The following is a 57,413-nucleotide window of genomic DNA, read 5'->3' as shown; positions in this document are numbered from 1 at the left end:
GGGCTTCAAGTCGGCGGACGACATCATCAACACCACCCCGTCCGCCGCGTGGGCTCGGGAGCTTGCCCCGCTGCTCGACCAGTTCGAGAAGGTGGACGCCAAGAAGGGCCGGGTCGAGGTCGTGCCGGCCAAGAGCCACCGCGAGTCGTCCGCCCTGCTGCGGTACGTCAACCTCGCCCGCGGCTGGAACCGACAGGCCGACCTGGAGCGCAACCCCCTCTTCTACGACGACTCCCTCACCCCGCACAGCTACCACTCCTGGCTGAAGCGCTGGGCGGTGCACTACGTCGTGCTGCCAGCGGGCAAGGTGGACAACGCCGGCGAGAAGGAAGCGGAGCTGATCACCGAGGGGTTGCCGTATCTGCGGGAGCTGTGGTCGAACGGAAGCTGGAAGCTGTACGCGGTCAACAACCCGACGCCCGTCGCCGAGCCGCCCGCGAAGCTGGAGAGCGCGGAGCCCGACAAGCTCACCATCAACGTGAAGAAGGCGGGCCCGGTCCTCATCCGCGTCCCGTACTCGCCGTGGCTTGGCCTCGTGGACCGTAAGGGTAAGAGCATCAAGCCGCCGAAGTCCGACATCGATGGTGGCGTTCCGGTCAACCTCAACGGCTGTTTGACCAAGCGGGTCGTGGAGGCGAAGGACGGGCAGCCGGAGGACGAGTGGACGGTGCTGCACGCACCGTATGCGGGCACCTACCACATCGCGGCGCCGTACCAGTTGCCGCGCGGGACGCCGTGTCCCGACGAGATGCAGGAGTAGCGGAGCGGGTAGCCGGGCCTGCTGCCCGCCCGCGAAGCTGGGCGGGCCCGCCATTGAGGTGTGGCCCTTGTTGCCCGCCGGCAGCTGGTGAGGGGCGTCCTGCGTCCTTGGGGAGTTTGGCGAGCGCTGCCCGCCGGCCGGCCAGCCAAGCCGCCTGCCGGTCATCCGTTGGTGATGCGCTGGTGATGTGCCGGTGGTCAGTTGCCGGCGGCGTTGGCGGTGAGCAGGCGAAGCAGGTGTATGGCCGTGGCGCGCTGCTCGGGGGTCAGGCCCATGGTCTCGCCGATGGCCGAGGGGATGGCGCGAGCCTTCTCCCGGAGGTCCGTACCGGCCTGGGTGAGGCTTACCGCGACGGAGCGTTCGTCGTCGGCGCGCCGTTCGCGGCGGATCAGGCCGCTGGCCTCCAGCCGCTTGAGCAGCGGAGACAGGGTGCTGGATTCCAGGTGGAGCGCGGCGCCGAGGTCCCGGACGGGGACCTGGTCCCGCTCCCACAGCACGAGCATGACCAGGTACTGCGGGTAAGTCAGCCCCAGTTCGTCCAGCAAGGGCCGGTAGCCAGCGGTGACGGACCGCGACGCGGCGTACAGGGCGAAGCACAGTTGATCCTCAAGCAGGAGCGAGCCGCGTGTCGTGGCCTGGTCCATGGCATGGGTCCTTACGTCGGCTGATCGGCTCGGCTGACTCCATTCTACCGTTCCAAACGCCCACGATCATGTCGCGTCCGATTAAGTTGTGCACGACTTAATCGGGGTGTACCTTTCTGGTTGTGCCCACCGGATGGCCTGCACATCACCCCGCCGACAACGCCCCGCCGACAACGCCCCGCCGACAAAGCCCTGCCGGCACGCCCTGTGAGGAGCCCCCCATGTCCAAGACCACCACTGAGCCGGTCCTTGAGCCCGCCGCCGCGGCGTTCGCCGAGGCCACCGCCAACCCGCCGTACCTGTTCGACCTGGACCCGGCCGAGGGCCGCAAGGCCGTCAACGAGGTGCAGTCCGGCGAGATCCACAAGCCGGAGATCGCCGAGGAGTGGGTGACCGTGCCGGGCGGACCGACCGGTTCGGTCCGGGCCCGCATCGTCCGACCGGCGGACGCCGACGGCCAGTTGCCGGTGATCATCTATCTGCACGGCGCCGGCTGGGTGTTCGGCAACGCCCACACCCACGACCGGCTGGTGCGCGAACTGGCAGTCGGCGCCCGGGCCGCCGTCGTCTTCCCCGAGTACGACCTCTCGCCCGAGGCCCGTTACCCGGTCGCCATCGAGCAGAACTACGCCGTCGCCCGCTGGGTCGTCACCGATGGCATCGCCAAGGGCCTGGACGCCACTCGTATCGCCGTAGCCGGCGACTCGGTCGGCGGCAACATGACGGCCGCGCTGACCCTGATGGCCAAGGAGCGAGGCGACGTGCCCCTCGTGCAGCAGGTGCTCTTCTACCCGGTCACCGACGCGAGCTTCGACACCGCGTCCTACCACCAGTTCGCGAAGGGCTACTTCCTGCGCCGCGACGGCATGCAGTGGTTCTGGGACCAGTACGCCACCGACGAGAACCAGCGCGCCGAGATCACCGCCTCACCGCTACGCGCCACGGTCGAGCAGCTCACGGGGCTGCCGCCGGCGCTGGTCATCACCGCCGAGGCCGACGTCCTGCGCGACGAGGGCGAGGCGTACGCCAACAAGCTGCGCCGGGCCGGCGTCCCGGTCACCGCGGTGCGCTACCAGGGCGTCATCCACGACTTCGTCATGCTCAACGCCCTGCGGGAAACCCACGCCGCCGAAGCCGCCATCAACCAAGCCATCGCCACCCTGCGCACCGCCCTGGGCACGACTTCCCACGCGGCCACCGGCACGGCCATCGACACGGCCACCGGCGCTGCGTAAGGCACTCAAAGGCACCCAAAGCCGCCCAACTGCGTTCTCGGGTAGTACAGTTGCCGGCCCGGTGGGCCGCACCTGCGCACAGCGCACATCCCCTGTCCGGACCGCCGCCCATCCGCGAGACATGGCGGCCCATCCGCCGCCCTCGTCATCCCACCTCCACCGGGCCTGCGGCCAGCGCGATCGGCCCGTCATCTGGTGGCCGAAATCCCGTAGGGCGGACGTTGCCCGATCGCCGGACAGCCGGCCACCGCTGGCTCCGCTTCGCACCTAAGCTAGACAGCACATACCGCCTTACCGCCAACAACCGGGAGCACCCGCATGGCAACAACGCGCACCGCCACCACTCACTGGGCAGGCAACCTGCTGGAGGGCAAGGGCACCGTGGCCCTGGACTCCTCCAAGCTCGGTACGTACGACGTGAGCTGGCCGGCCCGTTCCGAGACGCCGGGTGGCAAGACCAGCCCGGAGGAACTGATCGCGGCGGCGCACTCCTCCTGCTACTCGATGGCCTTCTCGCACGGCCTCGCGGGCAAGGGCTTCACCGTCGAATCGGTGGACACCCAGGCCGATGTCACCTTCCAGCCCGGTGAGGGCATCACGGGCATCGTGCTGACCGTCAAGGCCCGCGTCCCCGGCCTGTCCGAGGACGACTTCCAGGCAGCGGCGCAGGACGCCAAGGCCAACTGCCCGGTCAGCCAGGCCCTCGCGGGCGTCAAGAACATCACGCTCCAGGCCGAGCTGCTGTCCTGACCGACCCGACGTGACCCGACACGCGGGGCCGGACGCCGCCGTCCGCGGGCCTAACAGCCGCACGGCGCGCCCGGCCCTGCGGCGTACCGGCTCTGCTGGAGTGCCGGGTTCGACGCCCGCGTCGGGCTCGCCCTACGGACGCCGTACGCCCGTACGCCGTCCGTTAGGTAGGCGCCCTCTAGGCGTCTTCTAGGCGCCCTCGTCCCAGTACGGCGGCTCCGGCTCCGGCTCCTCGTCGGACCAGTCGTACCCGGAGTCGGCCGCCGCGGCCCGGGGCCTGGAATCGCTGGCTCCGGCGCCGGCGGGCGCGGCGATCGAGCTGCCGACTGGCGCCGCGGCCGGCCGCACCCCGGATCGGGGCCCAGCCACAACCGGGGCCGCTGCCTCATCCGCAGCCGGGGCCGCCGCCCCACCCGCAGCCGGTGTGGACCCGGCGGTCAAGACCCCCTCGTCCCGCAGCTCGGCCAGCACCTCGAGGATGGGCTGCCCGTACTTGGCCAGCTTGTTCTCACCGACGCCGTTCACCGTGCCCAGCTCGTCGAGCGTCGTGGGGGCACCCATGACGATCTCGCGCAGCGTCGCGTCGTGGAAGATGACGTACGCCGGTACGCCCTGCTCCTTCGCGGTCGCCGCACGCCAGCCGCGTAGCCGCTCGAAGACCGGTACGGCCGTCTCCGGAAGATCGACGACCGCGGCCCGCCGCGAACCACCGCTGCCGCCGCCCCTGGCATCGGCCTTGGCGGCACGCTTGGCCGGTTCCGGGTCGCGCCGCAGCGGCACCTTGCGGCGACCGCTGAGCACATCGCCGCTGGTGTCGGTGAGGACCAGCGTCCCGTACTCACCTTCCACGGTGAGCAACCGCTGGGCCAACAACTGCCGTGCCACGCCCCGCCATTCGGCATCGGACAACTCCGCGCCGATGCCGAAAACGGACAGCGTGTCGTGGTCGTGCTGAATCACCTTGGCGCTCTTCTTGCCGAGCAGGATGTCCACGATCTGCCCGACGCCGAACTTCTGCCGCCGCTCGCGGTGCAGCCGTACCACCGTGGACAGCATCTTCTGCGCGGCGACCGTGCCGTCCCAGGAGGCCGGCGGTGTCAGGCAGGTGTCGCAGTTGCCGCACGGGGTGGATTCCTCGCCGAAGTACGCGAGCAGCCGCTCCCGGCGGCACTCGACCGTTTCGCACAGTGCGAGCATCGCGTCCAGATGGCTGCCGAGGCGACGCCGGTGCGCGTCGTCGCCTTCGGAGCCCTCGATCATCTTCCGTTGCTGGACGACGTCCTGGTACCCGTACGCGAGCCACGCGGTGGACGGCAGCCCGTCCCGCCCTGCGCGGCCGGTCTCCTGGTAGTAGCCCTCGACGGACTTGGGCAGGTCGAGATGGGCGACGAACCGTACGTCCGGCTTGTCGATGCCCATCCCGAAGGCGATGGTGGCGACCATGACCACGCCGTCGTCACGTAGAAAGCGGGACTGGTTGGCGGCGCGTACTCGCGAGTCGAGTCCGGCGTGGTACGGCAGCGCGTCGATGCCGCTGCGCACCAAGAAGTCGGCGGTCTTTTCGACCGAGCCACGAGAGAGGCAGTAGACGATGCCCGCATCGCCGGGGTGCTCGGCCCGCAACAGCGTGAGGAGCTGCTTCTTCGGCTCGTTCTTCGGGGCGATGCGGTATTGGATGTTCGGCCGGTCGAAGCTCGCGACGAAGTGCCGGGCGTCCTTGAGGTTGAGCCGTACCGCGATCTCGTCGTGGGTGGCCTCGGTGGCGGTCGCGGTGAGCGCGATGCGCGGCACGGTGGGCCATCGCTCGTGCAGCGTGGACAGGGTCAGATAGTCGGGGCGAAAGTCGTGGCCCCACTGCGCGACACAGTGCGCCTCATCGATGGCGAACAGCGAGATCGTGCCACGGTCGAGCAACCGCAGCGCGGATTCCGTACGCAGCCGCTCCGGCGCCAGATAGAGCAGATCAAGCTCCCCGGCGAGGAAAGCCGCCTCGACTGCCTGCCGCTCCTCGAAATCCTGCGTGGAATTGAGAAAACCGGCCCGCACGCCGAGCGCCCGCAGCGCATCGACCTGGTCCTGCATGAGCGCGATCAACGGCGATACGACGATGCCGACGCCGTTTCGTACGAGGGCCGGAATCTGGTAGCAAAGCGACTTTCCGCCACCGGTCGGCATCAACACGAGCGCGTCGCCACCACTGACGACATGCTCGATGATCTCTTCCTGCGGGCCGCGGAAGGCGTCGTAACCGAAGACTCGCCGCAGCACGCGGACGGCCGGGGACGCCCCACCGCTCCCGTCGCGATCCGGGTGCCCGCCGTCGTGGTCCGCGGGCACGTCGTCGGCCTCGGAGGCCGCCATGGCATCGCCGAGGTCGTGATCGAGGGGAGGGGGAGTCATTCGGGCATTCTACGAGGATCGCAGCGGGTGCCACGGGCCGTTTCGCGCAAGGAGAGAAAGGACTCGTGGGACTCGCGGGGACCAGCACGGCCGGTCGGCAGTGACCAGCGGCCTACGCAGCCGGCCGGGCCCGGCCCAGAGCCGGCCGAAGGCAGGCAGGCCCGGCCTCCGACAGCGGACACCAGCCATCCATCCTCCCAGCAGCCAACCGGCCGGCCGCGCGCCTCCCAGCAGCCAACCGGCCGGCCGCGCGCCTCCCAGCAGGCCTACACCACGGCCCGCACCACGTGGGCCCCCACACCCTCGATCTGATCGGCCATGTCCTGCTCGTACCGATAGGCCAACTCGCTGTACAGCACATCATCGAGCGAAGAGAACCCGAACCCACGGAGCAAGTCGGCGAGTTCGCCGGGGGAGAAGAGGCTGCGGAAGGGCTCGCCGTACTTCGCCGCCCACTCCGCACGCTGCTCATGAGCGGCGCGGTGCTCGGGCGCGAGAGAGCTGGGCGGCTCGCCGTAGTCGAAGACGATCTCGGAGCCGGCGGGCAGGGACGCGACGAAGCCGAGCGTGCTGGATATGGCGTCGGGCGTCAGATACGGGATGACACCGAGGCATATGAAGAACCCCGGGCGCTCGGAGTCGAACCCCGCCGCCGTAAGCCCCTCGGCCAGACTGGACTGCTCGAAGTCCACGGGTGCGAAGGTCAGCGAGTCGGGCACCGCGATGCCGGCCTCCACAAGCCGCCGCTGCTTCCAGTCATGCGTGGCCGGGTAATCGACCTCAAACACCCGGACCCCAGCAGCGCCGTGCGGATTGCGGTACCCGAAGGTGTCGAGCCCAGCCCCCAGCACGACGACCTGCTGCACCTTCCGCTCGGCGACCGCGACGGCCGCCGCCTCCTCGGCGTACCGCGAGCGCGAGGCGACCGCGACTCGTACGGCCTCCCGCTCCGGCTCAAAGGCGATGGCGCACAGCGGATCATCGGCGTACGGCCCCAAGATCCGCAGCGCCAGCGGGTCAGCAAAGACCCGCCCGCCATCCAACTCCTGGTGCGCAGCCCGCAGCGCAGCAGCCGCTCGCGCAGTAAGGCTGGGCTGTCCAACCTGCATGAAAACCCTCCCGACGTTGTTCGCCGAGTTCTCCGACGAACCTTGATCCGGCGAACTCTCATCGTGGCAGCGGCCCACACCCGCCGTCCTGATCACATCAGGCCAGGTCGGGCTGCCAGGGGAAGGGGGCAGGGCGACACCGCCCCAAAGGAGCCCAACTGGCCCGGAAACGACGAAGCGTGATCGCGTGGCTCCGGGGGCTCCGAGGGCTCCGGGGGCCGCAGGACTACAGCGCTCCAGGGCCGCTGAGGCCCCAGCGCTCCGGGGCCCCAGCGCCCCGCGCCGCTCGGCGCCGTAGGCCCCCGCGGGGCAGGAGTGGCCGTCCGGGCCAGGGTGCCCGAACGCCCCAGACCGTGATCGGTCTGGGGCGTACACGCCGAGGCTTCGGCGGGGTCACTGTCTGCGCCACCCGCGGTGGGGGGCCGCTCAGCGCCGTGATCTTCTCGGCGGCGCCAGTCCCGGTGCGTCAGGGAAGCGGCGGCCTTTCCCGAAGCTCTCCCTGTGGTGTCCTTCCCGTGGTGCCCTTATGAGGGATTTTGAACAAAGAGGACAGACCAGGCGTATCCGCTCAAATTATCGTGTGGAACTCGCCGGACTTCCTTCACCTGGCAGCCGTCGTGGGCGTATTTGCTGGCGAACCGGTTGAGGCGCTGCTCCTCGGTGAGCTCGTCCATGGACAGCGGTGCTCCGATGACGAGGTCCTCATGGACGATGGTCTCGGGCGAGGCGTCGTCCGAGCAGGCCGAGCAGTGGTGCGTTTTAGGTAGGGCCATGGGTCCATTGTCCTCCTCGCCCGGCGGCCCCGACGCTCGCAGCGCACGCGGCGGCACCACGGCACGCCTCGCCAGGTGGCGCACCTTCGCCATGGGTCGCCGTCTTGTACGCAAAGACCTCCGCCGGCACGCCGTTCATGAAGACCGAACCGGCGGGCATGCTCACTGGGCGCTTTGGGGCGGTTCGCGGCTACCGGCTGGCTCCCTCCTGCCTTGGTCGAGCGGTGGCCGTGATCAGTGGTGTGGGTTGATATCACGGATGGCGCAGGAGTGGCCACAGAACGTTGATGCACCGCCGATCAAAGCGAAGAAGCTTTGGGTTTGTGTTTACCTTCGACGCGTTTACGGCCGGAAAAGGCGCGAGTCGCGCTGAATTAGACACCGGTCAACAGCGAAACGGAGAAGATCCAGGACGGCCCGCGCGGGCTAGTTTCGTTCCTTCTTGTCCACACTCTGACCTATTTCTCTCGGGCCTATCCCTTTTCCCTTCCCTTTGCTGCACACTAGTCGTCCCCCCAAAGGACATTAGGAATGAAACTTTCCGCATATTGTCGATGTGAGGACGCAATGACGGCACCGCTAGTAGATGTAGACGCCCTGGTAAAGAGTGACCAATCCCGGTTGATCCACCCGCACCTGGCCGGTGCTGACACTGAACGCATCGTCATGGTGGAAGGCTCTGGCTGTCAGTTACGCGACGCGCACGGCCGCGAGTACCTGGATGCCACCGGCGGGCTCATGCTCGGCCACGTGGGGCATGGGCGGCGCGAGTTGGTCGACGTCGCGGCCGGGCAGATGTCGAAACTGGAATACTTCAGCAGCTTCCACGAGTTCACCAACGAACCCTCGATCAAGCTGGCCAGCCGGCTCATCGACATCGCGCCTTCTCCGATGGAGCGGGTGTACTTCACGAGCGGCGGTGCCGAAGCGGTCGATGCCGCGCTGCGGATGGCCCGGCTCTACCACCATCGACGTGGCGAGCCGGAGCGGACCTGGGTCCTTGCCCGCAACTTCGGCTACCACGGGGTCACGTACGGTGGCGGCGCGGCGACCGGTATGCCCATGTTCCACAACGGCTTCGGGCCCATGCTGCCCCACGTCCGGCACCTGACGCCGCCGATGCCCTTCCATCCGGAGCTGTACGGCGGTGAGGACCCCACCGAGTTCTGCCTGCGCGAGCTGCGGCAGACGATCGAGGAAATCGGTGCGGACCAGATCGCGGTCATGATCGGCGAGCCGATCCTCGGCGCGGGCGGCGTGGTCATACCGCCGCACGACTACTGGCCGCGGGTGCGCGAACTACTGGCGGCCCATGGCATTCTCCTCATTCTTGACGAGGTCATCACCGGGCTCGGCCGGATCGGGCACTGGTTCGCCGCGGAGCCGATGGGCATCACGCCCGACTTCATCGTCACCGCCAAGGGCTTGACCTCGGGCTACTTCCCGATGGGCGCACTGCTGGTGGCCGGCCATGTGGCGGATGTCGTCACTCGTGACGAGGGGTTCATCGGGGGGTACACCTACAGCGGTCACGCGACCGGCTGTGCGGTGGCACTGGAAAACCTCGACATCATCGAGCGCGAGAACCTGCTCGCGGCAGCCGTCGAGATCGGCGACCACCTCGGCGACCAGCTACGCCGGTTGGAGGAGTTGCCCATCGTCGGCCAGGTACGCCAGATCGGCCTCATGATCGGCATCGAACTGGCCCAGGACCCGGCCACCGGAGAGCCGCTGTCGGCCGGTTGGGTCGCGCCACTGGTCAGGGAGCGCCACGGGATCATCATCCGTAACAACCCGAACACCATCTTGCTGAGCCCGCCGTTGGTGTTGAGCCGTAGTGAGGCGGACCAGGTGGCGGCGGCGGTGACCGACGTGCTCACCGAGTACGCCACTACGGCGAAGAGGCGGGTGTCGGCGCCGACACGGGACTTGTCGGTACTCGACACCGCATGGGAACAACCGCCCTCGATGCCGGACCTGCTCGCCGCCGCCATGGAATGGCACTTCCATCCCAAAACCGGTTCTCGATTCTGGCTTGAGCGGGCCAAAAGCCTGGACTTTGATCCGCGAAAGGATATCCGTACCGAGGCCGACCTGACGAAGTTCCCGAACATCGTCGATGAGTTGCGCGACGTCCGCGTAGAAGACCTCGTACCGCGGGGATATGAGGACGAACAGATTCCGTTGGACGTTTACGAGAGCGGCGGTACGACCGGTTCGCCAAAGCGCGTCGTCTGGCTTCCCGACCTCCACGAGAAACTGTGCACATGGCACTCCGGAGTTTTGGACGATCGTGGCGTTCCCCGCGGGGTGAACTGGCTGACGATCGGCCCGAGCGGGCCGCACATATTCGGTCCCATCAGCCGGACGCTGGCGCATCGTCGGGGCGGCGTTCCGTTCACCGTGGACCTCGATCCTCGGTGGGCCAAGAGGTGCGCTGCTGAGGGAAGATTCGAGGAAACGAAGAGGTACCTCGAACACATCCTTGACCAGGTCGAGTGGATTTTGCGCAGCCAGGACATCGGCGTCATCTTCACCACGCCCCCGTTGCTGGAGGCGCTGGCCGGTCACGAGGAGTTGGCCGAGCTCATCAATCGCAAGGTTCGTACCATCGTCTGGGGCGGTGCCTCGATGAACCTCGACACCCGCAGCCTCCTTCGCGACGAGGTGTTCCCCCAGAGGCAGCTGCTCGGCTTCTACGGCAGCACCATGGTCGGTGGTGGCATGTACGAGCGAGCGGGACTCGCCGCGGACGAGCCGTCCACCTTCGACCCGCCGCATCCGTTCATCAGCATGCGGGTCATCGCCCCGGACACCGGGCGGCTGGTGCCCTACGGCGAACGCGGTCAGGTGGTCATGAGTCACATCAGCCGCAGCATGTTGATCCCCAACAACCTCGAACGGGACACCGCGATCCGCGTTCCCCCCGCCAAGGGCTTCGGCGGTGACGCGGTCGCCGACATCAAGCCGGTCCCGACATTCGGCGGCACCACCATCGTCGAGGGGGTGTATTAACGGTGACCGACTCTTCCGCACTGGTCCACCTCGACGCCCTTGGCCCCAACGGGCCCTATCGGGCGCAGGCGAAGGAAGTCATCACCGACGTCACCGGTCGGCCAGTCGCCGAGCTGAGCATGGTGCCGCGGTTGTACGTGCGGCGCAGCCTGGCGGCGTTGCGGCGGGCGCAGACGCAACCGCTGGACGAACGGATACCGGCACTGGCCGAGGCGGGCCGGTTATTCGCCACCGCCACCCTCAACGGGTTGTCCGTCGAACAGTACGAGCACGCTGTTGCCCGGGTGAGCGGTCTGCCGATCTCCGTCGTGCGGGAGGTCACCAGCACCACCGCGACGGGCCTGGCCGGTGCGTACGGTTCGGCCGGCCAGGCCCGACCGCGTGGCAGCAGGGACGCGGCACACGGTGCCAGCGCCGCGCGGTGGATGCGGCGCGGCGATGTATTCGCCGTGCTCACCGCCGGCAACCACCCCGGGATACACGTGCAGTGGGCGGAGGCGCTCGCACTCGGCTACCGCGTCGCGGTACGGCCCTCGCGACGCGAACCACTGAGCGCACACCGGCTGGTCACCGCCCTGCATGAGGCTGGGTTCGGCACGGATCGCGTTATCCTGCTGCCCACCGACCACAGCGTCGCCGACGAACTGGTCGCCGGCGCCGACCTGGCCATGGTCTACGGCGGCGACGCCGTGCTGAACAAGTACCGGGCCAGCAACACCGTGTTGCCCCACGGCCCCGGTCGGGCCAAGATCCTGATCACCGCAGACACCGACTTCACGCGGCACCTCGACACGATCGTGGACTCGATCAGCCAGCAGGCCGGCGCCGGATGTGTGAACACCACAGCCGTCTTCGTCGAGGGGGACCCGGGGCCGGTGGCCGCGGCCGTCGCCGAACGGCTGGCCGGCCTGCCCTCACTGCCACCGCAAAGCAGCCGGGCCGTACTGCCGGTCTGGCAACTGGACGCCGCACGGAACCTGGAGAAGTTCGTGCACTCGCAGGCCGCTGGCGTCACGGCGTGGCTCGGCGGTGAAACCATCGTCGCCGAACTCGACGAACCCGACCGCGGAGCCGCGGTGCTGCGTCCGGCGGTATTCCAACTGGACCGCGCCGACGCCCCGCAGGCACGCCTGGAGCTGCCGTTCCCCTGTGTGTGGATCGCACCATGGAGTCGGACCGATGGCGTCGCCCCGCTGCGCAACACGATGGTGCTCACCGCTCTCACGTCCGATCACGACCTGGTTGGGCACCTACTCGACGAACCGACCATCCGCAACCTCCACGTCGGCGACCACCCGACCCATGTATTGGTACCCGGCCTGCCGCACGACGGCTACCTCGGCGAGTTCCTCATGCGGAGCAAGACGTTCACGAACGGGGCGTCAGCGACGCCGTAGCGAGGGCCGACGTCGTACGAGGGCATGACCGGGATGTTCGCGAAACGCCCGGGCCGCCGCCGCGAACACCGAGTCGAACTCCGTTCCCGGCGTCGGCGCCCTCGCACACGCCCGTTGTCGGTCAGTTCACGTCAGCCCGTCGTCCATAGCCGTAGCTTCTCAGGGTTCCGTACTCCCCAGATGTGGGTGATCCGGTCGTTGCTGACGCCGAACGACATCACCGCCACGGCGACATCGTCCATCTGAAGCACCAGGCCGGGCTGGCCGTTGACCGTACGCTCCAACATCGCCAGGTTGGGTACCTCGCCGGCGAGATCGACGAGGTAGCGCGCGACGTGCTCGCTGCCTTCGATCGGGCGGAGCGCGGCGCTGACGAGGCCACCTCCATCGCCGATCGCGGTGACGCCGGGGTCGAGAAGGCTGACGAGGGCGTCAATGTCTTTGGCGGCCCATGCCTGCTTGAACTCCCCGATGACACCGGCGTGTTGGGCGGTCGCGGTCGCAGTCGCAGTCGCCGTCGCAGGAGTGTGCGAGGCGCGGAGACGACGACGGGCCGAGGAGGCCAACTGGCGGCAGGCCGCCGGCGTACGGCCGACGATGTCGGCCACTTCGGCGAACGAGTAACGAAAAACGTCATGAAGGACAAATGCGACCCGTTCGGCCGGGGTCATCGATTCGAGCACGATGAGGAAGGCCATGGTGATCGACTCGTCGAGAGTGACGTGGTCGGCTGGGTCGCCCGTCCTGCCACCTGGCCGTCCGCCGGTCCAGTCCACGGAGTCGGGCAGCGGCTCCGGAATCCATTCGCCCACATAGCGCTCGCGCCGGGCCCGTGCTGAGCCGAGCTGATCGAGACAGATGCGGCTCGCGACCTTCGTCAGCCAGCCGCCCGGAGCCTCGATGGCCTTTTGCTGCTGCGGCGACATGGCGTACCAGCGGGTGTACGTCTCCTGTACGACGTCCTCGGCGTCAGCCAGGGAGCCGAGGAGCCGGTACGCGAGATTGATCAACTGACGCCGCTCGCTCATGATCGCGCTCAGGCTCGGATCGAGCGAGCCGTCTGCTGGTTCGAACTGGTTCTCCACGGTGTCGCCGCTCCCTTTGACTGCGTCTGCCGTCACCACTTCGACGGGGCAGCCCGCCGAAATGTGAGGTGGGCGCGTCGCCTCACATTCAGCGGGCCTGTCTCGTCGTACTGCTGGGACGACGAACACGGTCCCCGCTAACGGCCCAACAGGAGGACATCACTGTGGAAATCCGTCTCGACATCTTCGCCAACCCAGTGTCGGCCAAATCTCTCAAGCACATCGTCATGGCGGGCAAGGCGGTCGCGGACTCAACGCTGCCGCCCTCGACACGAGAACTGGTACTGCTGCGCGTCAGCCAAATCAATGGCTGCGGATTCTGCGTGGACATGCACACCAAGGAGGCCGTGCACGCGGGGGAGACCCCGCAGCGCGTCAACCTGGTCGCCGTCTGGCGGGAGGCGACGGTCTTCACCGACGCCGAGCGCGCAGCCCTGGAGCTGGCGGAGCAGGCCACCCGCATCGCCGACGCGGCCGGCGGCGTGCCCGACGAGGTCTGGGCGACCGCGGCCAAGCACTACGACGAGGACCAGCTCGCCGCCCTGTTGTCGCTCATCGCCATCATCAACGCCATCAACCGCCTAAACGTCGTCACCCAGCGGCCCGCGGGCGACTACCAGCCCGGCCAGTTCGGGTGACTAGCCGCCCTGTTCACCCCTGACGGCCCCCGTTGGAGACGGGCAGGGCACCGGACGGGACCAGGGCACACTGCCGGACCCACGGAAACCGCCGGTGGCCGGATATCCGATATCTGGTAACTGATATCCGATATCCGGCCACCGCGGCGCGAACACGTCGTCTCACCTACGCTGCGCACACCCCCAAGGAGTGACCACACATGCCGATCACCACCAGGCTCGGCGACCTGACCGGCAACTATGCCCTCGATACCGGGCACACCCGCATCGGCTTCGTCGCGCGGCACACCATGTCCACCAGGGTGCGCGGGCACTTCGGGGAGTTCGAGGGCGATGTGCACCTGAACGGCGACCACCCGACAACGTCCCGTGTACGCCTGGTGATCCAGGCGAAGAGCATCCACACCCACAACCGGCAGCGCGACGACCTGCTGCGCGGCAAGTTCCTGGACCTGGACAACCACCCAGCCATCACCTTCACCTCGGCCACGGTGGAGCAGGTAGACGAAACCCACTACAAGCTCACCGGCGACCTGACCGCCCGCGGCGTAGCCAAACCGGTCACCCTGGACGTCGAATTGACCGGCGGCGAAAACGACCCTCAGGGCAACCTCCGGGTCGGCTTCAGGGCCAGCACCACGATCAACCGCAACGACTGGGGCGTGAACTGGAACGCCGCAACCACTGTTTTCATCAGCCCGAAGGTCACGCTGGAGTTCGACGTCACCGCGATTCGACGGCAGTCCTGATCCTGATGGGGCGCGTCTACCCAACAGCCACGGGAACCGGTTGCCGAAACGGCGCCCCGACCCTGGCTGATCACCGCCGTTGATGCCAGAAGCAGCTGTCAAACGTCCCGGACCTTGACCGCCGGTTCGTGCATACAGGGGCCCGTAGGGCCGTCCGCAGGTCCCCAGGGAGACCTTGCGGATCTCGAAGTGCTGCTGGAAGTAGCGCCACTCCTGCTCGGTGGGCTCCCGGTATTCCGCGGCGGGGCGTTCGGCCCGGATCGTGGCCAGGATGCTGGCCATTCCCGGGTTGACGAGCGGCAGCCGTTCCTCGTCGCTGTCGGACGGCACGACCTACGACAGCGGGACGATCTCACCGGTGCCGGGGAGCTTGTAGTTCTCGCATGTTCACGGGGGTTCCCAGCCTCATGTGTGCTGAATGCGTTCTGTACGGATGCCTAGCTGGCAGGCTGCCAGCTGAAGCACAGCCTGCCGTGCCAGCAGCCGAGGCTACATGCAGCCTGCTGTGATCAATCGATCCAAGTCGTGGGCCGTGCGCGTGTGTTCCTAAGGCCAAGTTCCCCGCTCCCGCGCGGTGTATATGTAGCCGGAGACTTGTTGCGAGTGGGGGCGTGGTGATGGAGAACCCTGTAGGCATGGACTCGACAGTCAACTCTGTATCAGGCGGCCAGCAGAGCATCGTCGTACAGGCAGGGACCATAACCGGGCCCGTTCACCTGTCGCCCCCTGCCATGCCTCCGCGTTACGTGCAGCCTACGAGGATGCTGTTGCCTGATCCTTAACCGCCTCACGTGAGCGCGCGCAGCGCTGCAACTGCCGCGACCAGCCCTTCGCGCTCCAAGGACGTTATGACGTCTGCGACCACGGCATTGGGTGGGGTCCTCCAGCTGTCGGCGATTTGCTGAAGCGTGGCATATACGACCTGGGAGGACAGGTCGACCTGCGCCTCCAGAAACACGTCAGGATGTACCGCCTCTACATCCCACGGGGTGAGTCGGTCGGCCGGGAAGTCCTTCAGGTTGGATGTGACGATGACTTGGGCGCGGGCTTTGATGGCGGCCGCCAAGACGTGCCGGTCATCGGGGTCGGGCAACTCGAGCATGTCGATGAGCGGCTCGTACCCCTTGACCAGCACGTCGCGGATGGAACCCACCATCAGGCTGCGTGTCCTGTCCAGATGATCCGGATTGAGCTCTGGCCGGTTCGCTTTCAGATTCCGGAACGTCTCATCCAGGATCTGGTCCGTCCACTTCGCCTGCACCAGACCGGCCTGCGCGACGCGTATGAGTACGTCGCGGAGGGTGCTGGGGTATAGAACGTTGGCGTCGTAGACGGCGACGAAGGGCATGGCCTACATCAATCCCATCTCTTGTCCTAGCTGGGTCAGCTCGTCGGCCACTTGGCGGCGTCGATGGTCGTCTTGTCGCTTGTATTCCAGCAGGGACGAGGCTGTGATTCTGCGGTGCGTTCCGACGGTCCGGTAACCGATCTCCCCGGCGTCGAGGAGGCCGATCAAGAAGGGCCGGGAGACATTCAGCATGTCCGCGGCCTGCTGGGTGGTGAGTTCTGCGTCCGAGGGGACGATGGACACGGCGCGGCCGGCGCCGAGGTGGGCGAGCAGGGTGGCGAGCAGCTCCACAGCCTCCCTGGGGAGGGTGAGTGGCTCGCGGTCGGTTTCGTCCTGAACGGTGACGTGGATCTGTCCGAGGTCCTGATGCTCAGTCAGGTAGCTGCGGACGCGAGTGAGGGCCTGGTTGGCGGTTGCCTTCTTCTCGTCCGGCAGTTGAACCGGCCTGATGTCGGTCTTGGTCATGGTGCGCCCCTTGGTGGTCTGGCGGGTTGGGCGTCGCCTATGAGGTGTCGCTTGACGGTCGGTGTGGGGTGGCGGTGTGGGTGACGGTGGCGGCTTGGCCGTTGTCTGGCGGTGTCTATCGTTGTCCAGTATTCGCAATAAACGAAATAAACGCAACAGGTAAAACGCTGGGTGGTGCGCCGACGTCGGCGGAGGAGAGCATGACCAGTGTGAGCATTCGCGGCTCTGACCTGCTGGTTCCTGCTTGAGTAAGCGATTAGTGACCGATCTGTACCGCACCCCTTGTGCAGCATCAGCGCCGCCGCACCCAGGCACGCGCAAGGGCCCGCGACCAACCCGGTCGCGGGCCGAGCGAGGGTAGTGCGCCCCAGAGGGCCAGCGGTTCTTCGCCCCGGCGGTCACCAAGACGGGCCTCGGCCAGCTCAAGCTCACCCCGCACAAACTGCGCCACACGGCGGCCTCGCTCGCCATCGCCAGCGGCGCGGACGTCAACGTCGTCCAGACGATGCTTGGCCACAAGTCGGCGACGCTGACGCTGGACACGTAGGGCCATCTCTTCCCCGACCGTCTCGACGAGGTCTCGAAGAAGATGCACAAGCGTCGGGCGAAGCAACTGGCCAAGGCAAAGGCCAAGTTGGAGAAGGCTGAGAGGAAGGCCCGCAAGGGCGCCGAGGCGGTGGCGGACCTGGAGGACGCCGCAGCGTGATGTGTGCCTGATCCGTGCCGATGCCAGCTAGGTGCTGCCCGTCAGACAGGCAGGGGCGGCACCTGACGGCAGGGTGCCGCTCAGCTGTTCCGCGGGGCCCGGTTCAGGTACGGCCGCATGAAGGCGTCCATTGCCTCGGCGGCGTCGCGCATTGCGAGACGGCTGATCTCTTCGGGTACCTCACGGTCGTCGTAGACGAAGAGGCGTCCGTCCACGAGCTGGGTCTTCGGCTGCCAGCCAAGACGACGGCCCGCCTCGCGCGCGACACGTCGTGCGTCCTTGAGGCCGCCTATCTCTTCGAGATCGTCACTGCCCAGGGCCAGCTGTCCGTGGTAACCCTGGTAACCAGGCTTCAGTGAAGCCGTCATCAGAGTCTCCAGGCGGTCGACCAGGTTGTCGTAACGGCGCTTGGCCAGTTCGTCCTTAGCGGGCATCGCGGTACAGCTCCCCACCCTCGGCGCACATCTCGTGTGTGCTAAATCCGTGCCGGACGGCAGAGGCCCTGTCGCCCCAGCGGGCGACAGGGCCTTTGACCTGCTACTTAAGCGTGCCCCCGGCAGGATTCGAACCTGCGGCACCCGCTTTAGGAGAGCGGTGCTCTATCCCCTGAGCTACGGAGGCGGGCCGTGAGGGACCTCGGTCTCGGGTGAGATCGGTGGTGGTCTCCGCATGGTGGCCTGGGCCGTCGGTGAAGGCGGCCCAAGACAGGGTAGCGGATGGGGGGTGTTCGCGGGGTGGGGGGCGGGGGCAGGGGGCAGACCGAGGAGGCGGGCCGGGGGCGCGGGGCGCGTCCCGGGGGCTCGCTCGTTGGTTAGCCGCCGAACTGCCAGGTCACCGTGTCGTTTGCGGTGATGAGTGTGATCAGGACTATCAGGTCTGCCACGCCCAGGGTGAGGCCGAGCAGGGCGCGGCCCTTGCGTTCGGTGCCTCGGATGAGGGCGACGGTAGCCAGTGCGATCGCGCAGGGGCCGAGGACCAGGTTGAAGACCAGCAGGCCGACCAGGCCGAGGACGAACGAGGCCACTGCCATGCCGTTGGCGTCGCGCGGGCGGTCGATGCGCTTGCGCTGGCTCTTGGTCGCGCTTGCGCTGGTGGAGTTGGCCGTGGGCGCGGTGCCGTGGGCAGCGTCGGTAGCGGGTGCCTGCGTGGGCTGCTCGGCGTGGGGGCCGGTGGGCTGCTCGGTGCGCGCACCTGACGCGGTGTGTGGGTCGGCGTGGGGAGCGGTGTGTTGGTCGGCGTGCTGGCTGGTCGAAGCCTGGGGCGGCTGCGGGGAGGTGGTGGTGCGCTTTTGGTTTCGGGTGATGGTGCTCATGGTGTGCTCCTTTCGCTCCGGGGTGGCGGTCAGTGGAACCTGGTGCGCGCCCGGTGTTCGCGGATGGAGAAGATGAGCAGCCAGCCGCCGATGACGGCCGCCGCGACGAGGAAGACAGGCAGTGTGGTGTGGGCTGCCGCGCCGACCACGACGCTCATCAAGAGGAAGAGTGCGACGAGGACGAGCATGTCTTGGCCTTTCCAGCGGGTTGGTTGTCTGTGTCGGTTGTGAAGCGTGCGTACGGGGGTGAAACTGACGCAGCACGCGATGATTATTGAGTGAACAGTTGGCATGACGACTGTTCACTGACTTCAGTGTACGGTGGCCAAAGTGAGAGAACGGCTGTTTACTGAATGACATGAGTCACACGGTCGGGGTCAGGCAGGCCCAGAAGCAGAAGACCAGGCAAGCGCTCCTGGACGCGGGGCTGCGGCTGCTTGAGGAGCAGAGCCTGAGCAGCCTCGGTCTGCGTGAGGTGACCCGGCTGGTGGGCGTTGCCCCCGCCGCCTTCTATCGGCACTTTCGTGACATGGCCGATCTTGGTGTGGCTCTGGTGGAGGAGGCGCTTGGCAGTTTGCACGGCATGATCCGCGCGATACTCGCCGAGCAGGACGGCGACGAGGAGCGGATCGAGGGCACCGTCGATGCCGTGGCGCAGCATGTGCGCGCGTACCCGGCGCACGTCCGGTTCATCGCGCGCGAGCGACATGGCGGCGTACGCCCCGTTCGCGAGGCCATCGCCGCCGAGTTGGGCCGCTTCGTCGATGAGGTTGCGGCGGCGTTCGCCGTGCAGTTGGTGGCGGACGGGTGGAGCGCGGAGGACATCCGGATGCTCGCCGAACTGTATGTGGACCACATGGTGATGACCGCCGCCGCGTTCCTTGAGGCGGCCCCGGACCGTACGGCCGCTGCCGATACCGTGTCCACCGCGGAGGGTTCGGCCGCGGTGGACGCCGAGGCGGCCGATCGTGCCGCGGCCGAGGTGGAGGCCCGGATCGCCGCTACCGCGTGCAGCCAGCTGCGCATCATCAGCTTGGGGCGGCGGCACTGGCGGGACGCGTAACCTTCGCGTTCCCCGTTCCCTGTTCGCAGTTACCCTCTCTCCCTCTTTCCCCCCGTCCCGTTGCTGGCCTATTTTCCTGGGCCCTGTTCCCGGCCCTGTTCCTGTGCTCGTCCCTGGGTGCTGTGGATGGGGTGGTGGTGGACGGGGGGTCAGTTCGTCGTGGAGTGTCGGGTGATCTTGACGGGGTAGTCGCCGCTTCTGGTGCGGTCGGTGACGGAGATGCTGACGCGTACGCCGTGCCGCTTGTCCGTGAAGGTCTGGCCCGGGGTGAAGGCCGCGTCGCTGAGGCCCGGGTGGACGTTGGGGAGCGTGGTGCAGCCCTGGGGGGTGCTGTGCAGTGCGGCCTTGGGGTGGACTCGGCCGGATGCCGGGGGGTGGCTGGGTTGGTGGGGGTGGTGTTTGTCCGGGCTGGGCGGGTGGGGGGGTTTGGTGTCCCGCGTGCTGTCCATCACGGTTACCGGGCCCTGGCCCGAGTCCTTGTGGACGTCCACCCAGTAGATGAGAACGCCCGGCTTGCATACGGCGTCGTCGTTGCCCTCGTTCGTACGGGCCTCGACGGCGTAGCCACCGCGGCGGGACACCGGCAGGTAGGCCAGCTTCGTGCCGCCGCCGCGGCGGGCTAGGGGGCTGAGGGTGTGCCGGGAGGTGCCGGGGCGGGCGGTTGCGTTGGGGCTGTTGGTGACGCAGTCGATCTGCCGTGGGCTCAGCCAGCCCAGCTTCCACTTGTGCCAGCCCAAGAGGTCGTTGTTCGCGCCCCAGTCCTCGGACATCAGGTCCCAGTGGCCGGCCTGGCCCGCTCCGGACTCCGTGTAGAGGTCGGGGAGGCCGAAGGAGTGGTTGTTTTCGTGCGGTAGGACCCGGTAGCCCGTCTGGCGCAGGGTGCCGGAGCCATCGTCTTGGCGGCTGTAGACGAACGACACATTGGAGAGCCGTACGCCATCGGCGCGCGGCGATCGGTCGTTGTTCGCGAACGTCACCGAGAGCACCGTCTGCGCGGCCGATGGCCCGGCGTTCGGCGTGACCAGCACGTTGATCAGGTCGTATCGGCTGAAGTCCACGCGTTCGTCGGCGGTGGCCACGATGTCCTTGAGGAGGCGCTGATAGCCGGGTTCGTACGGGCTGCCGCGTTCGATGTCGTACGCGGCGAAGGGGCGTGGCATGCGGAGCCAGTGCGGGATGGGCGTGGCGGGGCGGTAGTCGAGTCGCCCGTACGAACTGCGCGCGAACCAGTGCGAGGTCTGCGGAAAGAACTCCGCGAACCGCTGCCGCGCGGTGCCCTCACCGGGGGTGCCCGGGAAGTCGATCATGAGGGTCAGGGCCCGTACCGTGCCCGTGCTGCGGCTGTAGCTGCCTTTGGTCGGTATGCCCTCGGCCATCTGGGCGTCGCCGCGCGTCGGCAGGGCGCAGGGGAGGTCGGCGGCGGTGTTCGGGGTGGCGGGATCGGGCCGTGCGGCGTCGGTTTCGCCGCTGCGCTGCGCATCCGGTGCGGTTCGCGTCGCTGCCTTGGCACCGTCCCGTTCTGCTATGTCGCCGGGCTCTTCGGCCTCTGCGACCTTCGGTTCAGGCTGCCCATCGTCGGCGCTGTCGGCGCTGTCGGCGCTGCGTTCGCGCGGCTGGCCGTCTTCCAGACCCGGTATGGCGCTCTTCTGCCCGGTCGGCGGGTCGCGCTCAAGGAGTGTGGGGGTCGGACCGCCCAGGACGGCGGAGGCTGCGGGTATGAGGGCGGCGAACGCGGCGGCGGTCATGAGCGCGGTACGGCGCCTCCGGCCTTGGGTGCGGTGCGGTCTGTGATGCCGGCCGTTGGATATGTGGCTCGGGGTGTGGGGGTGGGTGTGGGTGTGGGTGCGGCCAGGGGCAGGGCGGGCCCGGGGGCTGGGGCTGGTGTCGTTGGGGGTGGGCTGCCGGGGTGGGTGCGGGGTGTCCGACTCGACGTCCTCCGGGTGGGGAGGCTGCGGGGTGAGGCCGGTCGCGGGCAGGTTCGGGGCATGGCCTGGCGGGGGCCCGTCGGGCGGTAGTGGACCCCCGGTCGGGTACGCGTCCGATGCAGGCCGCTCCAGCCGGGGAGCCTCCGCTCCGGGCGCCTTGCGTCGGGAGCGGCCCTCGTTGGAGCCCTCCGCGCCGGAACTGCTTTCGCCTGGCCGGTGATGCCGCATGCCGGACCCGCCTTCGTGGCCGGGGCAGCCGGTCGGGTGCTGGTGGCTGCGCTGTGCGATCACCATCCCGAGCGGGGCGGCTCGGCGCGCGCTGGGCGCGGCCGTCTGCGCGGAATGTGTGCGCTGCTTGGGTGTTGGGGGCAGTGGGGAGGTTTGGCATAGTGGGGGAGGAATTGGGGCCTTGTGTCGTGGCGCGCAGCCATCGGGTTCCCGGCGTGCTACCCGCCGGAGAAGACGGTTCGCCTCCCGGCCTCACCGGGGAAAAACCGCTGGCCGGAAGTCCGCCCGGCAGGGTTGACTTCAGCCTTCGCGCCCCTTCAAACCTTTGTGCCCCAGATCACAGCGGACCTCGAAATATCCGGGGAGGTCCTCCCCGTTTAACCGAGTGACTTCAGAAACGGGGACTAGGTCCCCGGTACGAGGCCCAGGGGCGCAGTCCCCAGGACCTAGTCCGGGACCGCGAACCGGAGCAAGCCAAGAGCACCGCGCAGCCCGAGCAGCGCGAGGCGATTCGAGGCCACCTCCGTAGCACCGCACCGAAGCACGCAGGACCGAAGTACGCAGAACCGAAGCACGCAGGACCGAAGTACGTAAAAACGCAGCACCGCAGAAGCCGCGTAGCAGCGGGGGCGCGGCGTAGCGGAAGAGAACCGAAGAAGAGAACGAAACGAGCGGGGGTTCGCCCTCGGACACCGAAGGGAGAGCGGTCGTGACCGCCACCAGCTCAGCGAAGGTCACGCAGCCCCGGCTGCGCGCTGACGCGCTGCGCAACCGGGAGCGGATCATCGCGGCGGCGCGCCAGATGTTCGTCGAGCACGGGGCAGATGTACCCCTCGATGAAATCGCTCGACGAGCAGGGGTAGGAAATGCCACGCTCTATCGGCACTTCGCGGATCGCCGTGAGTTGGTCCACCACGTCACGCTCTCCGTCATGGACCGCATCGCGGACCAGGCGGAGTCGGCCAGAACAGAGGAGACGGACGCCTTCGAGGCGCTGCGGCGCTTCGTACACAAGGCGGCTGACGAACGGATCGGCGCGTTGTGTCCGCTCATCTCGCACACCGCCGACAAGGGGCATGCGGACCTGCTCGCCGCGCGATACCGCCTCAACTCCGAGATCGACGCGCTGATGGCCGCCGCGCGAGAGAGCGGCCAACTGCGTACCGACATCGGCGTTGGTGACCTGATGGTCGCGGTCACCCAGCTCACGCGGCCACTGCCCGGTCTGGGGCAGACGCCCCGGTCACACGAGACCGGAAGCGTGTGCATGGACTTCGACCGCTTCGTACACCGGCACTTGCAGCTGTATCTGGACGGCCTCGCGACACCGGCCCGTTCCGAACTCCCTGGCACGGCCGCATCCCTGGAGGACCTGCGCCCCAAGACTTGAACCACCTGCTGTCGCGCCTGCGGCCGTCACCGTAGCCGCGCCTTCCCTCACTATTCGGGCCCCACATGCCTCCCGCGCCTGCGGCCCGCCACGTCCTGTCTTTCACGCCCCTGTATCGCTAGGTAGGCCCACTCATGCCAGAAACGGCTCAGCACCCAGATCCGAAGCGTTGGAAAGCGCTGATCTTCATCGCCCTTGCCCAGTTGATGGTTGTTCTCGACGCCACCATCGTGAACATCGCACTGCCCTCGGCGCAGGATTCCCTGCACATATCCGAGGGCAACAAGCAGTGGGTCATCACGGCCTACGCCCTTGCCTTCGGCGGACTGCTGCTCTTCGGTGGGCGCCTCGCCGACCTGTGGGGGCGCCGGCAGACGTTCATCATCGGTCTGCTCGGCTTCGCCGCCGCGTCCGCCATCGGTGGGGCCGCGGTCAACACCGGCATGCTGCTCGGCGCCCGCGCCTTGCAGGGCGCCTTCGGCGCGCTGCTCGCGCCCGCCGCCCTGTCGCTGCTTGCGGTGACGTTCACCGACCCGAAGGAACGTGCCAAGGCGTTCGGCGTGTTCGGTGCCATCGCCGGTGGTGGTGGCGCCGTGGGCTTGATCCTCGGTGGCGTGCTCACCGAGTACATGGACTGGCGCTGGACGTTCTACGTGAACATCCCGTTCGCCGCCGCCGCGGTGGCCGGCGCGATCCTGGTGATCCGCGAGCCCAGCGACAGCCGTAACCCCTCCAAGCTGGACATCCCCGGCGTGCTGCTCGCCACCACGGGTCTGGTCTCGCTGGTGTACGCCTTCACCCGGGCCGAGGAAGACGGCTGGACCGCAGGCGCCACCATCGGCCTGTTCATCACCGCCGTCGTGCTGCTCGCCGCCTTCGTGGTGGTCGAGGGCAAGGTCAAGAACCCGCTGCTGCCGCTGCGTGTCCTTACCGAGCGCAACCGCGCCGGCGTCTACATGTCGCTCGGTCTCGCTGTGATCGGCATGTTCGGTCTGTTCCTGTTCCTCACGTACTACCTACAGATCGTCAAGGAATACAGCCCGGTCACCACCGGCCTCGCGTTCCTGCCGATGATCGCGACGATGATCACCGGTTCGACCCAGATCGGCGCCCGACTCATGACCCGGGTTCCGCCGCGACTGCTGATGGGCCCCGGCTTCCTGACCGCCTCCGTGGGCATGGCGCTGTTGACGCAGCTCGACACCGACAGCTCGTACGTCGGGCTGATCCTGCCCGCGATGCTGCTGCTGGGTCTGGGTATGGGTACCGCGTTCATGCCGGCGATGAGCCTGGCGACGCACGGTGTCCAGGCGCGCGACGCGGGTGTCGCCTCCGCGATGGTCAACACCTCGCAGCAGGTCGGCGGGGCGATTGGCACCGCGCTGCTCAACACGATCGCCGCCAGCGCCACCACCGCGTACCTCAAGGACCACGCGGAAGGCGCCTCGTCGGCGCAGAGCCTGAAGCTGAACGCCCTGGTGGACGGCTACACGACCGCCATCACCTGGGCTGTGTTCATCCTCCTGCTCGCCTCGGCGATCGCCTTCACCTTCGTCAACACCGGGCCGCAGAGCGGCCAGCCCGCCGCCGCGTCCGGCGATGGCGCGGAGGACGAAATTCCGGTGCCGGTGATGGCGCACTGACCGAGCTCACTGCCCTACCGGTGCCGCCTACGGCGCCTGGGTGAGAGGGACGGACAGCGGCTGCCGCACCTGGTGCACGGCAGCCACGCACAGGACCCCCGTCGTTGCGGCGGGGGTCCTGTGCTGCGTTGAGGGTGGCCGAGCGGCGGGCTTGCCGGGGGCCGCGCGGGGCGTAGTCGGGGGAGGACGGCGTCAGCATGGTCAGGGGACGGGGACGGGGGTGGGGGTGGGGCGGGAGTGGGCGTGGGGGTGGGGTGGGGCGGGGGCGTCAGCGTAGCCAGGGAAGGTCTGCGCCGCCGCATTCCGGTTGGAGGCCCTTCGCGATGGCGCTACAGATCTCGCCGAGTTGGGTGATCTGCTCGGCCGAGAGCTGGTCGAAGACGGCGCTGCGGACCGCTTCCACATGGCCGGGCGCGGAGCGGCTGAGCACCTCGTACCCCTTGTCGGTGAGGACCGCGTTTTGGCCGCGTCTGTCGGACGGGCAGTCCTCGCGCCGCACCCAGCCGTACCCTTCCAGCCGCGACACCGCGTGCGAGAGGCGGGACCGGGTGATCTTTGCGCTCCGCGCCAGCTCGGTCATCCGCATCTGCCGCCGTGGCGCGCTTTCGAGCAGCACCAGCAGGGCGTAGTAGGCGTGCGGCATGCCGGCGTCGCGTTGCAACTGACGGTCGAGATGGTCCTCAAGAAGCGTGGCGGCATGCATGTACGCCCGCCAGGTCTGCTGCTCCTCATTGCTGAGCCAATGCGGCTCGGACTGGGGTCCGCTCGTCATAACAACCACTGTTTCATTCGGGGAGCTCTCCTTGAAGTTTAAACAAGTGCGAGATGCAGCCATTCCCCTTGTCTGGTTGCTCGCGTATTTTTTTACGGAGAGTCGCATCGGGCCCCTCTGCTGCCCCGCGTTCAAGGGCGTGACCGAGTGCCCACCGGTAGTCGATCGTGGCCGGGGGCAGCTCAGTGCATGGTCCACCAACCCGAGGCGCCCGCATGGCTTTTTGATCATCTCTGCACACGCGGGAGGGATTCTCTTGACATTCGGGTCGTTCCGAGGCCCTTCCTGCCCTGTCGCGAAGAGGGCCGTAGGCCCTGCCTTCGAGAGCCATTACTGGGCCGGGCGGCGGGTCGGGGAAAAGTGCGGCCTGTGACGTTCGCGCTCGCCACACGTGTCCGAAAGACACCGCATGCGCCCCGGCTTCGGTGTCCCCGGCCGCCCTTGGTGTCCTTGGTGTCTCTTTGGTGCCCTTGGTGCTCCCGGTGTTCCCGTGTGGCGTTGCCCGACCGGGGTTGGTTGTCCGGGGTTGGGGGCGGGGCTGTCTGGGGTTGGGCCGGGCCGGGCCGGGCGGCGTTGAGGCTGGGCTGGGGCCGGCCGCCGCCTAGTCAGTGCTGTCCGTGCGTACCCCATGCCGAGCGGGTACCACGGACACCGCGGGCGGTACGGGTGGTGGGGGTGGTGGAGGAAGCAAGGCCGGGCTCGACTGCGGACTGGGCGTAGAGGGCCGCCGTTTGTGCGCGATGGTCGCCGTCTGGCGCGCCGGCCGCCACCTCCAGGGCGGTGTCGGCGAACTTGATGACGTGCTCGTCGCCATGCGCTGCGGCCTGCGCGAACACCTCGTCGGCCGTCATGGTCGCAGCCCACTTTTCGGCGTCGCGGCTCGGTGCCGCGGGTGCCTTCGGGCCATAGGCGGTCGTGAGCGCGGCCACGGCGCACCAGACCGCCCGGAGCGAGGGCCCCCACAGTTCGCGCGGGAGAACGGGCAGCGTGCGGAGCACCGCGTTGGGTGCGGTGGCTGCGTGTACGAGCATGATCGGACTGCCGTGGCCGTGGGTGAGGTACCGATACGTCCCGGCCCGTACGAGCCGGGTGAGCTGCCCGTAAGCCAGGTCTGGATCGTCCGGTGCCCGCAACGTCTCGGCCGCCTCCGTCCAGCGGGGGATCTCGGGGAGCCGGGCCAGCCGCTCCCGGATGCCGCCGCTTTGGTCCGCGAGGCGGGGCCTTCGGGCTCGGCCGTGCCAGTCCGGTGCAGGGGAGCGTGTGGTGGTTGGTACCGGGCCGCCCAGTAACCGAGCGCGTCGGCGAGTTCGGCGATACGGGGGGCGCTCGGGGCGGTGGCCCGGGAGGTGGCGCTGTCGTTTGCGGACGAGTCGTTGCGCAGGGTGCGTACGGCGTGCCCGACGCGGATCACTGGATGAGTGGCGGAGGCGAGGATTCCGGGCAACAGCCGGGGCCACCACTCGGTGAGCACCTCGCGCCAGGGCCGTTCGTCCAGCTCACGGCCGAAGTAGTCGGCCCAGTCCGTGAGGTGCCGGGGGTCACCCAGCGCGTTCCGCCAGGTGACCTCGGTGATCCGCGATATGGGGTGCGGCCGGTCCTCCAGCTTGCTGCTGTAGTAGTCGAGCCAGCGATGGACCATGACCGCCTGACCGTTTCTGACCAGTGCTTCCACCGCCATCGGCGCATGGTTGGAAAGCCAGCCTCCGCGTTCTGGGCCGGTGGTGTGGAGGCGTTCGAGAGCTTCGTCGAGAGTGCCGCTCGTGTCGTCCATGACGCGCAGGCTAGGCAGCGGCCCGTGGGGCCTGGAACGGCCGCGGGGACCAACTTCACCTGGTCCTCTCGACCTGCGACCGAGGCCCTCCGTCGCTGCCACCCGGGTAGCCGCTGGGTCGCCCGGGCTTGCGTGGCGCCCGGGCAGTGCGGGGCGGGGCGGCACGAAGGTGGCATGAGGCTGATGACGGGGCGTGCGTGGTGCGTGCGTGGTGCGTGGTGCGTGGTGTGTGGTGTGTGGTGTGTGCGTGCTCTGGGGCGGGTACGGGGGTGGGTGCTGTGTGGGGCGGGTGGGGCTGGTGTGTGGCTGGTGTGTGGCTGGGGCGGACCGTTGTACGGCCCCTTTCGGGGACGCGGTTCAACTCTTTCGGGGGCGCAGTTCAGAGGGGCTTCTCGTACCAGGCCACATCCCAGTAGCGGCCAAACTTTCGGCCAACCTCGCGGAACGTACCGACGTGGGTGAAGCCGAATCGGGCGTGCAGGCGCTCGGACGGCGTGTTGGGTAGCGCGATGCCGGCGTAAGCACGGTGCAGGGAGTCGTGCCGCGCGGCTTCGTCGGCCAGTGCCTCGAAGAGGGCCTGATAGAGGAGGGTGCCGATGCCGTGTTGGGTGAGGTCGGGGGCGCAGTAGACGCTGACTTCCACGGAGGTGCCGTACGCGGCCTTGGGGCGAAACGGGCTGCTGGTCGCGTAACCGAGAATCCGGCCCGGGCCTGATGGCCTGGGCGGTCCGGCGGGGCGTGGCCCGGCGGGGCCGCGCGGGGCAGGCTCCTGACCAGGCTCTCCGCTGGTGCCGCCCCCTGCCTCCTCGGTGCTGGACTGAGCAACCAGAAGCCGGTGTATGCCGTCTACAGGGTGAGAACGCAGCCACGGACGACGCTGTTCGGGGGTGAAGGGATCGGTGTCGAACGTGATGGCCGTCTCGCGAACGTAGTGGTTGTAAATATCCGTGAGAGCACCGATGTCATTCTCGGTACCTGCCCTGACCTGCACTTCCTGCTGGTCTCTTGACATGAGGCCTCCCTTGCGGCGGCACAGGGTACTGCATGATCAGGAAAATCGACGCGCCGCCTGGGAATTCTGTCCGGATTCCACTCGTTGTTTCCATCGGACGGGGTACTTGCAGGGTCCTGAGCCCGTTACAGCAATTACCTCACCCATCCCGATCCCGCGACCGACTCATCGCAAGGGAGCACGCATGGCAACCCGTGTCGTCGCCCGTCGTCAGGCCACCAGTACCGGCTCTGACCGGGCAGGCAGCGTTCGCGCCGTAGGCGGGGAGATCGCCGACCGCGACCTGGTCGGCATGTACCTCGAAGAGATCGCACGTACGCCGTTGCTCGACGCGGCCAAGGAAGTCGAGCTGTCTCAGACCATCGAGGCGGGTGTGTATGCCCAGCAGATCCTCGACGGCCAGGTGAAGGACTCCGAGGCCGGGGGCGCCAGCCGCGAGGAACTGGCGGCGGTAGTCGCCGATGGTGCCTGGGCGAAGGACGTGTTCATCCGCTCCAACCTGCGCCTCGTGGTGGCGGTGGCGCGGCGGTACCCGCGTAGTGGATTGCCACTGCTGGACCTGATCCAGGAGGGCAACGCCGGCCTGGTGCGCGCGGTGGAGAAGTTCGACTACGCCAAGGGCTTCAAGTTCTCCACGTACGCGACCTGGTGGATACGCCAGGCCATCACGCGCTCCATTGCCGACCAGTCGCGCACCATTCGGCTGCCCGTCCACCTGGTTGAGGAACTGGGCCGCATCCGCCGGGTGCAGCGCGAGTTCAACCGGGAGAACGGCCGCGACCCCGAGCACGCGGAAATTGCCGCCGAGCTTGACTCCACACCGGCGCGAGTGGCCGACGTGCTCGACTGGGCGCGCGATCCGGTAAGCCTCAACATGTCGGTTGACGACGAGGGAGACACCCAGTTCGGTGATCTGCTTGAGGACACCTCGGCGGAGTCCCCGGAGCAGTCAGTTCTCGTCATGCTGCGCCGTGAAGGCCTTGAGGACCTGATCAGCCGCCTCGACGAGCGCACCGCCTCCATCATCAAGGCGCGCTACGGCATCGAGGACGGCCGCGAGCGGACCCTCACGGAGGTCGGCAAGCAGCATGGCCTCACTCGTGAGCGGATTCGACAGATCGAGAAGCACGCTCTGCTCGAACTGAAGAAGATGGCCCGCGACACGGGATTCGACGCCGCGGCGTAACGAGCGGCCGGGCGGCGCTTTACGGGGCTGCCCCGCCTCGCCCGACGCTGGGCGGGCGTGCTTGAACCGTGCCGTGGGCTGCTGGTCGGGCGCGCTGAAGTGCGGGCTGCTGGTCGGGCGTGCCTGAAGTGCGGGCTGCTGGTCGGGTGCTTGAAACCGTGGGCTGCTGGTCGAGTGGTCGAGTGCCGTTGGACCGTGGCCTGGTGGTTGAGAGCCCTTGGACCTGGGCCCGGTGGTGGAGAGCTTGGTCCGTGCCCTGACCGGGGTTTCTCACCTGCGCCTCGGCCGAGCGTTTTGGCCGGTGCGGTGGGCTGGTCCTGGTGGATCGTCACGGTGGGCCATCCTGGGCCGGTGCGATGGGCTGGTTCTGGCCGGCTGTCGCGGTTGGCTGGTTCCGGTGGGCCGGTGGGCCGGTGGGCCGGTGGGCCGTGGGGTCGGTTGGTGCGGTGGGGCCGCCCTGGCTGGGTGCGATGGGCCGCCTTGGGCCAGTGCGGTCGCCTGGCCCGGTGGGTCGTCTCGGTCGCCCCGGTCGGTTGTTCGCTGTGGCCGTCCGGGGCCGCCCACTGCCCGCCCACCCCTCAAGCCCGCTCGCACTTTGGCGGCTGCTCCTTACCCCGCGCCTGTGGCGGGCCCTAGAAGCCAAGCATCGCGAGGGCCCTACGCCATAGACCAGAGTCTCGGTGCTGCCCCCGTCCCGGCCCCCCGCCCCGCCCCCGCCCCCGCCCCCGCTCCGAGGCCTCGCCTCCAATCCCTGGCCTGCGCTTCCGCTCCCCCGGCCCGGCCCGGCCCGGCCCGCGCTCGCTGGCCTCGCTCGGCGGCCTCGCGCGCCGCGCCCGCCCGATGTCACCGCGCCCACCCGGTTTCACCGCGCCCACCCGGTTTCACCGCGCCCACCCGGTTTCACCGCGCTGGCCCGGTTTTCGCCGCGGCTCAGCGGGGGGCCGCGTACAACTCCCGGTACGCCGGGAAGACGCCACCGGGGCCCTCCACGCTTTCGGCAGCGAGCATGGCGTCCACTACCGCCCGGGTCAGTACGTCCGCCCCGGCGGCCAGCACCTCATTGAGCGCACCCGCCGCCATGTGCACCCCGAATGCCGGGTCCGCGACCTGTGGTGTCCCCATCACGGACTCGGCGAGCAACGGCCGTTCACCGGTGGCCAGCGCGAACACCGTGTCCCCATCCGACAGCAGATGGACGGGGCGTACGGCGCGTGCCAGCCCATCGTGCGCGGTGCCCGCTAGCTTCTGTGCCTGGGCGCGGGTGAGGTCCGCGTCGGTGGCGATGACGGCGAGGGTGGTGTTCAACGGTGGGCGCACCGAAGCGGCCGAGCGCAACTCGGACTCCTCCCGCGCCTGCCGCAAACGTCGTTGGGCCACCGCGTGCCGCTCCGGTGGCACCGGAGCGCCGTACGCGCCGAAGAGCGTGCCATACAACGCTCCCGTCGCCGGGTCGATCGCGGACCCCGCCGCATTCACCGCCGCGAGCGCGGCGACGGTGCTGCCGGAGGGCAGCACCACACTCGCGGTGCCCACACCGCCCTTCACCCCGTTGGCCACCGCCCCCGTTCCCGCGCCAACATTCCCGCGTTCGCACGGCGCCCCGGTCTCGCTGCGGGCCGCCGCCTCCGCTGCCTCACGACCGAACGCCGCATCGGGCCGGGCCCGCCAGTTACCGCCACGCCCCAGGTCAAACAGGGCGGCAGTCGGGACGACGGGCACCACCTGGGCCGGATCGGGGCCCGCCCGAAACCCGCGGCCCTGTTCCTCAAGCCACTCCACGACCCCGGACGCGGCATCCAGGCCGAAGGCGCTGCCCCCGGTCAGCACGATGGCCTCGACGTGCTGCACCAGGTTCCGCGGGTCGAGCGCGTCGGTCTCCCGTGTGCCGGGCCCACCACCCCGCACATCCACCGCGGCCACCACCCCTCCCTTCGGAGCCAGCACCACGGTGGTGCCCGTCAGCCAGCCCGAACCCCGCCGTTGCGCGTGCCCGACCCGCAGGCCCCGCACATCGGTCAACGCGTTCCTGGGCCCCGGCCGGAGCGCGCCCTGCGCTGTTGCCGCGTCACGGCCAGGTACGGACTCAGCATCGTCAGCGTCAGCCATGGGCCATGCGTATCACGCGGGCTACGAGGCGAGGGAGGCGATACGCGAGCGGTGGCCCACACTTGCCCCGGTCCGCATACCGCCGCCACCCCTCTCAGCCTGCTGCCCCGCTCTGCCGGCCCGCTGCCCTGCAAGCTTCTGCCCTGTCGGCTACACCGGAAGATCAAGTCGGCCGGGCCGGTGGTGGAGCCGTTGCCTTCTCGACCTGGGGGTGAGGGTTGCCAGGGTTTCCGCCTTGTATGCCTCGCTCACCTTCTGCGTCACCTGTTGTTCGATGAACGCGGCATCGCTCCAGCTCCGTATCGCCTCGCGACCGTGGAACTCGCGGCCCCAGTCGATGTGGGGTTGTCTCCAGCACAGCAGGGGTCCTTCCGTCTCGCGCGCCAGAATTCGGGTTGAGGTCGGTGGTGCGGTGTCCGACGCCTTGCGCAGGGGGTGGGGTGGCACTCCTCGCCGGCAACGATGCGGCGGTTTTCCGCTGTCGATCGGCCCGGGTTTGCGGGAAGGGCAGGGCAGATGGTGAGGTGGGTGAAGGGTCGGGGAAGCATCGCGGAGGCCCTTGTGTGCCGTTCGCCGCGGAGGGCACTGATGCGAGGCCGTAGCGCCCTGCCATTGATCCTGTGAGCGACTCTGGGTGCACACCCATGGGGTGCGAGCAACCTCGGAAAGGCCCTCTGGAGTGCGCGTATAGCGTTCGTTGATTGGACGTCAACGTCAGCACGGGACGCTGTTCTCATGTTCGCCGTATCTGACACCATCGCACCAGCCGCCGCCACCACCCTCCCCGCCGCCACTACGTCGGGGACCGTATCCGGTGGTTCGGGGGAACCGGTGGCGCTGCGCTGGGTCGGCGAGCAAGGGCGGGGCGAGGAGTTCACCCATTCACAACTCCTCGACCAGGCGACCTGCGCGTCCAGCATGCTGACCACACTGGGCGTGGGCTCCGGAGATCGGGTAGCCGTGATGCTGCCCCTAGTACCGGAGTCGGTGGTCACCACGCTCGCCTGTGGGCGCCTCGACGCGTCCCGTGTATCGCTGCCCATGGGGGAACCGGTGGGGGCATTGCGCGAACGGATCAGGGAGTCCGGAGCGCGCGTGCTCATCACCGTCGATGGGGTGCTGCGGGACGGTCGAGCGTACGGGTTGAAAACCGCGCTCGACCGGGCGTTGACGGGATGTCCCGAGGTGGCGGCCGTGCTGGTCGTGCACCGACTGGGACTTCCGGTCCGGTGGGTCGCGGGCCGCGACCACTGGTGGCACGAAAGTCTGGCCGCCGCCCAGTAGTCAAAGGGCCGCGCCAGATGGGCAGGCCAGGGTGAACCTGCCCCGCCGCGTTCGGCGGCTGCTGGTTGGGGGACCGGCAGCCGCGACGCGGTTGACCCCGAGCACCGCTCCGGCACGGGGGACCGGAGCGGTGCTCGGCGTCGTGCTGGAAATCGGACGTACTCTGGAAGCATGTGCACCGCCCCCGCTTCTGAATCGCATGATCCGGCTCCCGCGCTGATCTTTGACGACCCGCTGACGCAGCGGTCCCCGGACGATACGGACCAGGGGTGGGGCGAGCGGGCTTCGGGCGCGGTTGACGACGGCTCCCTCGCTGATCTGGCCCGCTTCCTCGACGAGAAGCCTCCCCACCACCTGTAAGCCGAGAGGCTTCGCCGCCACCTGCGCGAAAAGCCGGTGCGCTGAAGGGGCTTCGCCGCGGACACCGGCCGCCGTTGGGCGTGGCACAGGGCTCGACGGAGCGCGGGGCGAAGCCAGGACAAGCCGCCTAGCGCTCGGTCGGCCCCGGGCCCGTGCTCTGACCGCCAGCCCCCTGATCGCCAGATCCCTGCCCCGTGAAGTCCTGACCGGCAGAACCCTGACCGGCAGAACCCTGACCAGCAGAACCCTGGCCAGTAGCGCCTTGGCCGGCAGAGGCCGGGCCTGCCTGCTGCGCTACCAGGACGTCGCGGATCTCGCGCAACAACTCCACCTCGCTGGCCTCGGCCTCGGCGTGCTCCACCTCCGCTTGCTTGTCCTTGGCCGCCTTCCGTGCCAGGTAGCGGGACATGGGCAGCACCATGAGGAAGTACACGACCGCGGCGGTGATCAAAAACGTGAGGGTGGCGCTGAGCACCGTGCCCCACATGATCGGCACGCCGCTGACCACGTCGCCCGCCTCGTTTGTCTTGCACGGGCCCTTGAGGCAGGAGCTGTACCGGTCGAGATCCTTGGTGCCGAACGCGCCGACAAGCGGATTGATGACGCCCTTCACCATCGAGTTCACCACATTGGTAAACGCGGCCCCGATGACGACGGCCACCGCCAGATCGATGACGTTGCCGCGCATCAAGAAGGCCTTGAAGCCCTCCAGGACGCTCTGCTTCTCCTCGGTCGCCGTACTGCTCACCGCCGTGCCTCTTTCCACTATCGGATTTCCAGATTCCGCAACTTACGGCACGGCGGGGCAGTGCTGTCCAATCCGCTGACTCGAACCAGCGGATGGCTGGAGCAAGGGTGCGAATCATCGCCGCAACACCGCCAACCGTGCGGTGAGACCCGTGCTGACCAGCGCTGTCGCGGTTTCGCGCGGCACCGAAAGGACTACCAGGGCGCCGTCACCCGCAGCAGCATCGCGTAGCTTCGGCACCTCGGCCACGCGGGCTGCGCGGGCGATAACACGCGCGCCGGTCGGCGCGCCGATGTCCGGGTGCTCGCTTTCGGTATCGGTGCGGTCGGCACGGGTGCCGGGGCGGTCATCACGGGTGTCGGGGCTGCTCTCATCCGGCGTGGAACTGGTAGGGCCGATGGAATCTGCGGGATTTGTGGAACCTGTGAAACCCGTGGAACTGCCGGGCCGTCCGCTGGCTGCTCCGACCGCCGGTGGGCCGGCTGGCCCGGTCATCGGCCGGTTGATCGATGCGCTGGTCCAGCCGATTTCGGGGGTGGTGGCCAGCACATCCACCCGGTCCCCGGGACGCAGCAGCCGTACGACCTCCGCGTCGGCGATCCGAATCGGCGCGGCCAGCAGGCCGTCCGATGACCGTCCGCGCTCCGCGCCGACCGACGCCGAAGGAGGCGAGGCGCCGGACGAGGGAGGTGCGGGAGAGGAAGCAGGAGCGGAGGAGGCGGGCCGTCCTGGGCGGTGGTCGTCGCCCGCTGGACCGGCCGCTACCGCGGCGGTCGCGGCTGCTGCCGCTGCCAGCCCGATGGCCGCCGTCCGTCGTCGCTTGCGCAGCACGCGGCGCAGCCGATACCACCGGGCCCGCCGCACCCGCACCGGCTCGAACAACGGCAGCCCGCGCGGCGGAGGTGCGGCCCGACCGCGACTAGGCGAACCATCCGGCGGCTCTACCGCACCGCAGAGGGACGCTGCACCAGGAAGGGAAGCCGCGCCGGGGAGCGGGCGCGGCGGTGAACCGAGCAGGGGCGCCGGGCCGAGTGGGGACGCCGAAGCGGGGAGGGAACCCGTACCGAGCGGATAGTCCGTAGCGGGAAGGGGAGTTGATGGAGCGTACGCGGACATGACGAACACCACCTGAGGTGCGGAACCGTGGCTCTTTGGCCTTCTGACCCCACGGTGCATGCATTCGGCGAATCTCGCCGAGCCCTGTGGATAGCTCTCAGGTTGTGGATAACTTCGTCACCCGACCGAGGCCCGCGCCGCCCTTACCCCGTCACTCCCCGCCCACCAACGCCAGCCGCGCGGCGGGCCATTCGCTGCCCAGGGACGTTCTCCCGCGAGGGAAGTCCTCCCGCAGGAAGGTCCACCCCCGAGGGAGCCCTCCTGCGAGGAGCCCCGGGGCCCCAAAGGACGCCCTCCCCATCGACACCCCGTCGCGACGCGGGTTACGGCAGCTCGATTCCCAGGTTCCACCCGTCGTGGGCGCGTACGCACAAGCAGACGCGTTCGGCCGTCGCGGGCAGGGCGGCCACCGCGTCGAACAGCACCTCGCGTAGCCGTCCCACGTTCGCCGAGAAGACCTGCATGACCTCCTGGTGCGAGACGCCCTCGCCCGCCTCCGTTCCCGCGTCCAGATCGGTGACCAGCGTCAAGGACGTGTAGCAGAGCTCTAGTTCGCGAGCGAGTACGGCCTCCGGGTGGCCCGTCATGCCGACCACCGACCAGCCCTGTGCGGCATGCCAGCGCGACTCGGCGCGGGTCGAAAAGCGAGGCCCCTCGATGACGACCAGCGTGCCCCCGTCCACCGGCTCCCAGTCGCGCCCGCGCGCCGCCTTGAGCGCGGCCAGGCGCCCGGCCGGGCAGTAGGGGTCGGCGAACGTCACATGCACGACATTGGGCCGCGGCCCTCCAGCGAGCAGCGGCTCACCGTCGAAGTACGTCTGCGCGCGTGCCTTCGTACGGTCCACGACCTGGTCCGGAACGAGCAGCGTGCCGGGGCCGTACTCAGGGCGCAGTCCGCCAACCGCACACGGGCCGAGGACCTGCCGTACGCCAACGGACCGCAAGGCCCACAGGTTGGCGCGGTAATTGATGCGGTGTGGCGGGAGATGGTGCTTGCGACCGTGCCGCGGGAGGAAGGCGACCTGACGCCCCGCCACCTCGCCGAGGAAAAGCGAGTCGCTTGGCGCACCGTAGGGGGTGTCCACGGCGATCTCGGTCACGTTGTCGAGGAAGGAGTAGAACCCCGACCCGCCGATGACCCCGATCTGCGCTCGCGGCGCGGTTCCCGGTGCTTTTGGCAGTGCTGTGGTACGCGTCTCGGCCATGCGGTCACCCTAATGGCGCCGACCGCGCGGCCCGCGAAGGGCCCCGGGCCCCTGCGGCGTGCGGGGGCTCAGCAGGTTCCGGCCGTGGCCGCTAGCTACCTCCACCGCCCGCGATGGGGGCCACTTCGGGCCGTACGCGATGGGCTCGCCAAGCTGGGCCGCCCGCGGCAGGCCGCCACCTGGAGGTGGAGTCCCGTACGTGCCATGGGCATGGCGAAGCCCCCGCTCACCTCGCATGGAGGCGGGCAGGGGCTTCGGCAGTCACACGTCGCGAGCGGCGGTCGGCAGCTGTGTGACGTGCCGGCGTCCACGTTCCCGGCGCCCATCTACTGGCTCAGGTTCTACGGTGGCGCCAAGTCCGCTGACGGTCGGGCTGCGGGCGTCAGCTTGCCGGCCACCATGGGCCCTGGGTGCCAGGACGCCGGTGTCAGCCTGTCGGTGTCAGCCCGCCGATATCAGGCGGCCGTGGAGCCTGACGATGCCGTGGATGTCTTGCCCGATGTGCCCTTGCTGCTCGACGAGGACGACGAGGAGCTTGCGGACTCGGACGACGAGGAAGACGAAGGAGACGAAGAAGGCGAGGAGGACGTGTCCGAATCACTCTTCGCGGACTTCGACGGGCCCGTGGAGCTGCCCGACGACGCGCTGCGGCTGTCGGTCCGGTAGAAGCCGGAGCCCTTGAAGACGACACCGACCGCCGAGAAGACCTTGCGCAGGCGTCCCTCACAGCTTGGGCACTTGGTAAGCGCCTCATCGCTGAACTTCTGCACCACTTCGAGGCCCTCGCGGCACTCGGTGCACTGGTACTGATAGGTCGGCACGTGTTCCTCCTGGCACTCTCACTCAATGAGTGCTAACGACGCTCCATAGTGCAGTATTCCGCCGCGTCAGTCCACCGGAACGGCCTCGCGGTGAGCGACCCCACGTGTGGAGTCGCTCACCATGCGGCCAGCGGAGCGGGTCGCGAGGTGCCCGCGCAGCGTGACCAGGGTCACCAGCGCCAGGCCCGTTCCGGCCAGTGGCACCACAAATCCGGCGCTCGCGCCGAAGCCGTCCGCGAGTTGTCCCGCCGCGGTCGTCGCGCCGGCCTGGCCGAGTGCCACCGCGCCGGTGAGCCAGGTGAATGCCTCGGTTCGCGCGTTTGCCGGAACCAGCGCGTCCACCAGCGTGTAACCGGTGATCAGCGCGGGTGCGATGCACAACCCGACCAGCAGGCCCAGCGCGCCAAGCAGCGGCACCGCATGCACCGCCCACAGCGCGGACGTCGCCAGCGTCAGCAACGGGTAGGCGATCAACAGTCGCTGCTGCGGGCTGCGTCGCCAGGTCACAGCGCCGCAGATGACACCAGCCAGCATGTTGCCAGCCGCGAAGACGCCGTAGAGCACGCCGTTGATGCCAGGTTGGCCGATCTCCTCCGTGAAGGCGGCCAGCGAGACCTGGAGGCCGCCGAAGACGGTTCCGATGCCGAGGAAGACGACGGCCAGTACCCGAACCCCAGGCACGCCCAGCGCGCCCGCGGCGCCCGCGCCCACGGTAGGCGCGCCGCCCCCCACGCGTGCAGCCTCCGTCACGCGTGCTGCCTCCGTCGTCGGCGTCGCCGCTGTAGCTGTAGCCGCAACTCGCCGGCTCGGCACCGGTTGCGTACGGTGCTGGGCGGCGAACAGCAGCCCGCCGATGAGCGACAGGGCGGCCTCGGCGACCAGGCCGGCGGCCGGGTGTACGCCGGTACACAGGGCAGTGGTCAGCACCGGGCCGATCACAAAGGTGAACTCATCCGTCACCGACTCGAACGCCGCCGCCGTCGTGAGCAACCGCGGCCTCCCCAAGCCGCCCGCTGCGGGCGCTCGCGCCGCGTCGCCGCCGAGCAGCGCCACCCAGCGGGCCCGCACCATCGGGCCGACCTGCGGCACCGAGGCGCCGGCCGGAATCGCGGCCACGAACAACGTCCACAGGGGCGCGTCAAGCAACGCGAGCGCGGTCAGCAGCGCGACCGATACCGAGTGCGTCAGGACCCCGGGAATGAGCACGGCGGCCTGCCCGAAGCGATCCGCGAGCTTGCCGCTTTGCGGCGCGAACACCGCCATCGCCACGCCGGCCGTGGCCGAGACCGCTCCGGCGATGCCGAACGAGCCGCTGGTGTGCTGGATCAGCAGCACGATGCCGATGGTGAGCATGGCAAACGGCTGTCGGGCCGCGAACCCGGGCAGCACGAACGACCAGGCACCGGGGGTCCGCAGAAGCTGCCCGTACCCGGGCTTGTCTGCTCCGAGTGCGTTCGCTCCGGGCTTGTCCGTCCCGGGCTTGTCTGCTCCGGGCCTGTCCGCGGAACGCCCCGCACCATCGCCCGCAGCGCCGCTGCCATCGCCCGCCGCACTGCTGCCGCCGTACGCAGCACCGTTGGCGTCACCCGCAGCACCGTCGCCGTTACCCGCCGCATTGCTCTCGCCGTGCGCCGCATCGTTCTCGCCGTGCAGGTCACTGACACCGGGCGCGGCGTGCTGTTGGGATATTCCCGCCGTCTCGGCAGGGTCGGCCGTACCGGCCTCGTCGGCCGGTTCGGGGGAGACCGTGGGTGCCACGGCCGGGCCTTTCCGCCACCTGGTAGCGCCCGCGGGATCACCACGGAGCGCCGAGAGCTGTCCTCTCGCGCATGACCGTGGTAGATGCCGGACCGGCCGCCGTGCGGTCGCGCCAGCTCTGCATCAGGCAGAGATGGTCGATAGTTGGTCGGTTACTGCCTCTTTGTATTCATGTTACCGGCAGATTTTTGCGTCTCGTTACGCTCTTTCCGCGTCTCGTTACGGTCGTGATCAAGCTCATCGCGGGGCTCGTGGTCCTTCCCGCTGCGTCCCGTCCGGTCGCGTCCCGTACCCGCGCGCCGAGTGGCGCCGTGTTCGCAGCTGCGCGAGCCGGCGGTGGCGGAGGCGGCGTCGCCGGCCTGGTGCCCACGGTCCGCGCCAGCGCCGTCGCCCGTCTGCGCACCCTTACCGCCCGTTCGCCCGGTACCCCCCGCGTCGGACCCCCCACGCGTTCGGCCGCCGACGTGCGCGCCCGCCACCAGGCCCCCGCGGGTGCTCGCGCGCGCCACCTTGCGCCCGCGCTGCCAGGGCCACGGCAGCCAGCTTGCCGGTGAGGCGGATCGGCGCGGTGGCTTCGGGCGCCGGGTGGACTCATCGCTCGTGCCGAGCCAGTCCGCCAGCTTGCCACCCTGGCTGACCGCACGCAGCCGCCGCTCGGCCGCGTCGCGTACCGGATCGGTGGCTACCACCAGTAGCTCATCGCCGTACCGCAGCACGGTCGTCGGCGACGGTACGAAGCTCGTGCCGTCCCGTACGACCAAGGTCACCGCCGCACCGGCGGGCAGCCGCAGCTCCCCGACCTCGACGCCGTGCATGAGCGAGGTTTTCGGGATCACCAGCGACAACAGATGTCCGCGCAGCCGCTCCAGCGGTGCCGACTCCACGCCGAGGTCGGAGGCCAGCTCCGAGTCGCCGAGCCGTAGCCACTTGGCAAGCCACGGCAGCGTTGGCCCCTGCACCAGGGTGTAGACGATCACCAATACGAAGACGATGTTGAAGATTCGTTGGCTCTCCGGCACCGCGGCCACCATCGGGATGGTGGCCAGCACAATGGGCACCGCGCCGCGTAGCCCCGCCCACGACAGCAGCGCCTTCTCCTGCCACGCGGTACGGAAGGGTGCCGTGCTCACCAGCACCGAGAGCGGCCGTGCCACCGCAGTCAGAACGAGGCCCACCACTAGCGCCGGCACGATGTCATCGCCCAGTTCGTGCGGCGTCACCAGTAGCCCGAGCAGGACGAACATGCCGATTTGGGCCATCCATCCCAGCCCTTCGGCGAACCCTCGGGTCGCTGGCCAGTGCGGCAGCCGTGCGTTGCCCATCACCAGTGAGGCCAGGTAGACGGCGAGGAAGCCGGAGCCGTGGGCCAGGGCGCCGCCCGCGTAGGCGACGACGGCGATCGCCAGCACGGCGATCGGGTACAGACCGGACGCGGGCAGTGCCACGTGCCGTAGGCCGTACGCGCCGAGCCAGCCGATCGCCAGCCCGATGGCCGCGCCGATGGCCAGCTCAAGGGCGATTTCGCCGACCAGTATGTACCAGTGCTCGATCGGCCCGGTTGCCGAGAAGGCAACGACCAAGATCACCACCGGGGCGTCGTTGAAGCCTGACTCGGCCTCTAGTGCGCCCGTCAGCTTTGAGGGCAGCGGCACCCTGCGCAACACCGAAAAGACGGCCGCCGCATCGGTCGAGGAGACGACGGCCCCTATGATCAGGGCCTGTTTCCAGTCAAGACCTACCAGGTAGTGCGCCGCGGTCGCGGTGACGCCTACGCTCACCGCGACGCCGACCGTAGAGAGCGTGGCGGCCAGCGGCAGTGCGGGTTTGATCTCTCGCCACTTGGTGCTGAGGCCGCCCTCGGCGAGGATGACCACGAGCGCCGCGTAGCCGATGACCTGGGTCAATTCGGCGTCGTCAAACACGACGCCGACCAGGCCGTCCTGACCCATGGCGACGCCGATGCCGAGGTAGATGAGCAGGCTTGGCAGCCCGCTGCGGGAGGAGAGTCGCACTGCGCCTACCGCGACCAGCAGGACCAGCGCGCACATCAACAGGAGTTCGTTCAGGTGATGGACAGTCAGGGGCCGACCCTTTCGCGAGGATTTCGACCGAAACGTTTAACCTCGGCCGACCAGAACTTCATTGCCTTACCTAATATTTTACGGGTTCTTGACGCCCGCGATCGACAGCGGGGCGTTTTCGGGCGTCTGTCCGCGATCGTTCCCGCTGGTCGTCGGCGCCTGGTTCGGTTGATCGTTCGGCCGGTCGCCCGCCCGACCGCCGGCCACTGACTCCGCGTAAAGAAGCCGTCTGTGCTCCGGATACGGTTGCTCCAGCACTCCAGGCCCACCCTGCCCCTCGAAGGACAGCGATGCCCTCCCGCGAAGAATCGACCGCCCCTTCCGGTAAGAAGAAGAGGAAGGGGCGACGCGCCCGTCTGATCGTCATCGCAGTCGTGCTGGTGCTCGTCGCGGGTGTCGGATATGGCGTGTTTTGGAGCATCAGTACCGTGCGCGCCTCGTTCCCCGAGACCACCGGATCGATCCAGCTCAAGGACATGTCGGCCCCGGTCCAGGTCAAGCGCGACGGCAGCGGCGTCCCGCAGCTGTACGCGGACACCTCGGAGGACCTCTTCCGCGCCCAGGGCTTTGTGCAAGCCCAGGACCGGTTTTGGGAGATGGATGTCCGGCGGCACCTGACGGCCGGCCGGCTCTCCGAGATGTTCGGCTCAGACCAGGTGGAGACCGATGCGTTCTTGCGTACTCTCGGCTGGCGCGAGATCGCGCAGCGCGAGTACGACACCAAGCTGTCGGGCGAGACGAAGAAGTACCTCAAGGCGTACTCCGATGGCGTCAACGCCTACCTCGAAGACCATGACGGTGCTGAGCTGTCCGTCGAGTACGCGGCGCTGAGCTTCAAGAATGAGTACAAGCCGCAGAAGTGGACCCCGATCGACTCGGTCGCTTGGCTCAAGGCCATGGCCTGGGACCTGCGCGGCAACATGCAGGACGAGATCGACCGCTCGCTCGCCTCCAGCCGGCTCAGCGCCGAGCAGATCGAGGACCTGTACCCGTCGTACCCGTACGACAGGAACCGGCCGATCGTGGACCGGGGCGCGGTGAACCCGCTGACCAAGGAGTTCGACCCCAAGGGCGAGGAGCAGTCGGACGGGACCGGTGTGCAAGGCGCCACGAGCCCCGGCGTCGGGGACGGGCTCCAAACGCAGCTCTCGTCGCTGTCCAAGACGCTGGATGAGATCCCGGCGCTGCTTGGCCCCAGCGGCAATGGCATCGGCTCCAACTCGTGGGTGGTCTCCGGTGCGCACACCACCACCGGCAAGCCGCTGTTGGCCAACGACCCGCACCTCGCGCCGCAAATGCCCTCGCTCTGGTACCAGATGGGCCTGCACTGCAACCAGGTCAGCGCGAAGTGTCCGTACGACGTGGCCGGCTACACGTTCTCCGGCATGCCGGGCGTGGTCATCGGCCATAACCAGGACATCGCCTGGGGCATGACCAATCTGGGCGCCGACGTCTCCGATCTGTACCTGGAGAAGGTCACCACCGACAGCTATCTGTACGACGGCAAGCAGCGCCCCTTCACCACCCGCAAGGAGACCATCAAGGTCGCCGGGGGCAAGGCGAGGCACATCACGGTGCGCTCCACCAAGCACGGGCCGATCGTCTCCGACCGTGATGACGAGTTGGAGAAGATCGGCGAGAAAGCGCCGGTCGGTGATGCCGCCCCGGACCGCGGCGATGGCTACGCCGTCTCGCTGCAATGGACCGCGCTGAAGCCGTCCAAGACGATGGACGCGGTCTTCCAGCTCAACCGGGCGAGCGACTTCACCGAGTTCCGCGCCGCCGCCGCCAACTTCGCGGTGCCCTCGCAAAACCTCATCTACGCCGACACTAAGGGCAACATCGGCTACCAGGCGCCCGGCCAGATCCCCCTTCGCGGCAAGGACAAAAACGGCAAGCCCATCGACGGCCGCTACCCGGCGCCCGGCTGGGACTCCGCGTACGACTGGACCAAGTACATCCCGCAAAAGGCGCTGCCGTACGAGTACAACCCCAAGCGCGGCTACATCGTGACCGCCAACCAGGCCGTCATCGACCGGGAGAAGTATCCGTACCTGCTGACCGACGACTGGGGTTACGGGGCGCGCAGCCAGCGCATCACCGAGCTCATCGAGTCGAAGGTCAAGGACGGCGGCAAGATCTCCACCGATGACATGCAGACCATGCAGATGGACAACAGCAGCGAGATCGCCAAACTGCTGACCCCGTACCTCCTCAAGATCAACATCAAGGACGACTATGTCCGCGATGCGCAGAAGCTGCTGGAGGGCTGGGACTACACGCAGGACGCCGATTCGGCGTCCGCCGCGTACTTCAACGCCGTGTGGCGCAACACGCTCAAGCTCGCCTTCGGCAACAAGCTGCCCAAGGAGTTGCGCGTCAAGGACCAGTGCCTACGGGTGCGGCCGGTCAACGACACGGGGCCGGTCGAGGATTTGGACGACGACAGCGACCTGATCACCGAGTGCGGCGAACGCGACAAGGACGTGGCTCAGCCGGACGGCGGTGACCGTTGGTTCGAGGTCGTACGCAAGCTCCTCAAGGACCCGAAGAACGACTGGTGGCACACGAACGGCAACCAGACCACCCGCGGCATCGACACCCGCGACCAACTGCTGGCCCGGGCGCTGAAGGATGCGCGGTACGAGCTGACGTCCAAGCTGGGCAAGGACATTGACACCTGGAGCTGGGGTCGGCTGCACCAGCTCACCATCAAGAACCAGACCCTCGGTACCAAGGGTCCCGGCTTCGTCCAGTGGCTGCTCAACCGCGGCCCGTGGAACCTGAGCGGCGGCGAGGCGGCGGTCAACGCCACCGGTTGGAACGCGGCAGGCGGCTACGAGGTGGTGTGGGTGCCGTCCATGCGGATGGTGGTCAACCTCGACAACCTCGACAAGTCCCGCTGGATCAACCTCACCGGGGCGTCGGGCCACGCCTACCACGAGCACTACGACGACCAGACCAAGAAGTGGGTCAAGGGCGAACTGCTCGACTGGCCGTTCAGCAAGCAGGCCGTGAGCGAGGCGACGGATGACGAACTCGCACTGACGCCGTAGCACCGGCTCGGGCGGGGTAGGGGCTAGCCCGGCGGGGCGGGTAGGACAAGCCCGGCAGGGCGGGGCGAGCAACCTTGGCCCGGGCCCGGGCTCTCGCGGGGTCGGACTCGCAGGTCAGGCCCGTGGCCCGCACGTTAAGGCCGCGCTGCCGAGCAGCCCACAAGCTCCTACGTCGCGAGCGCCGGGCCACCTGGGACGCACCCAGTTGGCCCGGAGCTCGCGTTCAGGTGCGGCCCGGCGTTACAGCTCCGGAGGGTGGAACCTGCGCACCCCCTGTGGGGTCACCACCGCATGCACCTCCCGATCGTGCGGGTCGCGTGGCACCCGCTGCACCACCTCGTGCGCGTACAACAGCACCACCAGCGACGGTGTCGCGCCCGCGATCTCCAGCCGGGCCAGCACCCGGTCGTAGCTGCCGCCGCCGCGCCCGAGCCGCACCCCGCGCCCGTCCACGGCCAGCCCGGGCAGCAACACGGTGTTGGCCGAGAGCACGGCCTCGGGCCCAAGCCGTGGCCCCTGCGGTTCCAGCAGGCTGATCTTTCCGGGGTGCGCGATGCGCGCGAGCCGGTCGGCGCCGGCGTACACCGCCCAGTCCAGGTCGTTGTCCGGCAACAGCACCGGAAGTAACACCCGTACGCCCCGCGCACGCAAGGCATCAAGGAGCGCGCGAGTGCCCGGTTCGCTCCCCACCGAGACATATGCCGCGACGGTACGCGCCGCACTCAACTCGGGCAGTTCTAGCGCATGCCGCGCGAAATCCCCCTGTGTCGCCTCGACGTCATCCGCCGTCAACTCGGATCTCACCGCCAAGAGATCTCTTCGCAACACCCGCTTACTACCGTCAGTGTTAATCATCGTACGTACAAACCCCTCGTTTTGTGCTGTCGTTGTGACGCCTCGGGTCATATTCCGCGTACCACCATGATCTGCTCAAACGCACAGGTAGGGTGCTGGTCATGACCCCATCGCGCACTCGGATCAGCAAGGCTGTCATCCCCGCCGCCGGCCTCGGGACCCGCTTCCTCCCGGCCACCAAGGCCACGCCCAAGGAGATGCTGCCGGTCGTCGATAAGCCCGCGATTCAGTACGTGGTTGAAGAGGCTGTCAGCGCCGGGCTCTCCGACGTCCTCATGGTCACCGGCCGCAACAAGCGCCCCCTGGAAGACCACTTCGACCGTAACTACGAACTCGAAGAGGCCCTGCGCCGCAAGAAGGACGAATCCCGACTCGCCCGCGTACAAGAGTCCAGCGACCTGGCGACCATGCACTACGTCCGCCAAGGCGACCCGAGGGGCCTTGGCCACGCGGTGCTGTGCGCCGCGCCGCACGTGGGTGACCAGCCGTTCGCCGTGCTACTCGGTGACGACCTGATCGACCCCAGGGACCCGCTGCTCTCCCGCATGATCCAAACCCAGGAACTGCACGGCGGCAGCGTCGTCGCCCTCATGGAGGTGGACCCCGCCCAAATCCACCTCTATGGCTGCGCCGCCGTCAAAGGCACCGACGCGGACGACGTCGTGCGGGTCACCGACCTGGTCGAGAAGCCGGATGCGGCCGACGCGCCCAGCAACTACGCCATCATCGGCCGCTATGTGCTCGACCCCGCCGTCTTCGAGGTGCTGAGCAAGACCGAGCCGGGCCGCGGCGGCGAGATCCAACTCACCGACGCCCTCCAGACGCTCGCCGGGGACGAAACGGTTGGCGGCCCCGTACACGGCGTGGTCTTCCAGGGCCGCCGCTACGACACCGGGGACCGAGGCGACTACCTACGCGCCATTGTCAGACTGGCGTGCGAACGTGAGGATCTGGGTCCGGACTTCCGTGCCTGGCTTCACCATTACGTCACCGAGGAGATGTAGCCCGTTGAGCAGCACCGCCGAACCGGCCACCAGCAGACCCGAGCGCACCTGGTTGGTGTCCGAGCACCTCGATGACGTCCTGGGCCGCATCCGCCCGCTGGACCCGATCGAGTTGCGGCTCCTCGACGCGCAGGGCTGCATCCTGGTGGAGGACGTGACCGTTCCCGTCGCCCTGCCGCCCTTCGACAACAGCTCCATGGACGGCTACGCCGTGCGGGTCGCCGATGTGGCGGGCGCGAGCGAGGAGTTCCCGGCAGTGCTCACCGTCATCGGCGACATCGCGGCGGGCAGCGGTCAACTGCCCAGAGTCGGCCCTGGCCAAGCAGCCCGCATCATGACCGGCGCACCGCTCCCGCCGGGCGCCGAGACGATCGTGCCCGTCGAATGGACCGACGGCGGTACGGGCGGCGGACCGGCCAGCGGCATGCACGCGCACAGCACGGCCCCCGAAGGCGCGAGCGGCGAGGTCCGAGTGCACCGGCCGGCCGCTGTCCGCGCGCACGTACGGGCCAAAGGCAGCGACGTCGGAGCGGGTGAACTCGCCCTGCACGCCGGCACGGTACTCGGCCCCCCGCAAATCAGCCTGCTGGCCGCCATCGGCCGCGGCACGGTCCGCGTCCGCCCGCGCCCGCGCGTGGTCGTGATGTCCACCGGCAGCGAACTGATCCCGCCAGGACAGCCCCTGGGCCCGGGCCAGATCCACGACTCCAACAGCTTCACCCTCGCCGCCGCCGCCCAGGACGCCGGGGCCATCGCCTACCGCGTCGGCGCGGTCACCGACGACGCCGCCACGCTGCGCGCCACCATCGAGGATCAGCTCATCCGCGCCGACCTCCTGGTCACCAGCGGCGGCGTCAGCGTCGGCGCCTACGACGTGGTCAAGGAGGCGCTGACCAGCATGGGCGGCGACACCGACAGCGTGGAGTTCCGCAAGCTCGCGATGCAGCCGGGCAAGCCGCAGGGCTTCGGCTTCGTCGGCGACAGCGACGGCGGCCGTGATCGGGCCCCGCTGCTCGCCCTGCCGGGCAACCCGGTCAGCGCCTACGTCTCCTTCGAACTGTTCGTACGGCCCGTCATCCGCACCATGATGGGCATCGAGCCGGTACACCGCAGGGTGATCAGCGCCGTCTGCCCGGAGGGTGTGGAGTCATCGCTGCCCGGCCGCCGCCAGTTCCTGCGGGGCCGTTACGACGCGGACGCGGGCTCGGTCACTCCGGTCGGCGGCGCCGGCTCCCACCTGGTCAGGGCCCTCGCGCACGCCAACGCGCTGATCGTGCTCCCGGAGGAGACCACGGAGTTGGAGCCGGGCGGCATGGTCGATGTGGTCCTGCTGGACTGAGCCGCCCGAGCCGGCGGGGGAGCGGTACCGGTAGCAAGCGCTCGTCGGGGCACGCGCCCGCCCGATGGGCCCCGATCGGGCCAGCCGCGGGCCGACCGGGCGCCCGGGACAGCGCTCAGGGTGGTTGCCGCGCTGATCCGCAGGAGTGGCCGGTACGGTGTCTGCCCTAGGACCGACCGGGAGAACCATGAGCAGCGCCCAGGACCATCTCACTCACATCGACGACGCGGGCGCGGCACGCATGGTCGATGTCTCGGCGAAGGACAGCACCGCGCGTACTGCCGCAGCCAGCGGCCGGGTGCTCGTCTCGCCGCGCGTGATCGAACTCCTACGAGGTGAGGGCATGCCCAAGGGCGACGCCCTGGCCACCGCCAGAATCGCCGGCATCATGGGCGCCAAGCGCACCCCGGACCTCATCCCGCTCTGTCATCCGCTGGCCGTATCCGGGGTAAAGGTGGACCTGTCGGTCGCCGACGACGCGGTGGAAATCCGCGCCACCGTCAAGACGACCGATCGTACGGGCGTGGAGATGGAAGCCCTGACGGCCGTCACCGTCGCCGCGCTCACCGTCATCGACATGGTCAAGGCCGTGGACAAGAGCGCGGTCATCACGGATGTACGCGTTGAGGAGAAGACCGGCGGAAAGTCCGGTAACTGGAGCCGCACCTCATGACCACACACCCACCCACCGCCGCGCCGAGCGAACCCCGCTACCGGGCCCTGGTGGTGACCGCGTCGAACCGCGCCGCCGCAGGCATCTACCCCGACCAGGGCGGACCGCTCCTCGCCGGCGGGCTGAGCGCGCTGGGCTTCGCGGTGGACGGACCGCGCGTGGTGCCGGACGGCGACCCGGTGGCGGCGGCGCTGCGGGAGGCCGTGGCCGCCTCGTACGACGTGGTCGTCAGCACCGGTGGCACCGGTATCTCGCCCACCGACCGCACCCCCGAGATGACGCGCGCCGTCCTGGACTACGAGATCCCGGGCATCCCGGAGGCGATCCGTGCCGAGGGCCTGGCGAAGGTACCAACGGCGGCGCTGTCGCGCGGGCTCGCCGGGGTCGCTGGCCGCACCCTGATCATCAACCTGCCCGGCTCGTCAGGCGGCGTCCGCGACGGGCTCGCGGTGCTCGGCCGACTGCTGGTGCACGCCGTGGACCAGCTGCGAGGCGGCGACCACCCTCCCGCAGACCCCGGCCCCGCAGACCCCGGCCCCGCAGACCCCGGCCCCGCAGGGACCGCCGCTCCTGTCGGCCGGCCCGGGAGCGGGCGCTGAACACCTGCTGGCCGGTGGCACTGGTGGACGGTCCCACGACCCTCCGCCCGATAAGGCTGCGCGACCAGCGCGCCTGGCGCGACGTCAATCGCACCAACCGCGAGTGGCTGCGCCCTTGGGAGGCGACGATTCCGCCACCTCCGCCGGGCGGGCCCATGGCGCAGCGGCCCACTTACCGGCAGATGGTCCGTCATCTACGCGCCGAGGCGCACGCGGGGCGGATGCTGCCCTTCGTCGTGGACTACCAGGGGCGGCTGTCCGGGCAATTGACGGTCGCCGGGATCACCTGGGGCTCGATGTGCTCGGGCCATATCGGCTACTGGGTGGACAAGGCGGTGGCCGGCCGCGGGGTGATGCCGACCGCCGTGGCCCTCGCCGTCGACCATTGCTTCCGGTCGGTCGGGCTCCATCGGGTCGAGGTGTGCATCCGCCCGGAGAACGGCCCCAGCCGTCGAGTGGTGGAGAAACTGGGGTTTCGCGAGGAAGGGCTGCGGCCCCGCTACCTACACATCGACGGTGCCTGGCGGGACCATCTGGTCTACGCACTGACGGCGGAAGAGGTGCCGGAAGGGCTGCTGAGCCGGTGGCATCGGATGAGCCCGGGGACATCTCCCCTATGAGCTAAGTGTTCGATACTGACCGCGGCTGGCTGGGGATGACCGCAGCTGACTGCGGCTGACGATGGTTGATTGCAGATTGACCACATTTGCAGGCCGCTCGTCGCACCAGTCACAAAAAAACTTGAGATATGAGCCAGATCGTGCGACACACCGCACCAATTGGCGGATCGGTTCGCTCCGGTCCCTCTACCGTGTCACCGTGAGCAGCAGTGGCCTCATTTACGCAGTCATCGTCGGGGCCTGGGCCGCCTACCTGGTGCCGATGTGGCTCCGCAGGCAGGACGAACTCAACGACGCCCGCCCTACGGAGCGCTTCAGTACCGCGATCCGATTGCTGTCCGGCCGGGCGGCGATGGAGCGGCGTTACGCCAAGGGGCTCGACGCCGGGGAACTGCCCGAGCCGGGCACCGACGATGCAGCTGAACCGGACCGTCGAGCCGTTGGCGACGACGCGAGCACGGACGTGCCCGAACGCGGCGCGGCCGGAGCGGACGACGAGACCGATGTGGTGGACGTCCGGGCCTTCGCCCAACCCGCCACCATGACGGTCACCGTGCCCGACGCGCTGACCGCTGGCCCGTCCGAGGCCGTCGCGGAGCGGGCCGGCGCAGCCGCGCCCAGCTCGGCGACGGGCAGTCCAGGCGCCTCCGCCTCCGCCTCCGCTGCCGGGGCCGTGGACGCGGAGGGCTCGTCGGGGGAGCGTGCCTGGGAGCGGACGCGGCGCTCGCAGGCGCTTGCGCGCCGCCGGCGCACCACGGTGCTCCTCTTTTTCGCCTTCACCATCGGCTCCATCGTCGCCGCCGTTGGCGGCGTCGCCTTCCTCTGGGCGCCGGTGGGGCCCGCGGCGCTGCTGAGCGCGTATATCGTCTACCTCCGGGTCCAAGAGCGCCGCCGCTTCGCCTTCACTATGGATCAGCGCCGCGCGGAACTGGCGGCCCAGCGGCTACGCGAACACCGCCGCCGCGCGGCCCCGGGCCAGGACCGGCCCGCCTCGCCGCACCCGCAGTCCACAGACGCCCCCCAGCCACCGCACCCAGGCCCCGACCGCTCGCCCCCGCCTTACGGCACACCGGCCTCTGCTACGCCCGACCGTTCGACGTCGGACCGTCCAGGCCCGGACCGCCGTGGGGCCGCACGCCCAGGCGCTGATCGCACAGACCCACACCGCGCAGGCGCCGACCGCAGTGGGCCCGACCGCACGGGACCCGATCGCAGTGGGCCGGACCGCAGTGGGCCGGACCGTGGAGGTGCCGACCGCGCCGGGCCCGACCGTCCGGGGCCCGCCAAGAACGCGGGTCCCACGCGCCGCCCCTTCGCGGCCGGCGCGGGCAACGCCGCCCCGGTGCCGCGACACCTGCCGAACGGGGCCGACCAACCCCGGCACCCAGCCAATGGCGTGGGGGCTCCGCGGCAGTCCCCGAGCGGTACGGAGCACAGCAGGCGCCGGGCAACTGCGGCGGGCATGCCCCGGCAGCCCGGAAGCGGCAGTGACCAGCCTCGCACTCCGGCGACGGGTGACGGGCGCGGCAGACACCAGGCGTACGAGGGCGACGAGGCCGCGAGACAGCGGGCGCAGGGTAGCGACCAAGCTCGGCAGGCGTACGGGGACCATGCCCGGCGCCCGGCGCCCGGCGCAGGCGCGGCCCGTAACACTGCCGCCCCCACTGGCCCTGGCGGGGCCCGACCCATCGCCAACGGCCCCGGCGGGCCCCGTCCCGTGGCCAGCGACCGGGCAGCCGAGACAGCCCCTTCCACTCCACCCGGCCCCCCCGGCCCTCCCGCCGAGGCCGCCCGCTCCGCCCACGCGGCCGACCGCCGGGCCCTGGTCGAGCAGACCGACCACGCGGAGTGGGTGGACGAACGGGACCGTGCACGAGGCGGCGCGACGGGCGAGAGCTGGGACCCGGTTCCGGTGCCGCTGCCCACCTACGTCACCGCGCCGGTGGCACCCCGAGCAGCCGGCGACGTGGACCTGGGCGCCCCAGACGCGTGGAGCTCTGCCCGCTCCAGCGCGGTCGAACCCGCCGCGGGCCAGGCACCACCGGCCGACCCGACCGCCACCATCGACCCGCCCGACCTCGCCGCCCACCCGGCCGCCCCACCCCGCCCCACCGCGCGCGACCGGGGCCGCACCCCATTGTTCGACCAGTTCGCCGACGACCCCCGCCCCCGAGCCGCCAACGAGTGACCCCCGCCACCCACCGCCGATCACCGTCACTGACCAGCAGGGAACGAATTTCCAAGCACCCCGACGAGGATGCTAGAGTTTCTTTCGTTGCAAGGGCCTGTGGCGCAGACTGGTAGCGCACCTCGTTCGCATCGAGGGGGTCAGGGGTTCAAATCCCCTCAGGTCCACGCAGACGACAGACGGCGTGTGCTCGCGGAAGACGCGAGCCGCGTCGTCTGTGTTGTTTTTGCCCGGACTTCGCGTTGTTTTGCCCGGACTTCGCCCGGGCGGGCGGCGGCTACGTAATCCGCGCTCCCTTCTTGCTCCTGAGATAGCTCGGGAATAGCTCACGAGATCCCGTTCGGCCGCATGGACCGGGCGGGATTTCGGCGTTTCCAGGAGCTGTTCGAGGTGGTGTCCCACCGAATGAGGTGGGCGCCAGAGGCGGCTGTGCGGCGAGTGGGAGCCTGAGTTTGGGTGTGGTGGGGTCAACGCCCTGTCGTCGATTGGCTGGAGGATTTCATGCCACTGTCCGTCTCATCCGTGCGACTGGCCGCCCACGGTCTCATACTGCGTGAGTGGGAGAACGCGGATTTGCCAGCCATGGTCGAGCTGTTCGACGAGCCTGATGTCGCTGACCGCACTCCGCTGCCCTCGCCCTTCGACATAGGGGCGGCACGTGAGTATCTGGAGATGATTCACCGTACCCGCGCCGAGGGGCGCCGACTACACCTCGCCATCACGACCGACGGCCACAACCCCCTCGGCGAAGTGCTGCTCAGTCTGTCCAGCGGTGCCATGGGCTATGGCGTTGGTTGCGCTCACCGTGGCCAACGCCTGGCCGTGCGTGCCGCGCAGCTCCTGACCGACTACGCCCATCAGGTCTTGGAATTGCCCCGCGTTGTGCTGGAAATCGAGGCTGACAATGCCCCCAGCGTCGCTGTCGCACGGCGCTTGAATTTCCGCCTCACCAACGACGAGCCGCAACGAATCGAGGGGAAGGGCCGGTCCTTGGTCCTGCAGACCTGGGCCCATGACGTCCCAGTACGCCCTGACCACTGACACCGTGCTCGCGCCACGCAGCACTCATTCGGCTGCCGTGCGGGTGGTGTGCCTGCTCAATCACGGTGGGGCCCAGCTGCCCGTACGCGGCGAAGCCCGTGCTCAGCGTGGGGCGCGCACGCCCCTGCCCGGGAGCGGGGGCGTGCGCCAGGGCAGGGGGGCGAGTCGGGATAGTGCTCTGCGCTCGGGTGTGGTCGGCGGGGCGGTTACCGGGTGGTGTCGGGGCCTATCGTCGGCAGGTAGCGCGGGGCGCGCCACGCGTCCAGCCGGTGTTCCACCGCAGCACCCAGGGACAGCAGCTTGGCGTCTTGGTGGTCGCCTGCCATCAGGAGTAGGCCGATGGGCAGTTCGTTGACGGTCCCGGCAGGCACCGACAGCGAGGGGTATCCGGCCACGGCCGCGGGGGTGGAGGACGGAATGACGTCGTTATCGCCTCGCGCGCAGTTGGTCGTCCAGGCGGGCGGGTTGGTCGGTGCCGCGATGGCGTCCAGTCGGTGCTTGGTCATGGTCTCGTCTATGGAGCGCCGCGAGAGGTCTTTCAGTTCGGCGCGCATGGCCTGGTATTTCGGGTCGGTGGTGGGAAGTGCGACGAGGGCCTGCTCGAACAACTCCTGGCCGGCGAAACAGGTCTGCTCTGCCGGGTGGGTGCGGTTGAACTCGATCAGTTCGGCGAGGTTCTGCGGCCCCTTGCGGGTGCCGAGATAGGCGTTGATGTCCCGGTGGAACTCGCTGAGCAGCGCCGGGAATTCGAGTTCGGACACGCGCTCCTGATAGGGCGGCGTCACCTCGACGACCTCTGCTCCCGCGGTACGCAGCTTCTCCGCCGTACGGGACATTACGGCGTCCACATCCGTTCCGAGCGAGGGCAGCCGCCACAGGCCGATCCGCTTGCCGCGTAGATTGCCGGGGCGCGTCGCGTCGTTCGTCAGGCTGCTGTGGTCGCCGGGGCGCGTGGTCTTGTTCTTGCTGAGCACCGCTAGCGTGAGCGCGGTGTCGATCACGTTGCGTGCCATGGGGCCCGCGGTGTCCTGCTCGGCGGAGATCGGTGCCACGCCGGACGGGCTGACCAGTCCGAGGCTGGGCTTGTGGCCGACCACCCCGTTCATTCCGGCGGGGCACACGATGGAGCCGTCCGTCTCGGTGCCGATCGCCACCTGTGACAACGAAGCGGCGAGCGCGGCGCCAGAACCGGCGGACGACCCGCACGGATTGCGGTCCAGGACGAAGGGGTTGTTGGTCTGACCACCCACCGCCGACCAACCCGACGTGGGCTTGGTGGAGCGGAAGTTCGCCCACTCGGACAGGTTGGTCTTGCCGAGGATCACCGCACCGGCGTTCCGCAACGTGGTCACCAGGGGGGCGTCGGTGGCCGGTGGGCTGCCGGCCAGCGCCAGAGATCCGACCGTCGTCGGCATGTCACGGGTGTTGATGTTGTCCTTCAGGAGGACGGGTATGCCGTCGAGCGGGCCGAGGGTGTCACCGCGCCGGTGCCTGGCGTCGCTGGCTGCGGCCTGGCGTAGCGCCGTGGGGTCGGTGCGTAGCACAGCATTGATCTTGGGATCGACGGCCTTGATACGCCCCAGATAGGCGTTGGTCAGCGCCGACGAGGTGAGCGAACCGTGTGCCATGCGCCGCTGCAACTGCGGGATCGTGACCGTGTCCAGATCGACTCCCAGCCCCGAAGACGCCCCGGCCGGCGGTGGCGAACCGTCGGCACGGGATTCGGCGGCTTCCGCCTGCGGGTCGGGTACGCCGGTCACAAGGGACCCCACGACCAGGGCGGCGATCAGCGTGGCAATGCTCCTCTTACTCATGAGGGTCAGCGCACTACATGCCGGTGGTATGGCGCAAGGGTGCCGCGATGTCTGACTGTGGGTGCGGCTGGAGGCGGACGGACTGACGGTCCTGTGCTGAGGGCATGTGTCGGAGGCATGTGCCAGCTGCGCGTGTCGGCGTATGGCCCGGGGGCGTGCGGCGGGTCGCACTACCCAAAGCCTGCGCGCTCTCTCTACGGTGGCACGGTGGCCGCGGTGAGAGCGACGAGGCGCGCGCCGGACGGAGGGGGAGCGGTGGAGGCTGAGTTGACGGCGCTGGCGGCGTCGGGGGCAACGGCGCTGGTCGGACTCATGGTGTCCGAGACCTGGACGCAGGCGCGCGATCGGGTGGCCCGGTTCTTCGCGCGGGGCGGCGACGAGAACTCGGTCGATGACGAACTCCGCCTGTCTCAGATGGAATTGTTGGTAGCCCGCGCTGCCGATGACGAGCTCACCGCTGCGGACATCGAGGCAGGCTGGCGCATGCGGGTGCGACGCGCCCTGCAGGCGGACCCGGCCGCTGCCGATGAACTACGGTTGCTGCTCGCGGAGTTGGGAGCAGACGAGGATGGCGACCCCGCCGGGACCGTACACAACAGCATCACCGGGGGCGTACAACACGGGCCGGTGATCCAGGGGCGCGACTTCTCCGGTCTCACCTTCGATGGGATGCGCAGCCTCCCGACCACTGGCAATGCGGACCGAACGGCGGTGCAGCCCCATGAGTGAGGGCGCCGACGACTACCAGGACACTCCGGACGACGGGCCCGGCGAGCCGCAATCGGCCGCGGGGAGCGACGGCCCAGACCCGGCCGCGGGGAGCGACGGCCCAAGCCCTGCCGTCCGAGGCGACGGCCGAGGCCCCTGCGCCAGGGATGAGCGGCCAGGTCCGTCTGCCGCGGACGGTCGGCTGAGTCCGCGCGTCGGGGGTGACGGTGCGCCGGCGGCCATGGTGAACGAGCTGTCCGGCACGGTGTACGGGCCCAGCGTGCAGGCCCATCGGGTGCACGGTGACATCACCTTCAATGTGCAGGCGGCGCCCCCCTGTGCGTGCGGCGAAAGCGCCAGGCCCGACCAGATTCCGCCCCAGACCGTCCCGCACATCAATCGGTTAACGGAACTCGCCGAGTTGGACGATGGTTTGCGTGCGGTCGTGCGCGAGGCATCGGGTGTCAGCGTGGGGTGTCGCGTGCTGTCCGGGGTGCCTGGCGTGGGCAAGACCAGCCTGGCCTGCACCTGGTCGGACGCGGTACGCGAGCAGTTTCCGGACGGGCGGATCTTCATCGACTACGCGGCACTGCGCGGCCCAGGCAGCGGGAGCGTACCGGGTGGGACGGGCGGCGCGGGTGGCCAGGCCGGCAGTGATGTCTCGGAGGCCGTGGCCCAGTGCCTGCGGGCCCTTGGCGTCTGTCCCTCCTACATCCCGGCGTCCCTTGCCGAGCGCACCAACCTCCTACGCACCCGATCCGTAGACCGGCGCCTTTTGATCGTGCTCGACGACGTACACCAGCCCGCTCAGGTCAGAGCCCTGCTGCCCAAGGGGCTCGGGAGCATGGTGTTGGTGACCAGCACCGGCCGACTGCGTGAACTAGCCTTGCTGGGGGCGCAGTTCCTACCCGTGGAGCCGCTGGATCGGGCCACCAGCATGCAGGTGCTGGCCGCCCGCTGCGGCGCGCAGGCGGTGGCGGCTGAGCCCGAGGCCGCGGGGCGGCTCGTCGAGTTCTGCGCCGGTCTACCGAAGGCGCTCCACTTGGCGGCGGCCCGGCTGCTGACCAACCGGCGGCTCACGATGCAGGCACTGGCCGATGAGCTCGCCGACGAGGCCCGGCGCCTGTCGGGCCTGTCTTTGGGAAGGGAGCACTCGATGTCCGCTGTGCTGGAGCTCAGTTATCGCGACTTGCCGGCCGATGCGGCGCGGCTTTATCGCACGCTGGGCTGGCTTCCTGGCCGTACGTTCGACGTGGGCATCGCCGCCGTCGCCGCCGATATGGACATGGCCGTCGCCTCGTCGCTGCTGGACAGGTTGGTGGAGGCGAGCCTGCTTGATGAGACCGTGGACGACCGCTTCCGCTTCCACGACCTGGTACGGCTGCACGCGCGGGAGCGGGCCGCGGCCGAGGAGCCGGATTCGGGCGAACGGACCGTGCTTGAGCGGGTGGTCATGCACTACCTGGCCCTCACCGCGTTCGCAGACCGGGCCATACGGGAGGACCGGCTGCGGGTCGCCGAGCTGACCGACCTCCTGGACGGTGCGCCCAACCCCTTTGCGGCAGACGGCGGTCCGGAACCGCTCGGTTGGCTCGACGCCGAGCGTGCCAACATCTTGGCCGTTCTCCGAGAAGCGTCCCGATGGGGGTTGCACCAGCAGGTGTGGCAGCTCGCGGAGGGCTTTACGGTGCTGTTTTTGCACCACAGGTACGTGGGGGACTGGCAGGAGTCCCTGGAGTTGGGCGCGACCGCGGCGGCCGAGGTGATGGTGCCCGCGGCGGAGGCGCGGCTGCGTAGCCTGCTGTCCCGTCCACTGATGGATCGCGGCGAGTTCGAGCGGGCGCGTGCGGAGTTGGAGAAGGCGGTGGCGTGCGCTGAGGTGGCGGCGCACACCGTGCTGAGCGCGTCCGTGCAGGAGTTCTACGGGCGTTACTGGGACCGATTCGACGCCCCCCGCGCCATGGCGGCCTACCGGCGGTCGGTGGAACTCAACGTCGAGGCGGCGGAGTGGCGCGGCGTCGCCATCGCCACGTACTTCCTGGGCTGCGCGCAGGACGCCGCAGGGGAGCACGGCAAGGCGCTGGAGAGCCTGCGCAGGGCACACGAGGATCTGCTGGGCCGCAACGACCGGCGGATGGCGGCTCGGGCGCTGGCTTCGATGGGTGCCGTGCATGAGCGGTTGGGCGACACACAGGCGGCACTGCGCACGCTGAGCGCGGCGGCCCAGGCCCTGCGTGCGGAGCAGGCGCACCACTACGAGGCGCAGACCCGGGTACGGCTCGCCGACCTGACCGAGCGGACGGGTGGCACTCAGGCGGCCGTACGAGAGCAGTTGGCCCGCGCGTACGCGATCTACGAGGCGGGCGGCAGCCCCGACGCGGAGCGGCTGCGGGAGCGCTTGGATCAACTGGACCGACTGGACCAACTTGACCAGCCAGACCAGCCAGACCAGCCAGGCCAGCCAGGCCAGCCAGACCAGCGCGGTGACGGCTAACGGCTGGTTGCGCGGAGCGGGCCGCATCCGGCGTCCTGGCCCGTACGCGCCGAGGGGGCGCGCTGCGCGCGGTAAGAAGCCGTTGCTCTATCGATCATGACGAACGCCGGTTCGGGTGTGGCGGCTCGGTCGGGTGATGTTCTGGTGAGCCGGGCATGAAAGCAGGG

Annotated in this window: 45 protein-coding genes, 2 tRNA genes and 4 pseudogenes (1 of these 51 running past the window's edge); 26 read left to right on the top strand and 25 right to left on the bottom strand. The window is 69.1% G+C overall.

Going from position 1 to position 57,413, the window contains the following annotated elements; all coding sequences use genetic code 11:
* Positions 1–760, top strand: the 3' portion of a protein-coding gene (locus tag FHS42_RS33175) for a DUF8823 domain-containing protein (protein ID WP_184579500.1). 1,109 nt of this gene lie to the left of the window's left edge; the window shows 760 of its 1,869 coding nt (coding positions 1,110–1,869); its start codon lies beyond the left edge, outside the window; its stop codon occupies positions 758–760.
* 197 nt (positions 761–957) lie between these two features.
* Here the strand turns inward: FHS42_RS33175 and FHS42_RS33170 are convergent, their stop codons facing one another.
* On the bottom strand, positions 958–1,404 hold the full coding sequence (locus FHS42_RS33170; RefSeq protein WP_184579498.1) for a MarR family winged helix-turn-helix transcriptional regulator: 447 nt from the start codon (positions 1,402–1,404) through the stop codon (positions 958–960).
* Between the two features lie 221 nt (positions 1,405–1,625).
* Here FHS42_RS33170 and FHS42_RS33165 point away from each other — a divergent pair, with 221 nt between their 5' ends.
* Together FHS42_RS33165 and FHS42_RS33160 are read left to right on the top strand one after the other, a co-directional pair.
* The gene (locus FHS42_RS33165; protein ID WP_184579496.1) at positions 1,626–2,639 is read left to right on the top strand and encodes an alpha/beta hydrolase; all 1,014 of its coding nucleotides are present in this window, start codon (positions 1,626–1,628) and stop codon (positions 2,637–2,639) included.
* A 318-nt stretch (positions 2,640–2,957) separates the two neighbouring features.
* On the top strand, positions 2,958–3,389 hold the full coding sequence (locus tag FHS42_RS33160; RefSeq protein WP_184579494.1) for an OsmC family protein: 432 nt from the start codon (positions 2,958–2,960) through the stop codon (positions 3,387–3,389).
* A 189-nt stretch (positions 3,390–3,578) separates the two neighbouring features.
* Here the strand turns inward: FHS42_RS33160 and recQ are convergent, their stop codons facing one another.
* From recQ to FHS42_RS33145, 3 genes are all read right to left on the bottom strand, one after another.
* Positions 3,579–5,750 carry a DNA helicase RecQ gene (recQ, locus tag FHS42_RS33155; protein WP_184579541.1) on the bottom strand — a complete coding sequence of 724 codons (2,172 nt, stop codon included), beginning with the start codon at positions 5,748–5,750 and terminating at the stop codon, positions 3,579–3,581.
* A gap of 305 nt (positions 5,751–6,055) precedes the next feature.
* Positions 6,056–6,898 (bottom strand): class I SAM-dependent methyltransferase, encoded by an 843-nt coding sequence (locus FHS42_RS33150; protein ID WP_184579492.1) that lies wholly within the window; start codon positions 6,896–6,898, stop codon positions 6,056–6,058.
* A gap of 524 nt (positions 6,899–7,422) precedes the next feature.
* Positions 7,423–7,671, bottom strand: coding sequence for a hypothetical protein (locus tag FHS42_RS33145; protein ID WP_184579490.1), 249 nt, complete (start codon positions 7,669–7,671; stop codon positions 7,423–7,425).
* Positions 7,672–8,238: 567 nt separating this feature from the next.
* On the opposite strand from FHS42_RS33145, the gene FHS42_RS38855 reads away from it, so the two are divergent.
* Together FHS42_RS38855 and FHS42_RS33130 are read left to right on the top strand one after the other, a co-directional pair.
* Entirely contained in the window at positions 8,239–10,686 is a 2,448-nt protein-coding gene (locus FHS42_RS38855; RefSeq protein ID WP_312867147.1) for an aminotransferase class III-fold pyridoxal phosphate-dependent enzyme, read from the top strand.
* Positions 10,687–10,688: 2 nt separating this feature from the next.
* Positions 10,689–12,083, top strand: a complete 1,395-nt coding sequence (locus FHS42_RS33130) for an aldehyde dehydrogenase family protein (protein WP_184579488.1) — start codon at positions 10,689–10,691, stop codon at positions 12,081–12,083.
* A gap of 131 nt (positions 12,084–12,214) precedes the next feature.
* Here FHS42_RS33130 and sigJ read toward each other — a convergent pair whose 3' ends face one another.
* Positions 12,215–13,111 (bottom strand): RNA polymerase sigma factor SigJ, encoded by an 897-nt coding sequence (sigJ, locus tag FHS42_RS33125; RefSeq protein WP_184579538.1) that lies wholly within the window; start codon positions 13,109–13,111, stop codon positions 12,215–12,217.
* A gap of 221 nt (positions 13,112–13,332) precedes the next feature.
* Here sigJ and FHS42_RS33120 point away from each other — a divergent pair, with 221 nt between their 5' ends.
* Entirely contained in the window at positions 13,333–13,806 is a 474-nt protein-coding gene (locus FHS42_RS33120; RefSeq protein WP_184579486.1) for a carboxymuconolactone decarboxylase family protein, read from the top strand.
* A gap of 200 nt (positions 13,807–14,006) precedes the next feature.
* Positions 14,007–14,555, top strand: a complete 549-nt coding sequence (locus FHS42_RS33115) for a YceI family protein (RefSeq protein ID WP_184579484.1) — start codon at positions 14,007–14,009, stop codon at positions 14,553–14,555.
* Between the two features lie 787 nt (positions 14,556–15,342).
* Here FHS42_RS33115 and FHS42_RS33110 read toward each other — a convergent pair.
* Positions 15,343–15,903 (bottom strand): PIN domain-containing protein, encoded by a 561-nt coding sequence (locus FHS42_RS33110; protein ID WP_184579482.1) that lies wholly within the window; start codon positions 15,901–15,903, stop codon positions 15,343–15,345.
* Between the two features lie 3 nt (positions 15,904–15,906).
* Positions 15,907–16,368: a helix-turn-helix domain-containing protein gene (locus FHS42_RS33105; RefSeq protein WP_184579480.1), complete on the bottom strand. Its 462-nt coding sequence runs from the start codon at positions 16,366–16,368 to the stop codon at positions 15,907–15,909.
* 391 nt (positions 16,369–16,759) lie between these two features.
* Between FHS42_RS33105 and FHS42_RS37860 the strand changes: the two are divergent.
* Positions 16,760–16,915: pseudogene (locus FHS42_RS37860) on the top strand (tyrosine-type recombinase/integrase); the annotation flags it as partial.
* Positions 16,916–17,154: 239 nt separating this feature from the next.
* On the opposite strand, the gene FHS42_RS33095 reads toward FHS42_RS37860, so the two are convergent.
* The 4 genes from FHS42_RS33095 to FHS42_RS33080 form a co-directional block, all read right to left on the bottom strand.
* Complete coding sequence (locus FHS42_RS33095) at positions 17,155–17,508, bottom strand: hypothetical protein (RefSeq protein WP_184579478.1); 354 nt, start codon at positions 17,506–17,508, stop codon at positions 17,155–17,157.
* Positions 17,509–17,622: 114 nt separating this feature from the next.
* Positions 17,623–17,695: transfer RNA gene (locus FHS42_RS33090), tRNA-Arg, on the bottom strand.
* 190 nt (positions 17,696–17,885) lie between these two features.
* Positions 17,886–18,386: a DUF4190 domain-containing protein gene (locus FHS42_RS39290; RefSeq protein WP_246495770.1), complete on the bottom strand. Its 501-nt coding sequence runs from the start codon at positions 18,384–18,386 to the stop codon at positions 17,886–17,888.
* A 29-nt stretch (positions 18,387–18,415) separates the two neighbouring features.
* Entirely contained in the window at positions 18,416–18,574 is a 159-nt protein-coding gene (locus FHS42_RS33080; protein WP_184579476.1) for a hypothetical protein, read from the bottom strand.
* 170 nt (positions 18,575–18,744) lie between these two features.
* Here FHS42_RS33080 and FHS42_RS33075 point away from each other — a divergent pair, with 170 nt between their 5' ends.
* Entirely contained in the window at positions 18,745–19,449 is a 705-nt protein-coding gene (locus FHS42_RS33075; protein ID WP_184579474.1) for a TetR family transcriptional regulator, read from the top strand.
* Positions 19,450–19,598: 149 nt separating this feature from the next.
* Here the strand turns inward: FHS42_RS33075 and FHS42_RS33070 are convergent, their stop codons facing one another.
* Positions 19,599–20,975 (bottom strand): M6 family metalloprotease domain-containing protein, encoded by a 1,377-nt coding sequence (locus FHS42_RS33070; protein WP_376772775.1) that lies wholly within the window; start codon positions 20,973–20,975, stop codon positions 19,599–19,601.
* 1,336 nt (positions 20,976–22,311) lie between these two features.
* On the opposite strand from FHS42_RS33070, the gene FHS42_RS33065 reads away from it, so the two are divergent.
* Both FHS42_RS33065 and FHS42_RS33060 read left to right on the top strand, forming a co-directional pair.
* Positions 22,312–22,992, top strand: a complete 681-nt coding sequence (locus tag FHS42_RS33065) for a TetR/AcrR family transcriptional regulator (protein WP_184579472.1) — start codon at positions 22,312–22,314, stop codon at positions 22,990–22,992.
* Positions 22,993–23,126: 134 nt separating this feature from the next.
* Positions 23,127–24,635, top strand: a complete 1,509-nt coding sequence (locus FHS42_RS33060; RefSeq protein ID WP_184579470.1) for an MFS transporter — start codon at positions 23,127–23,129, stop codon at positions 24,633–24,635.
* 268 nt (positions 24,636–24,903) lie between these two features.
* Here the strand turns inward: FHS42_RS33060 and FHS42_RS33055 are convergent, their stop codons facing one another.
* The 3 genes and pseudogenes from FHS42_RS33055 to FHS42_RS33045 form a co-directional block, all read right to left on the bottom strand.
* On the bottom strand, positions 24,904–25,407 hold the full coding sequence (locus FHS42_RS33055) for a MarR family winged helix-turn-helix transcriptional regulator (protein WP_184579468.1): 504 nt from the start codon (positions 25,405–25,407) through the stop codon (positions 24,904–24,906).
* Between the two features lie 719 nt (positions 25,408–26,126).
* Positions 26,127–27,178: pseudogene (locus FHS42_RS33050) on the bottom strand (questin oxidase family protein); the annotation flags it as partial.
* Between the two features lie 379 nt (positions 27,179–27,557).
* A complete protein-coding gene (locus FHS42_RS33045; RefSeq protein ID WP_184579466.1) occupies positions 27,558–28,190 on the bottom strand; it encodes a GNAT family N-acetyltransferase in 633 nt (210 codons plus the stop codon).
* Between the two features lie 184 nt (positions 28,191–28,374).
* Between FHS42_RS33045 and FHS42_RS33040 the strand changes: the two genes are divergently transcribed.
* A complete protein-coding gene (locus FHS42_RS33040) occupies positions 28,375–29,376 on the top strand; it encodes a sigma-70 family RNA polymerase sigma factor (protein ID WP_184579464.1) in 1,002 nt (333 codons plus the stop codon).
* Between the two features lie 930 nt (positions 29,377–30,306).
* Here FHS42_RS33040 and FHS42_RS33035 read toward each other — a convergent pair.
* The gene (locus tag FHS42_RS33035) at positions 30,307–31,482 is read right to left on the bottom strand and encodes a P1 family peptidase (protein WP_184579462.1); all 1,176 of its coding nucleotides are present in this window, start codon (positions 31,480–31,482) and stop codon (positions 30,307–30,309) included.
* A gap of 150 nt (positions 31,483–31,632) precedes the next feature.
* Positions 31,633–31,929 (bottom strand): hypothetical protein, encoded by a 297-nt coding sequence (locus FHS42_RS33030; protein ID WP_184579460.1) that lies wholly within the window; start codon positions 31,927–31,929, stop codon positions 31,633–31,635.
* A 288-nt stretch (positions 31,930–32,217) separates the two neighbouring features.
* Between FHS42_RS33030 and FHS42_RS33025 the strand changes: the two genes are divergently transcribed.
* Positions 32,218–32,766 carry an AMP-binding protein gene (locus tag FHS42_RS33025; protein ID WP_184579458.1) on the top strand — a complete coding sequence of 183 codons (549 nt, stop codon included), beginning with the start codon at positions 32,218–32,220 and terminating at the stop codon, positions 32,764–32,766.
* A 171-nt stretch (positions 32,767–32,937) separates the two neighbouring features.
* Positions 32,938–33,126: a hypothetical protein gene (locus tag FHS42_RS33020; protein ID WP_184579456.1), complete on the top strand. Its 189-nt coding sequence runs from the start codon at positions 32,938–32,940 to the stop codon at positions 33,124–33,126.
* A 127-nt stretch (positions 33,127–33,253) separates the two neighbouring features.
* Here the strand turns inward: FHS42_RS33020 and mscL are convergent, their stop codons facing one another.
* The 6 genes from mscL to FHS42_RS32990 form a co-directional block, all read right to left on the bottom strand.
* Complete coding sequence (gene mscL / locus FHS42_RS33015; RefSeq protein ID WP_312867146.1) at positions 33,254–33,874, bottom strand: large conductance mechanosensitive channel protein MscL; 621 nt, start codon at positions 33,872–33,874, stop codon at positions 33,254–33,256.
* 114 nt (positions 33,875–33,988) lie between these two features.
* Complete coding sequence (locus tag FHS42_RS33010; RefSeq protein WP_184579454.1) at positions 33,989–34,705, bottom strand: hypothetical protein; 717 nt, start codon at positions 34,703–34,705, stop codon at positions 33,989–33,991.
* Between the two features lie 608 nt (positions 34,706–35,313).
* On the bottom strand, positions 35,314–36,195 hold the full coding sequence (locus tag FHS42_RS33005) for an S-methyl-5'-thioadenosine phosphorylase (protein WP_184579451.1): 882 nt from the start codon (positions 36,193–36,195) through the stop codon (positions 35,314–35,316).
* 455 nt (positions 36,196–36,650) lie between these two features.
* Positions 36,651–37,016, bottom strand: coding sequence for an FmdB family zinc ribbon protein (locus tag FHS42_RS33000; RefSeq protein WP_184579449.1), 366 nt, complete (start codon positions 37,014–37,016; stop codon positions 36,651–36,653).
* A 66-nt stretch (positions 37,017–37,082) separates the two neighbouring features.
* Positions 37,083–38,432, bottom strand: a complete 1,350-nt coding sequence (locus FHS42_RS32995; protein WP_246495772.1) for an MFS transporter — start codon at positions 38,430–38,432, stop codon at positions 37,083–37,085.
* A 494-nt stretch (positions 38,433–38,926) separates the two neighbouring features.
* On the bottom strand, positions 38,927–40,822 hold the full coding sequence (locus FHS42_RS32990; RefSeq protein ID WP_312867145.1) for a potassium/proton antiporter: 1,896 nt from the start codon (positions 40,820–40,822) through the stop codon (positions 38,927–38,929).
* Positions 40,823–41,145: 323 nt separating this feature from the next.
* Here FHS42_RS32990 and FHS42_RS32985 point away from each other — a divergent pair, with 323 nt between their 5' ends.
* Positions 41,146–43,911 (top strand): penicillin acylase family protein, encoded by a 2,766-nt coding sequence (locus tag FHS42_RS32985; protein ID WP_184579447.1) that lies wholly within the window; start codon positions 41,146–41,148, stop codon positions 43,909–43,911.
* Positions 43,912–44,151: 240 nt separating this feature from the next.
* Here the strand turns inward: FHS42_RS32985 and FHS42_RS32980 are convergent, their stop codons facing one another.
* Complete coding sequence (locus FHS42_RS32980; protein WP_184579445.1) at positions 44,152–44,766, bottom strand: 5-formyltetrahydrofolate cyclo-ligase; 615 nt, start codon at positions 44,764–44,766, stop codon at positions 44,152–44,154.
* Positions 44,767–44,867: 101 nt separating this feature from the next.
* Here FHS42_RS32980 and galU point away from each other — a divergent pair, with 101 nt between their 5' ends.
* The 9 genes and pseudogenes from galU to FHS42_RS32935 all read left to right on the top strand — a co-directional run bounded on the left by galU (position 44,868) and on the right by FHS42_RS32935 (position 52,230).
* Entirely contained in the window at positions 44,868–45,770 is a 903-nt protein-coding gene (gene galU, locus FHS42_RS32975; RefSeq protein WP_184579443.1) for a UTP--glucose-1-phosphate uridylyltransferase GalU, read from the top strand.
* A 4-nt stretch (positions 45,771–45,774) separates the two neighbouring features.
* A complete protein-coding gene (gene glp, locus FHS42_RS32970) occupies positions 45,775–47,109 on the top strand; it encodes a molybdotransferase-like divisome protein Glp (RefSeq protein WP_184579441.1) in 1,335 nt (444 codons plus the stop codon).
* Positions 47,110–47,296: 187 nt separating this feature from the next.
* Entirely contained in the window at positions 47,297–47,782 is a 486-nt protein-coding gene (moaC, locus tag FHS42_RS32965) for a cyclic pyranopterin monophosphate synthase MoaC (protein ID WP_184579439.1), read from the top strand.
* Positions 47,779–48,381, top strand: coding sequence for a MogA/MoaB family molybdenum cofactor biosynthesis protein (locus tag FHS42_RS32960; RefSeq protein ID WP_184579437.1), 603 nt, complete (start codon positions 47,779–47,781; stop codon positions 48,379–48,381). Before moaC ends, FHS42_RS32960 begins: the two co-directional genes overlap by 4 nt.
* Positions 48,378–49,001: a GNAT family N-acetyltransferase gene (locus FHS42_RS32955; protein ID WP_184579529.1), complete on the top strand. Its 624-nt coding sequence runs from the start codon at positions 48,378–48,380 to the stop codon at positions 48,999–49,001. Before FHS42_RS32960 ends, FHS42_RS32955 begins: the two co-directional genes overlap by 4 nt.
* Positions 49,002–49,200: 199 nt before the next feature.
* Positions 49,201–50,043, top strand: a pseudogene (gene sepX / locus FHS42_RS37850) (divisome protein SepX/GlpR); the annotation flags it as partial.
* A 669-nt stretch (positions 50,044–50,712) separates the two neighbouring features.
* Positions 50,713–51,189 (top strand): annotated as a pseudogene (locus FHS42_RS32945) (hypothetical protein); the annotation flags it as partial.
* 93 nt (positions 51,190–51,282) lie between these two features.
* Positions 51,283–51,356 (top strand) — tRNA-Ala (locus FHS42_RS32940).
* 334 nt (positions 51,357–51,690) lie between these two features.
* Positions 51,691–52,230 (top strand): GNAT family N-acetyltransferase, encoded by a 540-nt coding sequence (locus FHS42_RS32935; protein ID WP_184579435.1) that lies wholly within the window; start codon positions 51,691–51,693, stop codon positions 52,228–52,230.
* A 206-nt stretch (positions 52,231–52,436) separates the two neighbouring features.
* Here the strand turns inward: FHS42_RS32935 and FHS42_RS32930 are convergent, their stop codons facing one another.
* Entirely contained in the window at positions 52,437–54,044 is a 1,608-nt protein-coding gene (locus FHS42_RS32930; RefSeq protein WP_184579434.1) for an amidase family protein, read from the bottom strand.
* A gap of 255 nt (positions 54,045–54,299) precedes the next feature.
* Here FHS42_RS32930 and FHS42_RS32925 point away from each other — a divergent pair, with 255 nt between their 5' ends.
* Together FHS42_RS32925 and FHS42_RS32920 are read left to right on the top strand one after the other, a co-directional pair.
* Entirely contained in the window at positions 54,300–54,773 is a 474-nt protein-coding gene (locus tag FHS42_RS32925; RefSeq protein ID WP_184579432.1) for a hypothetical protein, read from the top strand.
* Positions 54,766–57,246 carry a tetratricopeptide repeat protein gene (locus FHS42_RS32920; RefSeq protein ID WP_246495769.1) on the top strand — a complete coding sequence of 827 codons (2,481 nt, stop codon included), beginning with the start codon at positions 54,766–54,768 and terminating at the stop codon, positions 57,244–57,246. The genes FHS42_RS32925 and FHS42_RS32920 overlap by 8 nt, the downstream gene beginning before the upstream one ends.
* The last annotated feature ends 167 nt before the right edge of the window (positions 57,247–57,413 follow it).

This window comes from Streptomyces zagrosensis (genome assembly GCF_014203645.1).
In the GTDB taxonomy this organism is placed as follows: Bacteria; Actinomycetota; Actinomycetes; order Streptomycetales; family Streptomycetaceae; genus Streptomyces; species Streptomyces zagrosensis.
The sequence above is the reverse complement of the archived record's forward strand: the minus strand, read 5'-3'. Positions and strand labels throughout refer to the sequence as shown.

Excerpts from the sequence above, each read along its gene's own strand:
- FHS42_RS33170 (WP_184579498.1), bottom strand. The coding sequence starts at position 1,404 with ATGGACCAGGCCACGACACGCGGCTCGCTCCTGCTTGAGGATCAACTG.
- FHS42_RS33165 (WP_184579496.1), top strand. The coding sequence starts at position 1,626 with ATGTCCAAGACCACCACTGAGCCGGTCCTTGAGCCCGCCGCCGCGGCG.
- FHS42_RS33160 (WP_184579494.1), top strand. The coding sequence starts at position 2,958 with ATGGCAACAACGCGCACCGCCACCACTCACTGGGCAGGCAACCTGCTG.
- recQ (WP_184579541.1), bottom strand. The coding sequence starts at position 5,750 with ATGGCGGCCTCCGAGGCCGACGACGTGCCCGCGGACCACGACGGCGGG.
- FHS42_RS33150 (WP_184579492.1), bottom strand. The coding sequence starts at position 6,898 with ATGCAGGTTGGACAGCCCAGCCTTACTGCGCGAGCGGCTGCTGCGCTG.
- FHS42_RS33145 (WP_184579490.1), bottom strand. The coding sequence starts at position 7,671 with ATGGCCCTACCTAAAACGCACCACTGCTCGGCCTGCTCGGACGACGCC.
- FHS42_RS38855 (WP_312867147.1), top strand. The coding sequence starts at position 8,239 with ATGACGGCACCGCTAGTAGATGTAGACGCCCTGGTAAAGAGTGACCAA.
- sigJ (WP_184579538.1), bottom strand. The coding sequence starts at position 13,111 with ATGAGCGAGCGGCGTCAGTTGATCAATCTCGCGTACCGGCTCCTCGGC.
- FHS42_RS33115 (WP_184579484.1), top strand. The coding sequence starts at position 14,007 with ATGCCGATCACCACCAGGCTCGGCGACCTGACCGGCAACTATGCCCTC.
- FHS42_RS33110 (WP_184579482.1), bottom strand. The coding sequence starts at position 15,903 with ATGCCCTTCGTCGCCGTCTACGACGCCAACGTTCTATACCCCAGCACC.
- FHS42_RS33105 (WP_184579480.1), bottom strand. The coding sequence starts at position 16,368 with ATGACCAAGACCGACATCAGGCCGGTTCAACTGCCGGACGAGAAGAAG.
- FHS42_RS33095 (WP_184579478.1), bottom strand. The coding sequence starts at position 17,508 with ATGCCCGCTAAGGACGAACTGGCCAAGCGCCGTTACGACAACCTGGTC.
- FHS42_RS39290 (WP_246495770.1), bottom strand. The coding sequence starts at position 18,386 with ATGAGCACCATCACCCGAAACCAAAAGCGCACCACCACCTCCCCGCAG.
- FHS42_RS33080 (WP_184579476.1), bottom strand. The coding sequence starts at position 18,574 with ATGCTCGTCCTCGTCGCACTCTTCCTCTTGATGAGCGTCGTGGTCGGC.
- FHS42_RS33075 (WP_184579474.1), top strand. The coding sequence starts at position 18,745 with ATGAGTCACACGGTCGGGGTCAGGCAGGCCCAGAAGCAGAAGACCAGG.
- FHS42_RS33060 (WP_184579470.1), top strand. The coding sequence starts at position 23,127 with ATGCCAGAAACGGCTCAGCACCCAGATCCGAAGCGTTGGAAAGCGCTG.
- FHS42_RS33055 (WP_184579468.1), bottom strand. The coding sequence starts at position 25,407 with ATGACGAGCGGACCCCAGTCCGAGCCGCATTGGCTCAGCAATGAGGAG.
- FHS42_RS33045 (WP_184579466.1), bottom strand. The coding sequence starts at position 28,190 with ATGTCAAGAGACCAGCAGGAAGTGCAGGTCAGGGCAGGTACCGAGAAT.
- FHS42_RS33040 (WP_184579464.1), top strand. The coding sequence starts at position 28,375 with ATGGCAACCCGTGTCGTCGCCCGTCGTCAGGCCACCAGTACCGGCTCT.
- FHS42_RS33035 (WP_184579462.1), bottom strand. The coding sequence starts at position 31,482 with ATGGCTGACGCTGACGATGCTGAGTCCGTACCTGGCCGTGACGCGGCA.
- FHS42_RS33025 (WP_184579458.1), top strand. The coding sequence starts at position 32,218 with ATGTTCGCCGTATCTGACACCATCGCACCAGCCGCCGCCACCACCCTC.
- FHS42_RS33020 (WP_184579456.1), top strand. The coding sequence starts at position 32,938 with ATGTGCACCGCCCCCGCTTCTGAATCGCATGATCCGGCTCCCGCGCTG.
- FHS42_RS33005 (WP_184579451.1), bottom strand. The coding sequence starts at position 36,195 with ATGGCCGAGACGCGTACCACAGCACTGCCAAAAGCACCGGGAACCGCG.
- FHS42_RS32990 (WP_312867145.1), bottom strand. The coding sequence starts at position 40,822 with ATGTGCGCGCTGGTCCTGCTGGTCGCGGTAGGCGCAGTGCGACTCTCC.
- FHS42_RS32985 (WP_184579447.1), top strand. The coding sequence starts at position 41,146 with ATGCCCTCCCGCGAAGAATCGACCGCCCCTTCCGGTAAGAAGAAGAGG.
- FHS42_RS32980 (WP_184579445.1), bottom strand. The coding sequence starts at position 44,766 with ATGATTAACACTGACGGTAGTAAGCGGGTGTTGCGAAGAGATCTCTTG.
- galU (WP_184579443.1), top strand. The coding sequence starts at position 44,868 with ATGACCCCATCGCGCACTCGGATCAGCAAGGCTGTCATCCCCGCCGCC.
- moaC (WP_184579439.1), top strand. The coding sequence starts at position 47,297 with ATGAGCAGCGCCCAGGACCATCTCACTCACATCGACGACGCGGGCGCG.
- FHS42_RS32960 (WP_184579437.1), top strand. The coding sequence starts at position 47,779 with ATGACCACACACCCACCCACCGCCGCGCCGAGCGAACCCCGCTACCGG.
- FHS42_RS32935 (WP_184579435.1), top strand. The coding sequence starts at position 51,691 with ATGCCACTGTCCGTCTCATCCGTGCGACTGGCCGCCCACGGTCTCATA.
- FHS42_RS32930 (WP_184579434.1), bottom strand. The coding sequence starts at position 54,044 with ATGAGTAAGAGGAGCATTGCCACGCTGATCGCCGCCCTGGTCGTGGGG.
- FHS42_RS32920 (WP_246495769.1), top strand. The coding sequence starts at position 54,766 with ATGAGTGAGGGCGCCGACGACTACCAGGACACTCCGGACGACGGGCCC.